The organism is uncultured Succiniclasticum sp., assembly GCF_902793885.1.
Lineage (GTDB): Bacteria > Bacillota > Negativicutes > Acidaminococcales > Acidaminococcaceae > Succiniclasticum.
The window spans coordinates 57,672-111,290 of sequence record NZ_CADBFF010000007.1 but is presented as its reverse complement, the minus strand read 5'-3'; the positions used below and the strand labels follow the sequence as shown (position 1 = coordinate 111,290).

45 protein-coding genes and 1 pseudogene (1 of these 46 cut by a window edge) are annotated in these 53,619 nt (G+C 50.9%); 42 read left to right on the top strand and 4 right to left on the bottom strand.

All coding sequences use genetic code 11. From position 1 onward, the window contains the following. Positions 1-154: 154 nt before the first annotated feature. Positions 155-1,798 (bottom strand): C69 family dipeptidase, encoded by a 1,644-nt coding sequence (locus QZV31_RS05370; RefSeq protein ID WP_295358822.1) that lies wholly within the window; start codon positions 1,796-1,798, stop codon positions 155-157. A gap of 90 nt (positions 1,799-1,888) precedes the next feature. Beyond that, positions 1,889-3,259, bottom strand: coding sequence for a sodium-dependent transporter (locus QZV31_RS05365; protein WP_295358820.1), 1,371 nt, complete (start codon positions 3,257-3,259; stop codon positions 1,889-1,891). 287 nt (positions 3,260-3,546) lie between these two features. Here QZV31_RS05365 and mscL point away from each other — a divergent pair, with 287 nt between their 5' ends. The 33 genes from mscL (at position 3,547) to QZV31_RS05200 (ending at position 42,483) form a co-directional block, all read left to right on the top strand. Continuing rightward, the gene (gene mscL / locus QZV31_RS05360; protein WP_093730507.1) at positions 3,547-3,981 is read left to right on the top strand and encodes a large conductance mechanosensitive channel protein MscL; all 435 of its coding nucleotides are present in this window, start codon (positions 3,547-3,549) and stop codon (positions 3,979-3,981) included. A gap of 127 nt (positions 3,982-4,108) precedes the next feature. Beyond that, positions 4,109-5,341: a GDSL-type esterase/lipase family protein gene (locus QZV31_RS05355; protein WP_295358817.1), complete on the top strand. Its 1,233-nt coding sequence runs from the start codon at positions 4,109-4,111 to the stop codon at positions 5,339-5,341. A gap of 161 nt (positions 5,342-5,502) precedes the next feature. Continuing rightward, positions 5,503-6,333 (top strand): MetQ/NlpA family ABC transporter substrate-binding protein, encoded by an 831-nt coding sequence (locus QZV31_RS05350; protein ID WP_295358815.1) that lies wholly within the window; start codon positions 5,503-5,505, stop codon positions 6,331-6,333. Positions 6,334-6,589: 256 nt separating this feature from the next. Next, positions 6,590-7,915 carry a replication-associated recombination protein A gene (locus tag QZV31_RS05345; protein WP_295358813.1) on the top strand — a complete coding sequence of 442 codons (1,326 nt, stop codon included), beginning with the start codon at positions 6,590-6,592 and terminating at the stop codon, positions 7,913-7,915. A gap of 126 nt (positions 7,916-8,041) precedes the next feature. After that, the gene (locus tag QZV31_RS05340) at positions 8,042-9,589 is read left to right on the top strand and encodes a hypothetical protein (RefSeq protein ID WP_295358812.1); all 1,548 of its coding nucleotides are present in this window, start codon (positions 8,042-8,044) and stop codon (positions 9,587-9,589) included. A 96-nt stretch (positions 9,590-9,685) separates the two neighbouring features. Then, entirely contained in the window at positions 9,686-12,751 is a 3,066-nt protein-coding gene (locus QZV31_RS05335) for a PD-(D/E)XK nuclease family protein (RefSeq protein ID WP_295358810.1), read from the top strand. Then, the gene (locus QZV31_RS05330; RefSeq protein WP_295358808.1) at positions 12,744-16,277 is read left to right on the top strand and encodes a UvrD-helicase domain-containing protein; all 3,534 of its coding nucleotides are present in this window, start codon (positions 12,744-12,746) and stop codon (positions 16,275-16,277) included. Before QZV31_RS05335 ends, QZV31_RS05330 begins: the two co-directional genes overlap by 8 nt. A gap of 141 nt (positions 16,278-16,418) precedes the next feature. Further along, on the top strand, positions 16,419-16,676 hold the full coding sequence (locus QZV31_RS05325; protein WP_093730514.1) for an IreB family regulatory phosphoprotein: 258 nt from the start codon (positions 16,419-16,421) through the stop codon (positions 16,674-16,676). Positions 16,677-16,691: 15 nt separating this feature from the next. After that, positions 16,692-17,144, top strand: a complete 453-nt coding sequence (gene ruvX, locus QZV31_RS05320; protein ID WP_093730515.1) for a Holliday junction resolvase RuvX — start codon at positions 16,692-16,694, stop codon at positions 17,142-17,144. A 41-nt stretch (positions 17,145-17,185) separates the two neighbouring features. Then, positions 17,186-18,802 (top strand): hypothetical protein, encoded by a 1,617-nt coding sequence (locus QZV31_RS05315; protein ID WP_295358805.1) that lies wholly within the window; start codon positions 17,186-17,188, stop codon positions 18,800-18,802. Positions 18,803-18,914: 112 nt separating this feature from the next. Then, positions 18,915-19,292, top strand: coding sequence for a DUF1292 domain-containing protein (locus QZV31_RS05310; protein WP_295358803.1), 378 nt, complete (start codon positions 18,915-18,917; stop codon positions 19,290-19,292). 66 nt (positions 19,293-19,358) lie between these two features. Further along, the gene (gene mltG, locus QZV31_RS05305; RefSeq protein ID WP_093730518.1) at positions 19,359-20,378 is read left to right on the top strand and encodes an endolytic transglycosylase MltG; all 1,020 of its coding nucleotides are present in this window, start codon (positions 19,359-19,361) and stop codon (positions 20,376-20,378) included. Positions 20,379-20,383: 5 nt separating this feature from the next. Further along, positions 20,384-21,598, top strand: a complete 1,215-nt coding sequence (locus QZV31_RS05300) for a U32 family peptidase (RefSeq protein ID WP_366508691.1) — start codon at positions 20,384-20,386, stop codon at positions 21,596-21,598. A 150-nt stretch (positions 21,599-21,748) separates the two neighbouring features. Then, the gene (locus QZV31_RS05295; protein WP_295358800.1) at positions 21,749-22,819 is read left to right on the top strand and encodes an aminopeptidase P family protein; all 1,071 of its coding nucleotides are present in this window, start codon (positions 21,749-21,751) and stop codon (positions 22,817-22,819) included. A gap of 59 nt (positions 22,820-22,878) precedes the next feature. Next, positions 22,879-23,436, top strand: a complete 558-nt coding sequence (gene efp, locus QZV31_RS05290; protein ID WP_093730520.1) for an elongation factor P — start codon at positions 22,879-22,881, stop codon at positions 23,434-23,436. A gap of 198 nt (positions 23,437-23,634) precedes the next feature. Continuing rightward, entirely contained in the window at positions 23,635-24,102 is a 468-nt protein-coding gene (locus QZV31_RS05285) for an Asp23/Gls24 family envelope stress response protein (protein WP_295358797.1), read from the top strand. A 79-nt stretch (positions 24,103-24,181) separates the two neighbouring features. After that, positions 24,182-24,715: an alkaline shock response membrane anchor protein AmaP gene (gene amaP, locus QZV31_RS05280; RefSeq protein ID WP_093730522.1), complete on the top strand. Its 534-nt coding sequence runs from the start codon at positions 24,182-24,184 to the stop codon at positions 24,713-24,715. Positions 24,716-24,733: 18 nt separating this feature from the next. Beyond that, on the top strand, positions 24,734-24,961 hold the full coding sequence (locus QZV31_RS05275) for a DUF2273 domain-containing protein (RefSeq protein ID WP_093730523.1): 228 nt from the start codon (positions 24,734-24,736) through the stop codon (positions 24,959-24,961). Positions 24,962-25,052: 91 nt separating this feature from the next. Beyond that, positions 25,053-25,475, top strand: a complete 423-nt coding sequence (gene nusB, locus QZV31_RS05270; protein ID WP_295358792.1) for a transcription antitermination factor NusB — start codon at positions 25,053-25,055, stop codon at positions 25,473-25,475. An 89-nt stretch (positions 25,476-25,564) separates the two neighbouring features. Then, the gene (locus QZV31_RS05265) at positions 25,565-26,620 is read left to right on the top strand and encodes an O-sialoglycoprotein endopeptidase (RefSeq protein WP_295358790.1); all 1,056 of its coding nucleotides are present in this window, start codon (positions 25,565-25,567) and stop codon (positions 26,618-26,620) included. A 106-nt stretch (positions 26,621-26,726) separates the two neighbouring features. Next, positions 26,727-28,214 (top strand): exodeoxyribonuclease VII large subunit, encoded by a 1,488-nt coding sequence (xseA, locus tag QZV31_RS05260; protein ID WP_295358789.1) that lies wholly within the window; start codon positions 26,727-26,729, stop codon positions 28,212-28,214. An 85-nt stretch (positions 28,215-28,299) separates the two neighbouring features. Further along, complete coding sequence (xseB, locus tag QZV31_RS05255; RefSeq protein WP_093730527.1) at positions 28,300-28,560, top strand: exodeoxyribonuclease VII small subunit; 261 nt, start codon at positions 28,300-28,302, stop codon at positions 28,558-28,560. A gap of 130 nt (positions 28,561-28,690) precedes the next feature. Then, entirely contained in the window at positions 28,691-29,566 is an 876-nt protein-coding gene (locus tag QZV31_RS05250) for a polyprenyl synthetase family protein (RefSeq protein ID WP_295358787.1), read from the top strand. 182 nt (positions 29,567-29,748) lie between these two features. After that, positions 29,749-31,626 (top strand): 1-deoxy-D-xylulose-5-phosphate synthase, encoded by a 1,878-nt coding sequence (gene dxs / locus QZV31_RS05245; protein WP_093730529.1) that lies wholly within the window; start codon positions 29,749-29,751, stop codon positions 31,624-31,626. A gap of 11 nt (positions 31,627-31,637) precedes the next feature. Further along, positions 31,638-32,513, top strand: a complete 876-nt coding sequence (locus tag QZV31_RS05240) for a TlyA family RNA methyltransferase (RefSeq protein ID WP_295358785.1) — start codon at positions 31,638-31,640, stop codon at positions 32,511-32,513. A 110-nt stretch (positions 32,514-32,623) separates the two neighbouring features. Further along, entirely contained in the window at positions 32,624-33,478 is an 855-nt protein-coding gene (locus tag QZV31_RS05235) for an NAD(+)/NADH kinase (RefSeq protein ID WP_093730530.1), read from the top strand. Between the two features lie 125 nt (positions 33,479-33,603). Next, on the top strand, positions 33,604-34,056 hold the full coding sequence (argR, locus tag QZV31_RS05230) for an arginine repressor (protein ID WP_093730531.1): 453 nt from the start codon (positions 33,604-33,606) through the stop codon (positions 34,054-34,056). 49 nt (positions 34,057-34,105) lie between these two features. Continuing rightward, positions 34,106-35,797 carry a DNA repair protein RecN gene (gene recN, locus QZV31_RS05225; RefSeq protein WP_295358781.1) on the top strand — a complete coding sequence of 564 codons (1,692 nt, stop codon included), beginning with the start codon at positions 34,106-34,108 and terminating at the stop codon, positions 35,795-35,797. Between the two features lie 14 nt (positions 35,798-35,811). After that, the gene (locus QZV31_RS05220) at positions 35,812-36,369 is read left to right on the top strand and encodes an NUDIX hydrolase (protein WP_295358779.1); all 558 of its coding nucleotides are present in this window, start codon (positions 35,812-35,814) and stop codon (positions 36,367-36,369) included. A 100-nt stretch (positions 36,370-36,469) separates the two neighbouring features. Next, on the top strand, positions 36,470-37,267 hold the full coding sequence (gene thiD / locus QZV31_RS05215) for a bifunctional hydroxymethylpyrimidine kinase/phosphomethylpyrimidine kinase (RefSeq protein WP_295358778.1): 798 nt from the start codon (positions 36,470-36,472) through the stop codon (positions 37,265-37,267). 101 nt (positions 37,268-37,368) lie between these two features. Further along, a complete protein-coding gene (fusA, locus tag QZV31_RS05210) occupies positions 37,369-39,435 on the top strand; it encodes an elongation factor G (protein ID WP_295358776.1) in 2,067 nt (688 codons plus the stop codon). Positions 39,436-39,617: 182 nt separating this feature from the next. Continuing rightward, positions 39,618-41,603, top strand: coding sequence for a transketolase (gene tkt / locus QZV31_RS05205; RefSeq protein ID WP_295358774.1), 1,986 nt, complete (start codon positions 39,618-39,620; stop codon positions 41,601-41,603). 133 nt (positions 41,604-41,736) lie between these two features. Continuing rightward, complete coding sequence (locus QZV31_RS05200; protein ID WP_366508690.1) at positions 41,737-42,483, top strand: thiamine phosphate synthase; 747 nt, start codon at positions 41,737-41,739, stop codon at positions 42,481-42,483. A 289-nt stretch (positions 42,484-42,772) separates the two neighbouring features. On the opposite strand, the gene QZV31_RS05195 is transcribed toward QZV31_RS05200, so the two are convergent. Both QZV31_RS05195 and QZV31_RS05190 read right to left on the bottom strand, forming a co-directional pair. Further along, positions 42,773-44,026 carry an ATP-grasp domain-containing protein gene (locus tag QZV31_RS05195; protein WP_295358771.1) on the bottom strand — a complete coding sequence of 418 codons (1,254 nt, stop codon included), beginning with the start codon at positions 44,024-44,026 and terminating at the stop codon, positions 42,773-42,775. A 93-nt stretch (positions 44,027-44,119) separates the two neighbouring features. Next, positions 44,120-44,893 carry an alpha/beta hydrolase-fold protein gene (locus QZV31_RS05190; RefSeq protein WP_295358769.1) on the bottom strand — a complete coding sequence of 258 codons (774 nt, stop codon included), beginning with the start codon at positions 44,891-44,893 and terminating at the stop codon, positions 44,120-44,122. A gap of 457 nt (positions 44,894-45,350) precedes the next feature. Here QZV31_RS05190 and QZV31_RS05185 point away from each other — a divergent pair, with 457 nt between their 5' ends. The 9 genes and pseudogenes from QZV31_RS05185 to fni all read left to right on the top strand — a co-directional run. Beyond that, entirely contained in the window at positions 45,351-45,971 is a 621-nt protein-coding gene (locus tag QZV31_RS05185) for a site-2 protease family protein (RefSeq protein WP_093730540.1), read from the top strand. Between the two features lie 88 nt (positions 45,972-46,059). After that, positions 46,060-46,809 carry a segregation/condensation protein A gene (locus tag QZV31_RS05180; RefSeq protein WP_295358767.1) on the top strand — a complete coding sequence of 250 codons (750 nt, stop codon included), beginning with the start codon at positions 46,060-46,062 and terminating at the stop codon, positions 46,807-46,809. Next, positions 46,793-47,446 (top strand): SMC-Scp complex subunit ScpB, encoded by a 654-nt coding sequence (gene scpB, locus QZV31_RS05175; protein WP_295358764.1) that lies wholly within the window; start codon positions 46,793-46,795, stop codon positions 47,444-47,446. Before QZV31_RS05180 ends, scpB begins: the two co-directional genes overlap by 17 nt. Before the next feature lie 15 nt (positions 47,447-47,461). Then, a pseudogene (locus QZV31_RS05170) lies at positions 47,462-48,166 on the top strand (pseudouridine synthase); the annotation flags it as partial. A gap of 230 nt (positions 48,167-48,396) precedes the next feature. Beyond that, on the top strand, positions 48,397-49,722 hold the full coding sequence (locus QZV31_RS05165) for an NAD(P)/FAD-dependent oxidoreductase (protein ID WP_295358761.1): 1,326 nt from the start codon (positions 48,397-48,399) through the stop codon (positions 49,720-49,722). Positions 49,723-49,753: 31 nt separating this feature from the next. Then, a complete protein-coding gene (cmk, locus tag QZV31_RS05160; protein WP_295358759.1) occupies positions 49,754-50,425 on the top strand; it encodes a (d)CMP kinase in 672 nt (223 codons plus the stop codon). A 213-nt stretch (positions 50,426-50,638) separates the two neighbouring features. After that, positions 50,639-51,259: a lysophospholipid acyltransferase family protein gene (locus QZV31_RS05155; RefSeq protein ID WP_295358757.1), complete on the top strand. Its 621-nt coding sequence runs from the start codon at positions 50,639-50,641 to the stop codon at positions 51,257-51,259. Beyond that, positions 51,240-53,363 (top strand): 4-hydroxy-3-methylbut-2-enyl diphosphate reductase, encoded by a 2,124-nt coding sequence (ispH, locus tag QZV31_RS05150; RefSeq protein WP_295358755.1) that lies wholly within the window; start codon positions 51,240-51,242, stop codon positions 53,361-53,363. The genes QZV31_RS05155 and ispH overlap by 20 nt, the downstream gene beginning before the upstream one ends. A gap of 173 nt (positions 53,364-53,536) precedes the next feature. Then, a protein-coding gene (gene fni / locus QZV31_RS05145) for a type 2 isopentenyl-diphosphate Delta-isomerase (protein WP_295358754.1) crosses the window boundary here: on the top strand, positions 53,537-53,619 show its 5' portion. Its footprint extends 973 nt past the window's final position; only the first 83 of its 1,056 coding nucleotides appear in the window; it begins with the start codon at positions 53,537-53,539; the stop codon falls past the right edge of the window.

Sequence of the window (53,619 nt, the reverse complement as noted above, 5' to 3'; positions counted from 1 at the left end):
ATATCTTGCTGCATAAGAAAAACGCTGACAACACGAAATCGTCAGCGTCTCAAAACTTTATTTTATTTCATTGTCCTCTTGACGGGGAGCGGTTCAAAACGGCAAGCTGTTTTTTTCTGACTGTGGATGTTCGTCTGAAGCGGTTCCGGTTCTGTCAGGATTCTCTGGACGAGTTGGTCGGGAAGAACTTTCCATTCTCCGCGCCGTTATTTCCTTCGTACTTAGTCGGAGTGTCAGGGGTAGGTAATTTTTCATAGCGGACGCCTGCGCCGCCGTTGTATTTTGCCAGCAGCTTCTTGTAAAGTGTTGTCCAGTCGTCGAAAATCTTAACTGCGTTCTGGTTGAGGGCTTCACTGAATTTCTCTTTAGAGAGTCCCTGGGACGAGTTGACAAGCTGCAGGGATTTTTCTTCCGACTGACGGATCGATTCAAGGACGGTGGGGTACATAATGTTATAATAGCCTTGCGTCAGCGCCATGACGTGATTTGATGCCCAGTACATCTTTGAGTCGTCATAGGTGTCGCGCAGGGCTTTGCTGTATGCTTCGGGCAGATCCGCCAGGGTGAAGGGGACAAAAGGGTTCGTGCCCGGTTCATTTGTTGAGTACCAGACAACGGGTGAAGGAAGCTTATCGTTGAGCTGGGCTACATACGTGTAACTGGTTTTTGCCGATAAGATGCCGCGCTCGCCTTTTTCGCTCTCGTAATGGTAAGGGGAACCGTACAGTCCTGCGAGAGGACTTTTTGACTTATCGAACCCGGTGTCTTTGTAGTAATCGCGATGCAGGCTGATAATGTCGGCGACGGTCAGCTTTTTGTCAGGGCGGACAGACATAGGGTATGTCTTTGAGTCCCAGCTTTCCGCTGCGGGCGACAGATTCAGCGACGGAGCTGCAGTGCTCAGGCCGCGCCATACGCGCCGTAAGGAATAATACGGATGGTTATATTCGCCTGCCTTAAGGGATCTTACCCAGTCCATGTTACCCTGCTCATCGTACACAGCCCAGCCCAGTTCCTTAAAGCGCTTGGGAAGATTCGGATTAAAGATCTGATCTTCGCTGCCTTCTTTAATACCGCGGATCCGCAGTTGGTTTGCCGCTATGAAAAAGTGTCCGTCGGGAATTCGTTCCGCGATCCAGAAGCCGCCTTTGCCTTCAGGGTCAGGCTGCATCTCAAACACCCATCCTTCCTCTCTGTCTGCGACGATCAGGGTTTCTGCAGTACCCCACAAACCGTGTTCATCAATCAGGCTGCCCATGAGTTTAACCGCTTCCCGGGCCGTCTTGCTGCGCTCGAGAGCAACGCGCCCCAGTTCATCTGCATAGAATAATCCGGTTCCGTTTTTAAAAGGCGCTTCGGGCAGATGGCTGGACAAATCGGTGCATTCGCCCAGCATTACGCCGTGTTCATTTACAATGGGGTAGGAGGAGTCAATGTAAGCATAGGTATGTTCTGCTTCCGGAATGTGGCCGATGGGTTTCGTGTGAGGCCTGCCGGGGTAGTTGTAACCCTCTCCCCGCTCCGGAGCCACAAGATACGGGTGTTCGAAAGAATTATAGTCCGGCATGTCGCCGAGCGCTGAGGCAGCAGGATAAATGGGACGGAGACTGCCTTTCGGATGCTTCTTTGCCGGAACGAAAGTTGCGTTACAATCGATGCCGAACCCGTCATTGGAGTGTGAAACCAGCACGCTTCCGTCCGCCGACGCGCCTTTAGTTACTAACATGATCGTGCATGCGTCGACGCTTGCGTTCATAAGTAATAATAATGTCATTCCCGCTACAATCTTTTTTAACATATTTTTCGCCTCCTTTTTTCTGAAATAATGATATGTAAAAAATAGGAAAATGAAGCCTTACGGAAGTGAATCAGTGGCATGAGCCGGACATCAGTGTCCGAAGATTGCAATGTAGCCCTGCACGAAAATGTACAATACAACCAACGGCAGAAGGTACGTCAGATAGAAGCGCAGCCATTTGGGGAAGGCCACACCGTTTCCGGTGTCCGCTTCTTTGATGAAATTATCCCAGCCCCAGCCGTAACGACTGGTACAGAAGGCAAGGTAAACCAGACTGCCCAAAGGCAGCAGGTTGTTGCTGACCACAAAGTCTTCCAGATCCAGCACACCGGTACCTTTGCCCAGAGGCTGAAAGCTGCTCCAGATGTTGAAACCGAAAATACAGGGCAGGGACAATACAATAATGGTAACCGTACCCATCTTAATAACGCTCTTGCGTTCCCAGCCGGTCAGGTCGCAGATGCAGGCAATCAGGTTTTCAAACACTGCAATGACCGTGGACATGGCGGCAAAAGTCATGAACAGGAAGAACAGGGAGCCCCAGAACTGTCCGCCCGCCATATGATTGAATACATTGGGCAGCGTGATGAACAGCAGGTTGGGCCCCGCACCCGGATCCACGTTAAATGCCGAGCAGGCCGGGAAGATAATCAGACCGCTCATGATGGCTACAAAGGTATCCAGCAAAATTACGCAGATGGCTTCGCCGGTAAGCCGTTTCTCTTTTCCAATGTAGCTTCCGAAGATAGCCAGGGCGCCGATACCCAGACTCAGTGTAAAGAACGCCTGGCCCATGGCGGCGAAGATGACTTCGTTGGCTCCGTATTTGGTGAGGCGGCTGAAATCAGGCTGCAGGAAATAGGCGAGGCCGTTTTCCCCGCCGGGCAGCATGACGGAATTGACGGCTAATGCAATCATAAGGAACAACAGGCAGGTCATCATAAATTTGGTGATCCGTTCCACGCCGGCCTCTACGCCCAGATAGCAGACCCCGAAACCGAGAATGACGGCCAGAGCCATGTACCCGATCATGGTGACGGGGTCGGAAACCAGACCGCCCAGTACGCCGCCGATATCTTTGGCAGCCATACCCACGAAGGCGCCTGTTACCATTTTGTAAAGATAATAGAACATCCAGCCGGTGATGGTGGTGTAGTACATCATCAGCATGGCGTTGCCTAAAATACACCCGTATTTATACAGATGCCATTTCGTTCCCTTGGGTTCCAATTTGTCAAAAGAAAGCGCCGCACTGCGCTTGCTGGCCCGGCCTACGGCAAATTCGGCAACCATAATGGGGAGCCCCAGGATTGCCAGAAAGAAAAGATAAATCAGTACGAAGGATGCGCCTCCGTATTTGCCGGTGATAAAAGGAAAGCGCCAGACATTGCCTAAACCGATGGCACAGCCTGCCGATACTAAAATGAAGCCCAGACGGGTTGAAAAGGTTCCTCGTTCCATAATATGCCTCCCGCATAAATCTGTTATTGCTATTATCCTCTATTATAGCAAGTTGTCACAAAAAAAGTAAATACTATCTTAAAAATAGTATAAAATACTGACTGAAAGGTAGCTTCGTGACAATGGAGGGGGATGGCACTATAGTATGAAAAGCGGAGAAACACAAGGTATTTATTGACTAATGAACCTTGATGTGGTTTAATAACTAATAGAATATTTTTCTATATTGATAGAATAATATCCGATATGTTCAAAATCGGTGTTTTGAAATGCAAGGAGGAATAAGAATGAGCTTTTACAGTGAGTTTAAAGAATTTGCAGTACGCGGAAATGTTGTAGATATGGCAGTTGGCGTTGTGATCGGCGGCGCTTTCGGCAAAATCGTGACTTCCTTTGTAAATGATATCGTGATGCCGCCCTTAGGCAAGCTGGTGGGTGATGTGGACTTTTCCAATTTGTTCATCAACCTGACGGATAAGAACTACGCAACCCTGGCAGAAGCCAAAAAGGCCGGCGCGGCTGTTATTGCTTATGGCTCTTTTATTAATACGGTTATTGATTTCCTGTTAGTTGCCTTTGCTGTTTTTGTGGTAATCAAGCAGATCAACCGTATGCGCAAACCGGCAGAGGAACCGGCTCCGGCCCGTACCTGTCCGTACTGCAAGAGTGAAATTGCGGATGATGCGACCCGTTGCCCGCACTGCACAAGCCAGTTGGACTGATTGATGCTCCGTTATCCGATATTCTTTTAATCAGGAAGTGCCGGCTGGTTCCGGTACGGCTATGGTTCTGTGCCGGTCGTTCCGTCTGTACTTCTTACAGGTGATTTTTGTGTTAGTTCCAGGAAAAATGAGAAGCAAGACTATTTTTCGTATGGTGCTGGCCCTGCTCGCAGCAGGGCTGGTTTTTTGTGGCACGGCTGCGGCCGGTTTTATACCGGCTGCCAGTCCCCGGATTAAAACCATGGGGCGCTGGATTCCGGCAGACAACGGCAGCCTCTATGCGGGGCGGGGCGGAGTGGTCGTTTCAACCCAGTTTGAAGGGACCGGCGTGCAGGTACAGATGTACAGTGATTCCCAGGGGGATTGCTGGTGGTTGAAAAAGCTGGACGATGGTCCTCTGATCCGCTTTAAGGTTCAGATGGGCATGAACGTACTGTTCCAGAATCTGCCCATGGGAAAACATACCCTGTTTATGATCCGGGATACGGAAGGCATGCGGGGCGTAACTATCCTGCGGGGCTTCTATTTTATCGGGGAAAGTGAAACACCGGCGGTCAGTGTTCCCACAGCCGTACAGGGCAATGCGAATCATTCGGGTACTGCTGCCAGAACAGGAAAACCCACTCATAACAAGACGGTGGGGAAAAAGACGGTGAGTAAGAAAAACGCTAACGCACCGGTAACCCCGCCGGTCCAGAAAGCTCCCCGGCGCCGCAGCATTGAGATTATCGGCGACTCTGTTGCAGCCGGTGCGTTTATTTATCCGGAAGGGGATTACTTCCAGCGGGAAAGCAGTTATCTGGCATTTGGTCCCCGGCTGGCCCGTATGTTGAACGCCGACTGGAGTCTGGTGGCTTCCTCCGGGGAAGGGGCTGTACGTAATAATGAAGAAAAGCCCCCCTATAATGCAATGCATGCCGGGGAACAGATTGAACGGGCTTTTTATAGTCAGAAGGAACCGCGCTGGAGTAACCAGATGGACGATCCGGATCTGGTGATCCTGGCCTATGGGGAAAATGATTTTAACGATGAAGTGAACCGTCCGTCGGATGCTTACTTTAAAGAACAGTATAAAGAGCTTGTTCTGAAATTGCGGCAGTTCCGTCCCAATTCCGTGATTTTCTGCATGACCCCTTCCAACATTGTGACCAGCCGGCGTTCGGTGCCGGGTATGGGCGGTGCGGTTGCAGAATTACGGGCCGCGGGAGATACCAATGTGTATTTTGTTGATTTAAATGCACGTGGACCGTTGCTGGGCCCGTCAGACACTTTGGATGGCGTGCATCCCCTTGCCAGCGGGCATGATAAAATAGCCCTGTATCTACGGGCTTATGCCAGGGCCGTGCTGGGGTGGAACTGAAGAGAAGCAGGCCGGTCTGCAAATGCATATCGGGATGACAGGATGCATTTTACTTGACAAAACAGAGAAAGCCTTTTAATATATTCCTATCGGATGGGTAGAATATATATCACAGACGACACATATTTTTGGTGTTAAAATTTAGTGAAGGAGTGGGAAACATGAAAAAGTTCATTTTTGGCATACTGTCTGTTGCGATGGCATCGATGCTGATGCTGGGATGCGGCGGTGACGGCGGCAAAAAACCGGCGGCTCCGGCGGCCCAGACAGATAAGAAAGTTGTTGTAAAAGTGGGAGCTACTCCGGTGCCCCATGCGGAACTGCTGAATTTTGTAAAGCCGCAGCTGGCGAAAGAAGGGGTAGACCTGCAGGTCATTGAATTTACGGATTATGTAAAGCCGAATCTGTCCCTGTCTGATAAAGAACTGGACGCTAACTTCTTCCAGCATATTCCGTTCCTGGAGAAGACCTGTCAGGAACGCAATCTGAAACTGGTGGTACTGGATAAGATTCATATCGAACCCATGGGCTGCTATTCCAAGAAGTACAAGGACATCAAATCTCTGCCTAACGGCGCTAAAGTTGCAATCCCCAACGATCCTACCAACGGTGGCCGCAGCCTGATGCTGTTGGAAGCTGCGGGTCTGCTGAAACTGAAAGATGGCAAAGGCATTACCGCTACACCTAACGATCTGGCAGCGAATCCCAAAAACCTGAAGATCATTGAAGTGGAAAGCGCTACGCTGCCCCGTGCCCTGGATGACACCGACCTGGCAGTCATCAATTCCAACTTCGCAATGGAAGCCAAACTGAACCCGGTGAAGGACTCCCTGTTCATTGAAAAGGATTCCCCGTACGCTAACGTAATCGCAGTACGAACCGGCGATGAAAAGCGTCCGGAACTGGTGAAACTGGCCAAAGCGCTGAAGACGCCGGAAGTAAAGAAGTTCATTCAGGACAAATACAAAGGCGCGGTAGTTCCTGCGTTCTGATAGAAAAATATCTAAGGAAGTGTTGATTGTTCAGCATTTCCTTTACTTTTTAATTACTAATGAGGCTGCAAATGAAAAGGCACAAGCAAAACATCGGAGACGGGTTTGCGCTGTATTTCCCTTGCAGCCTTTTTTATTTATTTGCAAAATAATCACACATGGAACTTTCCTTTTTGCGATGAATATGGTAAAATGAAATACGAACAACTGTTTTGCAATGAGTTTATTATATATCTGCTGAACGAGGTAGACCACTATGGAACAGGCAGGCATTTTTGACGATTTGGTGAGCCAGCCTCTGGCCGCCCGATTGCGGCCGGAAACAATAGAAGAATATGTGGGGCAGGAGCATCTGCTGGGAAGGGGCCGGGTGCTGCGCCGTATGATCGAGCAGGACCGAATTTCTTCCATGATTTTCTGGGGTCCTCCCGGAGTCGGAAAGACCACGCTGGCTCAAATCATTGCGCGGATGACACAATCGGCATTTATCAACTTTTCTGCTGTTACCAGTGGCATCAAAGAAATCCGTGTCGTGATGGAAAAAGCGGAGAAGAACCGTCAGATCGGACAGCGGACCATCGTATTTGTAGACGAGATCCATCGCTTCAATAAGGCGCAGCAGGATGCGTTTTTGCCTTTTGTGGAAAAAGGCAGTATCATTCTTATTGGTGCTACCACGGAAAACCCTTCTTTTGAAGTGAACGGGGCGCTGTTGTCCCGCTGCCGTGTCTTTGTGCTGCAGCCTCTTTCGGCAGATGATTTGACAGAGATGCTGCACCATGCGCTGCAAAGTCCCAGGGGGTTTGGCGGACAGAAAATTGAAATTGCAGAGGATCTGTTACGTCTTATTGCCAATTTTGCCAACGGGGATGCACGCTCGGCCCTGTCCACTCTGGAAATGGTAGTGCTGAACGGGGACCTGAAGGACGACACGGTCGTTGTGACCAAAGAAATACTGGAGCAGTGTATTTCCAAAAAATCCCTGCTTTACGATAAAAACGGGGAAGAACATTATAATCTGATATCTGCGTTGCATAAGAGCATGCGTAACTCGGATCCGGATGCAGCGGTGTACTGGCTGGCCCGGATGCTGGAAGCAGGAGAGGACCCTTTGTACGTGGCCCGCAGGGTGACAAGGTTTGCCAGCGAAGACGTGGGCATGGCGGATCCCAGGGCGCTGGAAATTGCGGTGGCGGCGTATCAGGCCTGTCATTTTATCGGTATGCCGGAGTGTACAGTGCATCTGACGGAGGCTGTGGTGTATATGTCTCTGGCGCCAAAATCCAATGCTATGGAAGTAGCTTACAATACAGCCCGGGTGGATGCCCTGAATATGATTGCGGAGCCGGTTCCTCTTGTAATTCGCAATGCGCCCACCAAACTGATGAAAAACCTGAACTACGGCAAAGGCTATCAGTATGCACATGATACGGAAGATAAACTGACCAATATGCAGTGCCTGCCTGATTCCCTGTTGGGAAGAACCTACTACCAGCCTACAGAAGAAGGATTTGAAGCGCGCTACAAGGAACGGTTGCAGCAGATTAAAGAATGGAAACGGAAACACGGGGCGAAAATCTGATCCGCTTTCTCGGATGTCATCTGCCAACGCAGGGGCCGGCTTGGGAAAAAACAGGATTCGGCAGATTTTTAAGTCTGTTACACCGGTGTTTACAGTCAATAATTACTTAGGGGGCAACGTAAGAATATGGAATTTCCGGGAAAAAGCTTCTTAAAACGGCATAAAATCAGTGTTGCAGCAGCTATTGCAAGCGTTATCGTCAGTATCCTTGTCATCCTGGGCTTGCTGCAGTTTGCCAGACGGGGCGCTGCGTTCATCTTCAACCGGGAAATGCAAAAGCAGACGATGCTGCGGGGAACCATAACGGTGGAAACCCTTATGGCCCATATCACCGGAGATGTTAATTTCGAAAATTTAGTATGGAAAGAACCTGACGGGGATGTGATTCTTCATATTCCGGAAGGAAGCTTTCAAGTGCGTCTCTGGGACGTTATCACCCGCCGTTTTAAAGCAACTTCCATTCAGCATCTGACGCTGAAAAACGCTGTAATCTCTGTGCGCTTTAACGAGAATATGCAAGTTGATTTTCTTGATCAGAAACCTGGAAAAATCAGTCTGCCAAAGGCGGAAGCACAGCAGAAGACAGATAAGAATACGAGGCAGGATCCGAAACATAAGACGGGACAGGATTTGGAAACGGAATGGGTCGAGGATCACGACTACGTTTATGATGACGATGGTATCAATTTTGACCTGGGCGCCCGCAGGCTGCGGTCTGTGATTGTGTTAGAGGACTGTCAGCTGGCTGCCCGCTATAAGAAGCATCATTATGTTTTGAACAATGTTAACATGAAGCTGGGACTCGATACGACCGGGATGTCCCATATTGACCTGTCCACCGGGAAATTTGGCGGAACCATGCAGGGCGGCGGTATGTCCATCTACGGCGAAATTAATTTTAAACCGGCTACCCCTGTTCTGGATGTGGACGTTTCGCTGCGGGATGTGGATCCTTCCTCTCTGGGCTTTGGCATGAATGTTCATGATAATATGACGGTAGTGGTCAGAATGGAAGGACCGGTTACGGGGCCTATGGGCCGGGGAACTGTTAAAATGCAAGAACTGCATATTCCGGCATTGCATTTTACAGATATCATCGGGGATGTGAACTATGCCAATGGGATTTTCCGGTTTTCGGATGTCCATGCAAAAGTGTTTGGCGGAACCCTGGCAGCCCGGGGCGATTATGATATGAATACCAGGAGATACCGAATCTTCGGAAACGGAAAGAATCTGGACAGCAAAAGAGCCTTGCGGAATTCTCACCTGTCCTGTCCGGTGGATTTGGATATAAGCCTTGAGTGTAAAGGGAATGCCCGAAGCACACTGACCACCGGGAATTTTAAATCCGGAAAGGGACATTACAGCCTTATTCCTTTCGACAGTCTGCAGGGACGTTTCAGCAACCGGTATAGGGATTTGCGCTTTTATGATGTAAAAATCATCACTCAGTTTGGGACCGTCAGTACGGATGCTTTCAGTATTATTAGAGGAAAACTCCATCTGAATAAAATTATGTTGATGGATCACGATACGGGAAAAGAAATGATGGTGCATGAGGGTAATAAGGGCAAAGACAGTAAGGACAGCAAAGACAATAAGGACAACAAAGACAGCAAAGAGAAGAAGGACAACAAAGAGAATAACAATAGCAAGAATAATAAAAACAACTAGAATAACAAGAAGACTTTGAAAACTCATTGCTTGTTTCTCCAATAAGGAGCCAATGTGTTAAAGCGATTTATAAAGACTGAATTTTACAGGTGAACTATGTTGCATTTGTTATGCGTACCGGCAGGCTGCAGTGCTTCCTCTGATTTTTTTGCGAAAGCTCTGCAGCAGGAATACGGACGTTCCATGCTGGTTACATCTTCTACTGTTTTAGTACAGAAAGCCCGTATGCAGGGCGTTAATGCGGTCAATTTTGATTATCTGGCCAATGCGGTTCTGCGGCGGTGCGGGCGGTTACATGTGCGCCGAATCAGCCGTAAGGCACAGGAACTGATTGTGGGGAATATTCTGCAAGCGTTACAGGAACAGGGGCGGCTTCCCTATTTTGAGAAGCTGATTGCCAAAAAGGGCTTCCTGCGCTCTGTCACGTCCTTAATGGACCAACTGGGCAGCTGCGGAGTTACACCGGATGAAATTGCGGATGCGTTTGCCCACTGGGACGGGCGCTCCGGCTCATACAGGCAAAAAGACAGGGAGTCGGCAGAACTTTACCGTGAGTATATCCGTTACCTGATTGCCCATGATGTATATGATGTGGCCGGCATGTACCGGCTGGCGGCGGAAAAACTGGAAACACTGATACAGGCAGAGGGCGCGTTGCAATGGGACACCCTGTTCTTTATGGGGTTCTATCAGTTCGATGCCTGGCAGCTTTCCATTATCCGTTCCCTCAGCCGGCTCTGTGACGTCTGGATCGCATTGCCCTATGAAGCCGTAAGGCCTGAATTATACGGTGCTACGGAGTTTACATACGGGGATTTGATGCGGCAGGCTGTATTGGAACAGGTAACATTGCATGCAGGGCCGCAACGGAAACCGTCCCTGCAGCATCTTGTAAGTACGTTGCGTGCTCCGGAAATAAAGCCGGTCCCGGCAGATTCCGCCATTGAAATCTGGCAGACGGAAGACCGTCAGGAAGAGATGCGGGCGGTGTTGCGTGACATCAAGAAACTGTTGCGCGGGCAAACGGTGAAGGCGGATGAAGTGGCTGTGGTCGTCCGTCGTATGGAAGATTACAGCGGACTGCGGGCACTGTGCGATGAATACGGGATCCCGGCGCAACTCCGGGGCAGCGCAACGTTGGCAGCCAATCCGGTCTTCCGTTGTATCGTTACGCTGTTGTCATCCGTTTCCCTGCACGGGAGAGAACAGGCAGAGGCCTGGAGCGATTTGCTGGCACAGCCGCTGCAGCGCATTGCCCTGGGGCTTCCTACCCAGATTGCAACGGAAATCGCAAACGCACATTACTATACGGACTGTAAGACGTTTGTAACAGAGGCTTTGCAGAAAACAGACTGTACTCCTCTGCAGGACCTTTGGCAGACCTTTACAGAACTTAAACCGGAAGCGACTGTAGAGGAATACTGTGAAAAAATCCTCGGCATTTTGTCCGTTGCAGAGTTAAAAGTCAAAGCAGGTCAGTTGTATAAAGAAGGGCAGATTACGCTGACGGGCTTCAAAAACATAGCCTGTGCCCATGACGCCCTGACCTTACTTTTGCAGAGTCTGCCCCAGGATTACCTTGCCGGGGGCTGTGGTAACAAAAAACTATCCTGTGCCCTTTTTACGGAAGCGTTAACCGAGAAGGCGGAGGGTATATCCCTGAACCTTCAACCGGAAAATCAGGAAGGGATTGCAGTCCTGTCAGCCGTCAATCTGGAAGAGGCTGCTTTCAGGCAGGTCTATGTCCTGGGATTGAGGGAACACGAATTCCCTCTTTTCAAACATGAAAACTGGCTTTACAGCGACAGGGAACGGGCCGACCTTACCGCCCTGGGTATCGGGCTGCCTTCTTCCGCTGACGGATACCGGGAGGATATCCGTTTCTTTGCCAATGCCTGTGCTGCGGCATCGGAACGCCTCGTACTGACATTTTTTACCGATGATGAGCAGGGCGCTTCCCCTTATATCGCGGAAGTACAGTCTCTGTTTACCGATTTGAAGATTCAGGTGAAAAAAACGGAACGGGAAATCGCTGACAGCCTTTCGACCCGGGAACTGGAACTGGCGCTGGCCCGGGAAGGGCAGGCAGACTTTTTGCGGCAGTTGGCGGAAGGCATTACCGAAGCAGGTGGCAGCGACCGGAAACGGCTTACCAACGAAACAGGCTGGAACGGCAATCTGGGGGATTCGGAACTGCTCCGGCAGGTGGAACGGCAGATTGGGGACCGGTTCAGCGCTTCCAAACTGGAAACCTACCGGGGCTGTCCTTTTCGGTTCCTGGTGAGCTATGTGTGGCAGCAGCAGCCGGCGGAAGAAGTGGAAGAGGATATGGACCCTGTCCGGCGGGGTAGTCTGCTGCACAAAGTGCTGGAAAAATTTATCAGCAATCATCTGGGGGAACCGTTGCAAACGAGCCGGCAGGAGGAACTGCAGGCAGAACTGGACAGGCTCTTTTCTGAAACCTGGCATGAGTTTGCGGAGCAGGGGCAGCTCTATGCGGGGGACTTTTGGCAGCATGACAAGGAACAGCAGCGCCTCCTGTTGCAGCAGTGGCTGCACAAAGAAATCGCTTACAGTGAAGCGGGATCCCTGCGGCCAGTCTTTACCGAAATGGAATTCGGGCGTGGCAGCACTAATCTGATGCCACTGGAAATCAACGGGCGGCGCATTTTCCTGAACGGCAAAATTGACCGGATCGACAGAGCCGGCAACTCATTTTATATAACTGATTACAAAAGCAGTCAGGCTCCGAAAAAGGCGGATTTCCTGGATACGAATCTTCAGCTTCCCCTGTATATCCTTGCGGCGGACAGGCTGGTGGCTGCCAAAGAGGGCGGCACTGTCACCGGAGGCGGTTACTATGTCCTGAAGGACGGGGAACGGAAGGAAAGCTTTCTGTTTTTGAATGCGCATGACGGGAAACCTCCCTGGCAGACCTATTCAGAAATGCAGGATACAGACGGGAACAAGATCCCGGTTACCGATATAACGGTTTTGCAGGAAAAAACGGAACAGGTTCTGGCAGATACCCTGCATTGTATGGGGCAGGGAGGGTTCCGTCCCACACACACGGACAAGTGTGACGCTTACTGCCCGGCAGCGAAAATCTGCCGTTACCGAATTTTACAGCCGGATCCGGGCGGGGAGGAACGCCATGAGTGAATTGCAGTTTACGCCTGCGCAGGAAAGGGCGATTCATTGTATAGATACAAATGTTGCGGTCTCTGCCGGCGCTGGCAGCGGGAAAACCCGTGTCCTTGTGCAGCGCTTCCTGTACCTGATAAGCCGGGGGGCTTCCCATCCGGAAGAAACCGTACTTCCCCGTGAAATACTGGCGGTTACCTTTACCCGGAAAGCTGCGGCGGAGATGCGGGACCGAATCCGCAGGGAAATGGAACGAAAACTGGAAGCGGGGCAGGACCGGGCCTACTGGGAACAGCAGCTGAAAGGGCTGGACCAGGCCCAGATCGGTACAATCCACAGTTTCTGCAGCAGCCTGCTGCGGGCGAATCCGGTAGAGTGCGGTCTGGATCCGGACTTTACGGTGATGGAAGAAACCGATCATGACGAGTTTCTGGCAACCGAAGTCAGAAACAGGCTCCGCCGCCTGCTGCATGAACAAGACGAAGCGGCCTGCCTTCTCTGCGATGAATACGGCAGCCGCAGCCTGCTGGAACAGACCGTGTCTCTTTTGCAGAAAGGCTTTACGCTTACTGTGGGAACAACGGCCCATATTTATCAGGAAGCAGTGGCGGAATCAGACCGGGAAGCGGAAAAGCTGCAAGCCGTGCTTACGCCGGATTTTGTGTCAGCCTGTTCGCCCGTCAACCGGGCTTTACTGGAAGCTAAACTGGAGCAAATCCGCAACGCTTTATCCGATATAACTAAACAGGAAAACCTTGAACTCTTTCAGGCTGTTGGCAAAAGCCTGAAGCGCACAGGCAAAAATAAGGCCGATATAGACCGGGTCAAACAAGGGCTGGACCTTCTGCTGTCCCGTCCTATTAACCTGAAAGCGCTTTCTCTGGCGCCGGCCTGGGAAACCTTTTTGCTGCAGATGCAGGAAAACATCCGGATGCAAAAGCAAAAGCTGGGCCTTCTTGCGTTTGATGATCTGGAAGATCTTGCCCTTGCGCTTCTGGAAACGCATCCTGCTGTTTTGGACAAATGCAGACGGCAGTTCCGGTACATCATGGTTGACGAATTTCAGGATACCAATGATCGCCAGCGGCAGCTGGTGTATCTTCTGTGCGGGGGTAACAAAGATATACTGCAGGGAAACCGTCTCTTTGTGGTGGGCGATGGCAAGCAGTCCATATACCGCTTCCGGGGAGCGGATGTCAGTGTGTTCGCCCGGGTTCGGAATGAGATTACGGCTGCAGGCGGCGAGCTCATCCAGTTAAATGACAATTTCCGTACCGTGGACTCTGTACTGCAGCTTTGTAACGGAGTCTTCCCGGAACTCATGGGAACGGAAGAGACCCGGGATGTATATTATGAAGCTTTGCAATCTCACCGGGAGGCCGGACCGCAACCGGAGTTCTGCCTTCACTGTTATGCCAAAGATCTGTCTGCAGAGGAAGCCCGACGGGCGGAAGCAGATTGGCTGGCTATCCGCCTCAGGGAGTTGCACGGCGCCGGACTGGCTTACCATGATATGGCCATCCTGCTGCAGAACATGACCCATGTTTCACTCCTGACAGAGGCCCTGCAGAAGCACAAGGTACCCTGTGCGGTGGTTGACGGGCGGGGGTTTTATGACCGGATAGAGGTACAGGACCTGTTAAACCTGTTTTCCTTTGCCGTCAATCCCCACGACAATCAGAACCTGGCGGGGGTTCTCCGTTCCGTTTATATGGGGCTGGATGACGAAACTTTGACCCGAATCCACCTGGCATTGGTAGAAATGAATAAAGAAAACCGGGCGGCTTCGCTATCTGGAACATCGGTAACAACGAATGGCACGTCTGCTAATTCCGGGACGGCGGAGACAGACAACAAACCAATATCCCTGTGGGACTTTTTGCTGAAGGTAAAAACGGATTTAGATTCGACAGCGTCTTTGGATTTGACAGAATCTGTTGATGGAGTGAGGAGCGCAGAATTGGCATTGTCTCCCGAGGCAAAAGCGGCCCTGCACAGGGCTGTCACGCTTCTGAGGCAGATACTGTCTTCCGGCACTGTTCTGAATCTGCCGGATTTCTGCAGGGAACTGCAGAACCTGCTGCATCCGGAAACGATCCTTGCGATGCAGCGTGACGGGGAGGAACAACTGGCGAACCTTCGTAAGTTCTTCCGGCTGGCGCACGAATTCAGCACACAGAAACAGGGTGGTATCCGGGATTTTGTAACCCGGGTAACGCGGCTGCAAAAAGCAAAGAATAAAGAAGCGGCGGCAACGGTGGCGGCAGATGACGCGGTGCAGGTGATGACCGTCCATAAATCAAAAGGGCTGGAATTTCCGCTGGTTGCCGTGCCTTATCTGGATGCACCGTTCCAAAACGATGACCAGAATGCAGTCTTTCATCCGGTGCTGGGCCTGGGTATCTCCCTTCGGGATGCGGCAGGCAAACTGGTTCCCGGTAAAGTGCTGGAGCAGATTCGGGAAGAGAATAAAACAAAAGAGGAGGAAGAAAAGATCCGCCTGCTGTATGTGGCTCTGACCCGGGCTAAAGACCGGCTGGTCCTGTCGGGTATCCGGAAAGATACAAAGAATCCTTCTACTGCAACCCATTGGCTCAACTGGCTGGATCAGGGACTGGAGTGTAATAGTACCCTGGCAGAGCGGAAAGAAAACCGGGTTGCGCCTTCCACCGTTTCCGGAGAAGGGGATACGTCTGCTTCTCCGGTGCCGGAGCTTTCGGAAGAGATGAAAAGGCATCTGCTGGAAGGAGCCGCGCCACTGGAAACCTACGGCGGTCGTGGGATGAACCGGTTCTCCGCTTCTTCACTGAATACTTATGACACATGTCCCCGAAGGTATTATTATCAGTTTATTGAAAATATACCGCCCCTGGATACCCGGGAAAAGCAGGGGAAGCGCCTGCCGCCTGATGTACTTGGCAGTCTGGTACACCAAGTGCTGGAGCAATACGCAAAATGGCGCATGGAAAACGGGTTTGCGGAGGATGATACCGTTTGGACGGCGTACTACCGGGATGTGGCAGAAGAACTGGCCAACGGTCGTTTTGACCTGACGCAGGAGGCTGAAACCATGCTGCGCGAGTACCTGCATTCGGACTTATACCGTTCTTTTGCCTCCAAACAGAAATTTGCGGAATACGAATTCCAGGTGCAGCTGCAGGATGGGGAACATCGCTTTTTAATTACGGGATTCATAGACGCAGTGGCGGAAATCAGCCGGGGTGAACTGGTCATTATCGATTACAAATCCGGACAGCCGCCCCGGGAAGGAGAAGTCCGTAACGGTTATGCCTGGCAGCTGGCATTATACAAGATGGCGTTGGAACGCCTGCTGCAAATTAAAGGAAAAGATTCTCTTTCAGTGACAGGGGCTTCCCTGCACTTTTTACGGAACCGGAGCGAGTGGGTTCTGCCCGGGCAGGATTATCGGCAGGAGATTCTGAAGGTTTGCAGGGAGATTGCCCGAAAGAAAACGGAAAACGATTTTGCGCATAATACGGAGCACTGTCCTTACTGCCCCTTTGCCTACATGTGCAATAAGTGAGTAGTAAATTTTTAGTGAAATATTAACAAAAAAGCACTATGGCAGATAAAATGTGGTACAATATGAATTGATAGGTAAAATAGATAGTTTATGGATATAGCTGTTAACGTATGTCATTGTAAGCGAAAAGGAGTGGTATAAATGGCAAATGTATCCCAGGAAACTATGATGTTTAAAAGAAACCGCGAAAAGACTCCGGTTGAGCAGACAATCCGGGAAGTCTGTGAAGCGTTAAAAGAAAAGGGATATAATCCCAAAGACCAGCTGGTGGGTTATCTGCTTTCCGGCGATCCTACCTATATTACCAGTTATAAGGATGCCCGTAATAAACTGCGCCAGTATGAAAGATATGAATTGGTGGAAGCCCTGCTGGACAGTTATCTTACATCGCTTCAGTAAAAGGATGGCATCTTGATGAGAAGCATGTCATTGGACTTAGGGAGCCGGACCATCGGCGTGGCCGTCAGTGACCTGACAGGAATGATAGCCAATGGGGTGGAAACCATACGAAGGACATCTCCGGAACGAGATTTTGCAAGGATTGGTGAACTGCTGAACGAATGGGAAGTTGGAGAGATCGTTCTGGGGTATCCCAAGAATATGAATGGAACGATTGGCGAAAGGGCGAAGCTTTCGGAAGCATTTGCGGAAGAACTGCGAAGCCGTTTTGCTGACGTTACTGTTGTATTGTGGGATGAGCGGCTTTCAACGGTAGCGGCGGAACGCGTCCTGATTGATGCGGATATGCAGCGCAAAAAACGGCGCAAAGTTATCGATATGATGGCCGCCGTGGTAATACTGCAAAACTATCTGGACAGTAAAGTGCTGCGAGGCGGAACAGCGGTCCGGGACGGCAGTGACTGCTGATGACGGGAAACCGGGTTTGCCGATAGAACAGGTGAAGAAACGTGGAAGTAATTTCCTCAAAACAAAAAATAATCATGGGAGGGGCGCTGGCAGTTTTAATTGCCATTGCCCTTGTTATTAAGTTTGGCGGCGGCGCGGCTGCACGGATGGCAGAGCAGATGCTGGAGAGGCAGAACATCGTAGCCGGAACGCTGACATATGAAAAAATCAATGCCGGGTTTGCCGGAGATGTTGAAATACGGAATCTTGTCTGGAAAGCTCCAAACGGAGATGTGAAGCTGGAGATACCGCTGGCCACTGCTTCCGTGAATTTTTTTGATACGCTGCGTCAGGGTGGCGGTGTAGGCGCCGTAACCAATATCGTTTTTAACAGCCCCAGATTTTACGGAACCTATGAAGAAGGCAAGGGGCTTGACCTGTTAAACCTGCTGCTGCTTGCCGGCGATGAAAAAAAGCAGACGGACGGGAAGAAACAGGAACCTTCCAGGCCAACCAGATTCAGGGGACTGATTGAAGTAAAAGATGGGTATGTAGGGCTGAACTCTAACGGTAAAAAGGTTCGGCTGGATAAAATGAATGCCCAGATGACGTTTAAACAGTATCCCCAGCTACGGGCCAGCGCGACGGCCAGCAAGGAAAACTGTGACGTGGTCCTGAACATGGTCTACGAGAACGGAACCGCTCAGGTGACAGGGGAAGCGAAAAATGCTGCTGTGACGGACGTGCTTGCCATGTATCCGGATCTGAAGCATATAAAGGTTACATCCGGCGTCATTCCTACGGTAAATATTGCCGCTTCCAAAGACCGGGATGGCTGGCACATACGGCTTGATGGCAAACCGCGCAACCTTTCCGGCCAGTTTTTCGGCATGGCGTTTACCGAAGGGGAAGGAAGCTTTACGGCCGACAGGGATAAAACCGACCTGCATACGTTACAGGCCAATGTAAACGGTATGCCGGTCTTGTTGCGGGGTACGATTAAAAGCGGAAGGGCTACGCCTCTTCCTCCGGGTTTTGATTTGACGTTTTCCGCGGGTTATTTTAAAACGCAGGCTTTAAGCAAAGGCCTGAATCTTGATGATGCTTCTGTAGAATTCTCCGGCAAACTGACAGGGACGGCTGTGGAACCTAAAATAGAAGGGAACTTCAGAAGCAATTACCTGTATGCAGCGCCGTTGCAAATGAACAATTTACATGGTGAGTTTGTCTGGGACTCCGGCAAGCTGGTGCTGAAAAAAGCAGAGGCGCTGGGAGCCGGAACGAATGTATCCGTGAATGGCTATCTGAACCCTGTTACGGGAGAGTATGACTTTAATCTTTCGGGAAATAATCTGGATGCTGCTCAGATGACAGATAATCGGATCACCGGGGTCCTTCAGGCAGAAGCCCGCATTACAGGACGCGGTCAGGCTGACTCTGCGACGGGTAACGGGCAGTTTGTCATGCAGAAAGGGCGTTATTATTACACAAAAGGCAATCTTCGGAGTGATGATATCCGGCTGTTGGAAGGTGATATTGTCATTCAGAACGGAATGTTTGGAACCCAAAATGCCATAATGAAGATTGGACGTACAAAATACAGTATTTCTGTGGTGGCAGGGGATAAGGATGCAGCCGAAATCAAGTTGGGGCAGAAAGTATCTTCGTCGCTGTTTTAAACATAGTATGACTTGATTATTCTGTCTGACTGAAAAGAACAGGCAGGAACAGTATACTGATAATTAGCAGGAATCTGGTAGTTTTATTATTCATGAAACAGGGAGGATCATTATGACTGAAAAAGACGTTGCGGAAGTAATGGAAGAAGAAACCATTGAGACCTTTGAATTTACGGATGAGGAAGGGCAGGATCATTGCTTTGTGGTAGAAAGCAGGTTCAAGGTTGGTAAGGACGATTATGTGGCCCTGCTGGAAGTAGATCCGTCTATCTTTGCAGAAGAGGAAGAAGAATGTGACTGTGACCACGATCACGCCCACCATGAAGAGTGTGACTGCGACCATGATCATGATGCAGGAGAGGAAGACGAAGAACCGAATATCATCCTAGCTAAAATCGTTACGGATGAAAACGGTGAAATCGATATCCAGGTTCCTTCTGACGAAGAGTTTGAAAAGGCAAGGATTGCCTATGAAGCATTGGAAGCATAACCAGTGTAAATAACATGACGGCATTATGACCAAGCCCATGTAATTAAGACAACGGAGGAAACAGAGTTGTTTAAACGCGTAATCCCATTGTTGCTTGCCCTGACGTTGATGTTGGGACTGGGTGCTTATTGGCTGCTGTATTATACCGGCAACAATACGGAATTTGCGAAGGGACATCGCTACCTTGTTACAATCAAACCGGGGATGACTACGGCGGATATTGCCGATTTGCTTCACAAGAAGCATTTGGTGAAGACGCCGGAAGCCTTCCGCATGGAAGCGCGCCTGCGGGGACTGGCCGGAAAACTGGAAGCCGGACGATATGAAATTGTAGGCGGTATGTCCAACAGTGAAATTGTCAGCATCCTTTCAAAGGGGCAAACCTATAATGTCAAATTCACGGTTCCGGAAGGCTTTAATGTAGTGAAAACCGGACGCAAGCTGGAAGCGGAAGGTCTGGGCGATGCTAAAAAATTCGAAGAAGCGGCCCGGAATTATACTCCGTATCCCTATATGGAAACAAAAAATCCGGATGTCATTTTCAAAGCAGAAGGGTTTATTTTTCCTACTACCTATCAACTGGATCCGGATATGACGGAAAAGGATATTCTGGCGCTTATGGTCCGGACGTTTAATACGGAAATGAACCGGGAGAATATCCCGGCTCTGGCCAGGGAAAAGAACATGAACCTGCGGGATCTGATAAACCTGGCGGCCATGGTGGAACTGGAAGCTGTCTATCCGGAAGAGCAGGCCCGCATTGCCGGTGTATTCCTGAAACGGCTTCATATCTACATGCCTATCCAGTCAGATACAACCATCCAGTATCTGCTGGGCACCCAAAAAGAAGAAGTTACCATTGCAGATACCCGGATTAAAAGTCCTTACAATACGTATCAGAATCCCGGCCTGCCTCCGGGACCTATCGCGTCCCCCGGCATAGATGCCATCAAGGCCTGCCTCAACCCGGAAGCTACGGAATACCTGTATTTTGTGGCGGAAAAGGATGGGCATCACCGTTTCACCAAAACCTACGGGGAACACCTGAAAGCCATTGCAGACATACACAAGGACGATACTAAATGAGACGAATACAAAAACCGGAGCTTCTGGCTCCTGCAGGCAATATGGAAAAACTCCATATGGCACTGCTTTATGGCGCTGATGCGGTCTATCTGGGTGGGAAAATGTTCGGCCTGCGGGCCTTTGCCAGCAATTTTTCCCTTGCGGAAATGGATGAGGCGGTGGCTTTTGCGCACAGTCTCCATAAAAAAGTCTATGTGACGGTTAATATTTTTGCCCACAATGAAGACATCAACAATCTGCCGGACTACTTGCGCAGCCTGCAGGCAATCGGGATCGACGCCCTGTTGATTTCAGATTTTGGTGTGTGGTCCGTGGCCAGGGAAATCATTCCGGAGATGCCGCTGCATGTAAGCACGCAGGCTAACACCACCAACTGGGCGGCGGTCAAAGCCTGGGAAAATCTGGGTGCCAGCCGCGTAGTACTGGCCCGGGAGCTGTCGTTTACAGAAATGAAAGAAATCGGCAGCAAAACGGAAGTTGAGCTGGAAGCCTTTGTACACGGAGCTATGTGCATTTCCTATTCGGGGCGATGCTGGCTCAGCAGTTACCTGACCGGTCGGGACGGGAACCGGGGCGCCTGTGCTCAGGTTTGCCGTTGGAAATTCAATCTCACCGAGAAGAACCGTCCCGGTGAAGTATACGACGTGGCAGGGGATGAACAGGGCACTTATATCATGAATTCTAAAGACCTGTGCCTGCTGCCGTACCTGCTTCAACTCATGGAAGCCGGTATCTGCAGTTTTAAAATAGAAGGACGAATGAAAAGCGCCCATTATGCAGCCAGTGTGGTCAGCGTATACCGGAGGGCCATTGACGCCTGCTGGCGTGACCCGCAACATTACACAGTGAAGCAGGAATGGCTGGATGAACTGGAAAAGGTATCACATCGGCCCTATACTACCGGTTTTGCCCTGGGAAAACCGGATGCCACAGCGCAGGTCTATACCACATCTTCCTATTTGCAGACACATGAATTTGTGGGACTGGTGCGAGACTGGGATAACGGTCGGCTTACGGTGGAACAGCGCAATCACATGAAAGAGGGGGAGACGTTGGAAGTATTCTGTCCAGACGGGAGCCTTCGTACTCTGGTACTGAAGGAAATGCGGAATCAGGATGGAGAACCCATTGTCGCCGCGCAGCATCCTCAGATGGTCTTTACCTGCCAGGCGGCGGAAAGCATACCTGAATCTGCCATCCTGCGCCGGAAGATACCGTAAGGAATGAGTCAGCATTCCTAAGAAATGGCGGATTTGTGGCTGAAAGTGTCTTTCCCAAACGGATGTCTGAAATTTCTAGTGGCGCAATTGCCGAAAGTGTGATAAAATATTATGACATTACTATAGTGGCAGAAGAAGGTATGTATTTTTATGGAACGAATCGGGAAGATATTTAAGTTCATGAAAGAACATGGCTTAGAATGTATTGCGATTAAGGATATCTATACTATTCGTTACCTTACGGGTTTTACAGGTGATTCCAGCATACTGTACGCGGATGACCGGGTCGCTGTACTGATTACAGACGGACGCTATACTGAACAGGCGCGTTCAGAATTAAAGTATTGTCGTGTGATGGAGTATAAGGCTGACCATAGTAACAGTATCTGGGAAACCGTGGCCGGACTGGTTGGAACTAACCGGAAGATGGGCTTTGATGGGGAGGCATATTCTTATGACGATGCCAAAGCACTGCAAACATCGTTGCCGGAAACAATCGAACTGGTCAGTGTAAGTCTTCGTTCTTTGCGGTCGGTAAAAGATGAACGGGAACTGGAATGTTTGTGGCAGGCTTCCAAAATTGCCGACGGAGCCTTTGAACGGCTGTTAAAAGAAATCAAGGCTGGCATGACGGAAAAAGAACTGGCAGCCCGGTTGGAGTATTATATGCGAAGCCTTGGGTCGGAAGGTGTATCTTTTGACACAATCGTAGCTTCGGGTCACCGCAGTGCGTTGCCTCACGGAGCGCCAACAGACAAGGTGATAGAAGTAGGCGACTTTGTTACGTTCGATTTTGGCGCCATGTATAATGGCTACCATTCGGATACGACACGTACCGTTGTAATGGGCATGGCGAATTCCTGGCACCGGGAAATTTACACAGTGGTACAGGAAGCTCAGTATCGCGGCATGAAAGCAGCCAAACCCGGAATTACCGGGAAAGAACTGGACGCGGAGATTCGTGGGTACATAGAGTCCCGGGGTTACGGTAAATATTTTAACCACGGGCTGGGGCACGGTGTAGGACTGGAGATTCATGAACTTCCGAACATTAACAGCAGAGGCGATATCCCGCTGGAGGAAGGCATGGTGTTCAGTATCGAGCCCGGTGTTTATATCCAGGGCCGTGGCGGCGTACGAATCGAGGATACGGTGGTTCTTACAAGGGAAGGGGCCCACAGCCTGACTACCCTGAAAAAGATCTTGACGGAGATTGTATAAAATTTTTATAAAATAATATATAAAAACTGATTTAATCAGACACACAGGAGGATGTATCTATGGTATCTACCAACGAGTTTAAAACTGGTCTGACTGTCACTATCGACAATGACCCCTGGCAGGTTGTGGAATTCCAGCATGTAAAACCGGGCAAGGGCGCGGCGTTTGTGCGGGCAAAAATGCGCAATCTGTCTACCGGCGCTGTTGTTGAGCGCACCTTTAATGCCGGTGAGCGTTTGCCGAAAGCAAATATTGAACGCCGCATCATGCAGTACTTGTACGAAAGCGACGGAAGCTTCGTATTCATGGACAACGACACCTACGAACAGACTGAACTCAGTAAAGAACAGATTGGCAACGGCATCAATTTCCTGAAAGAAAACATGGATGTCAAAGTCATTTCGTATCAGAACCGTATTCTGGGCGTAGAACTGCCGAACACGGTAGAACTGGTAGTTGTAAAGACCGAACCCGGCATTCGGGGCGATACCGCTACCGGCGGCAGCAAACCGGCCACCATGGACACCGGTTATGTTGTTAAGGTGCCTCTGTTTATCAATGAAGGGGATCATCTGCTGATTGATACCCGCAGCGGCGACTATATCCAGCGGGCATAACCGCCGGTACATGTGTGCGGTGGTGATGCTGTGCACGGCTGTCTGTCCAATTCACAGTTTATGAACTGAAAAGGACTTCTGAGAAGGAAGTCCTTTTTTTGTTAGAGAATTCGGGTTGTTTCCTTTAATTTTTATGCAGAGTATGGTATAATAATTCATAATTTAAAAATGGGGAAGTTTGTCATTTTGGAGGTACAGATGGCGGACGAAAAAGGGAAAAAACCATATCCGAACCAGCCTGATATGGATAGCCAGGCTGAAGAGGAAGAAGATTTGGGCTATATTGAACTTGCAGACGATGTGATTGCTATCGTGGCAAGCCTGGCTGCTCTTGATGTTCATGGAGTCGTTTCCATGAGTACAGGGTTCCGGGAAGGAATCAGTAACTTTCTGGGCAAGAAGAGTCTGGCTAAAGGGGTTCGTGTCAAAGTTACCGGGCGTAGCTGCCGGGTTGCAGTCTATGTGACAGTGGAATACGGCTGTAATATACCGGAGGTGGCCATGAAGCTCCAAAAAAAAGTGAAGAGCGCTATAGATGAAATGACAGAGTATACCGCAGAATTTGTGGATGTTCATATTGAAGGTGTAAGGCGCAGGGAAAAGAGTGAGCTGGAAATCAGCTTCAATAATCCGGATGAAGGGAAGCCGGGCAGTATTTTTAACTAGACCACGAGGTTACAGGAAGCCCGCCGGGCCTGTCCTGGAGAAAAACGAAACAGTTGGTTTGAAATAAGGAGTGAATGCTATGGGAATACCGGACCGAATTATATTGACCTTATATACGTGCCTGATGGCTGTGTTTGCAGTGACGCTGATTATGATTACGATGGGAATGATCCCTCCTGACTTTTTCCGCAGAGTAATTGTTGCCCTGCCGGGAAACTGGGAGTTTGCCATTGGTGGCGCGATACTGTTCATTATCAGTGTGCGGCTGTTACTGGCTGGCATCGGTGTGTTGGGCGGAAGTAACTCACTGATTCTGGACGATGCGGATTCCGGCAAGACCGTTGTTTCCAAGCGGGCATTGGAAGACTATATCGCGGACATTGCCCAGGAAGTCTATGGAATCTATGGTGTGAAAGTGGTTGTGGAAATGGAAGACAAGACCACGATTAACGCCCGCATCCATGGTTCGCTGGAACCGGGGGTCAATGTATTTGAAATCACGGAGGAGGTCAAGGATAACGTTAGGGAGACCATCAAAAAGGTCGTAGGGCTGGAAGTAAAAAATATCGAATTGTTTTTCAAAAAGATAAAGAACAGCGGAAAGGAAAAGTGAGTTTAAGGAGGTACAGCGATGTTTAAAGATATATTCACCGACATCTGGCTTAACTACCGCGGCCGCTTCTTATGCTCGCTGACCGGTCTGGTCATCGCTTCGTTGTTTTTGACCGTGGGTTTCTTTCGGACGTTGTTTTTATTACTGTTTGTCGGCGGCGGCTTCTTTATCGGTTACAAAATTGATAAGAAGGAAGACCTGGCAGAATGGCTGGACCGGCTTCTGCCGCCGGGTTATCATAAATAACAGGCCCGCGTGAGCATCACATGCTGTGGGCAACATTTCGGACTGTCGTAAACAGAACGTAGAATAATAACTGAACGGAGGATTCATTTATATGATTCGCAGAGTCGCCAGGGAAATGGTGTTACAGAGTTTGTTCCAAATGGATTTTACCCAGGCCGAACCGGCGGAAGCGCTGGCTATTGCCCTGGAGGTACAGCAGGATGAAGAAAAGAGCGAAGAAGCGTCCAAAGCAGTAAAATATGCTGAAAAAGTATTAAAAGGCACTGCGGAAAAACTGGAGGAAATTGATGCCCTTATCGGGAAATATGCCATCAACTGGGATGTGAAGCGGATGCCTGGCATCGACCGCAACATTTTGCGCATGGCTGTTTATGAAATGCGTTTTGCCGAAGAAAAGGTGCCCGTGAACGTGGCTGTCAATGAGGCCGTGGAACTGGCCAAAATGTTTGGTACGGACAAGTCCGCAAGATTCATCAACGGCGTTTTGGGCAAGCTGATGCGTGAAGAAAAATAAAGAAACAAGACTTGCAGGTAAGCAGGTTTGCTGCAGTAATACAAAGGCAATGCAATGAAGCCTGCACGTCTTAACGGAAGAAGTACAGTATGACAGAAGAAGTTTACCTTGGTATCGATACCAGTTGTTATACCACCTCACTGTTTTTTATGAACCGACAGGGACAGAAAGTCGCTGAAGCAAGGCGTATTCTGAAGGTGAAACCGGGCGGCTGCGGACTGCAGCAGAGTGAGATGCTCTATCAGCACACCCGTAACCTGCCGGAGCTGATGGAAGAAGCGGTACAGGGACATGCGTTTTCCATGCTGGGGATTGGTGTTTCTGCTAGGCCCCGGCCCCGGGAGGATTCCTATATGCCCGCCTTTTTGGCAGGGCAGGGCTTTGCCCGTTCCCTGGCAGCGTTATACAGCATTCCTTTGTGGCAGATCAGCCACCAGGAAAACCATTTGGAAGCGGCAATGTGGTCAGCCAAAGGACCGGATACAGATCGGTTCCTGTTTCTTCATGCCTCCGGGGGGACTACTGATTTATTGTTGGTTGAAAAAATGGATATGTTTGGACCTGACGCCACAGGTGGTTTACCTGTGGCTGATATGGCTCAGGCCGAAGAGAATGCAGTCGGCACTGCAGTACCGACAAATCCGAAAGAAAAAGTTGTTGCCAATTATAGGTTGACAGAAATCGGCGGCAGTCTGGACCTGCATGCCGGTCAGTTTGTGGATCGGGCAGGCGTGGCTCTGGGACTGGATTTCCCTGCGGGGCCGGCTCTGGAAAAGCTGGCAGAGCAGCACACAGAGATTATGGAGATTCCTGTTTCCGTACATAAAACAAACGTAAGCTTTTCCGGTCCCTGTACCTGGGTGCTTCGTCAAATCGAACATAACAACTTTGCTGCAAATATTGCGGCCGGTGTACAGTGGGGACTGGCAGAAACCTTTGTCCGCATGATTCGGAACGGAGCAGCGGAACATCAAGTAAAAGATGTAATCCTGGCTGGCGGCGTGTCTGCCAATCAATGGATACGCAACCGCATCATCGAAAAACTGTCCAGGCGGCAGATAAAAGTCTGGCTGCCGGAAAACCGCTACAGCGGTGACAACGCTTCTGGCTGTGCAGCTTATGCGCGGCGACAGCAGGAAGGGTAAAAAACAATTACTACAGCACCGATATATAAACAAGACTTAGGCTCAGGCTGTCCGCAATCGCAGGTTGCGCTTTACGACAACAGATTACAAACCTTGGGGAGAAATCATGGCTGAAGTCCATACCTATACCGTCACGGAAATGAACCACCTGATTAAAAATCTGGTGGAAGGCAGCGGTCTCGTTGCCAATGTGCAGGTCCGTGGCGAAATCAGCAATTTCAAACGCTATCCCTCCGGGCACTGCTATTTTTCCTTAAAAGATGAAAACGGCGTGCTGAAATGTGTCATGTTCCAGCGTCAGGCCCGGCAGCTGATAAAATATCCTGTCAACGGAGACACTGTTTTGGCCATCGGTCATATAGGCATCTATGAGCGGGACGGGGTGTACCAGCTGTACACGGATATGCTGATTGAAGAAGGTATCGGCAGTCTGATGCAGGCCTATGAAAAGCTGAAAAGCAAACTGGAAGCGGAAGGCCTGTTTGCTGCAGAGCGGAAAAAAGCAATCCCGGCTCATCCCCGGACGGTGGGTATCATTACTTCCCCGGCAGGGGCGGCAGTGCGGGATGTGATTACCGTGTCCCGGCGAAGAAATCCCGGGGTGAAGCTGCTGTTATATCCGGTGCAGGTTCAGGGCAAGGCCGCGGCGGGGGATATCGCCCATGCCATTCGCTTCATGAACCGGCATCAGCTGGCGGATGTACTTATTGTAGGCCGGGGCGGCGGTTCCATGGAAGACCTGTGGGCCTTCAACGAAGAAATCGTAGTCCGGGCCATAGCAGCGTCGGTGATTCCGGTGATTTCTTCTGTGGGTCACGAAACGGATTTTACTCTCAGTGACTTTGCAGCAGACCAGCGGGCAGCTACGCCGTCCCAGGCGGCGGAACTGGCGGTAGAAGATACCCGGTTGCTACGGCGGCAGGTGGTGGACAAAAAGCAACGTCTGACCCTCGCCATGAACCGTATGCTGCAGCAAAGAACAGAGACATTGCAGCGGCTTATGCGAAGCCGTATGCTGCAGGATCCTCTCCGCATCACAGACAGAGCAGAAGAGCGACTGGACAAAGCATTGATGAAGTTACAACAGACACTGCCCCGGCGTCTGGAAAATCGGGAATTACGGTTGCAGCAGGCCATGAAAGCGCTGCAGCGTCCGGAAAAACTGTTGCTTGAGCCGGAGCGAAGAGTACGGCAGGCTTTAAGAATGTTACAGCATCCCGAACATCTGCTGACCAAACCGGAACAAAGGCTTGCCACAGCACAGAAAACTCTGGATAAACAAAAAACACTCTGGGAACCCTTCGAAATGAAATTTCAGAGTACGTGGAATGCGCTTATTACACTGGCAAAAGATCTGACTGCGTCACAAGAACAGCAACTTTTACTGCTGGCTGCCCATTTGGACGCGGTGAGCCCCCTGAAGATTTTAGGAAGAGGATACTCCTTTACCAGTAATGAACAGGGAAAAATCATCAAATCTGTAAATGACGTGCACTGGGGCGAAGAAATCAGGACAAGGCTTCAAGACGGGGAAATCTGCTCCGTGGTGCAGGAGGTCATACCAAGGACAGAGAATTCAAAACCCGTTAACTAAACGAATAGAATAATAATCCAAGTTAGATACTATAATAGTTTGATTCAGCAGTGTTTTCCTTTAAAAACAGAAAGGCGCGACGAATATGGCAGCAAAAAAGATTAACAAAAATATGAAATTTGAAGAAGCCCTGGCAGAACTGGAAGCCGCAGTGGAAAAACTGGAAAGCGGTGACCTGCCGTTGGAAGAGGCCATTGAAGAATTCCAGAAAGGCACGGAACTGAGCCGCATTTGCATGGAAAAACTGAAGGTTGCAAAAGCAGCCGTGCAGAAACTGGTAGTAAGTCCCGTAAACGATGATAACTTCCATACAGAAGAGTTTGAGGAGCCGGACGAGGAGGAGTAATGCTTGCCGGTGCTTTTTGTGAACGACTGCGTCAATGCCTCTCGACGTAGTTCCACTGCATCGGCGAGTCATTTCCATGTCCTTCGCAAAAATCACCTGGCAATCACACAGTCAACAACAGGAGGAACAGATGGACTTTCAGCAATACTACGACACCCGCAAAAAGCTGGTTAACAATTTTTTGGAAAAACGCATGGAAAAGCGGGGCATCTCCAACGTGGACGATGCCATGAAATACAGCCTGTTGGCGGGGGGAAAACGCCTGCGTCCCATTTTGCTGATGGCTACAGCGGAAGCGGTGGGAGCCAACGGCTACGATTACCTGCCCGCAGCCTGCGGACTGGAAATGATTCATACTTATTCCCTGATTCACGATGATTTGCCCTGCATGGACAACGATGACTACCGGAGGGGCCGCCTTACCAACCACAAGGTTTTTGGGGAGGCCATGGCGGTGCTGGCCGGGGACGGTCTGCTTACCCTGGCTTTTGAAGTGATGCTGGAACAGCGGAACGTGAAGCCTTCTACCTTGGTAGAAGTAGTTCACGAAACCGCCATGTGTGCCGGCAACTTTGGCATGGTAGGAGGACAGGCCCTGGATTTGGACGCGGAGAACCGGCAGATCACGGCCAAAGAATTAAAGACCCTCCACGAAGGAAAAACCGGCGCCATGTTCATCGCAGCCGTGCGGGGGGGCGCCCACCTGGCGGGAGCTACGGACGAACAGCTCCTTGCCCTGACCCGTTTTGCGGAACTTATCGGCCTGGCCTTCCAAATTGAGGACGACATTCTGGATGTGACCAGTACCGCGGAAGAACTGGGCAAACCCATTGGCAGCGACGAGAAAAACAACAAGTCAACCTATGTTTCTCTTTTCGGACTGGAAACGGCCCGGAAGATGGCAGATGAAACGACAAAAGAAGCTCTGGCCTGCCTGGATTCCTTTGGAGAAAAAGCAGAAGCCCTGCGGGAAATCGCTAAGCTGATGACTAACCGTAAGAACTGAGCGCGTGTTGCTCGTTCGCTGCAACATTGCTGTTCAGGCAGCGTAATCTACAGGCGCAACGCATACGCGCCAACGTTTCACATAACTCTCACACGGTGACGCACAGCGTCTTTGCCTCCTTTGTGGCACAGGCGCTTTCGCGGCGCCACATAAAACAGTAATCAACTGAAAGGTAAAACCCAATGTCTGATAAAATTCTGGACAGAGTCAACAGCCCCCTGGACCTGAAAACTCTCACACTGGCGGAAATGAATCAGCTGGCGGCGGAAATCCGGCAGATGATTATCGAAGTCGTGTCCAAAAACGGAGGGCACCTGGCTCCCAATCTGGGGGCCGTGGAACTGACCATTGCCCTGCACAGGGTCTTTGACTCTCCCAAAGATAAGCTTATATTTGATGTAGGACATCAGGCCTATATTCATAAAATTTTAACAGGACGAAAAGCAGCCTTTCCCACTCTGCGCAAGTACAAAGGTCTTTCCGGCTTCCCCAAACGGCAGGAAAGCGAGCACGACGCCTTCGGTGTGGGTCATTCTTCCACGTCCCTTTCGGCGGCGGATGGCATTGCGGCGGCCCGTGACCTGAAAGGCGAGGACTTTCAGGTGGTGGCTGTCATCGGCGACGGCGCCATGACAGGCGGTATGTCCTTCGAAGCCCTCAACCATATCGGGGATACCAAGCGAAGGCTCATCATCATCCTCAACGATAACGAGATGTCTATCTCCAAAAACGTGGGAGCCATGTCCCAGTACCTGTATCAGCTGCGCACCGGGGAGACCTACAATAAGCTGAAGCGCAATGTGGAAAACTGGCTGGGGGATATGAAGCACGGTGACGATGTGCTGGAAGTTATCGAACGGGTGAAAGGCGGGGTCAAATACCTGGTAGCCCCTGAGTCCATGTTTGAGCATCTGGGTATTAAGTACTTCGGCCCTGTGGACGGCCATGACATCGAGGACCTTCTGCCCATGCTGACGGCAGCCAAACGGGAAGACGGCCCGGTGTTGATTCACGTCATTACCAAAAAAGGTAAGGGCTACGCCCCTGCGGAAGAACGGGCCAACGAATTTCACGGAACGGGCCCTTTCGATATTGCTACCGGAAAGAAGATCAGCAAACCCGGGGCGCCGCCTACTTACACCAGCGTCTTTGGCAAAACCCTGGTGGAACTGGCGGAAAAAGATAAATCCATTGTAGCCATTACGGCAGCTATGCCCGACGGCACTGGAACCAACCTGTTTGCCAAACGTTTCCCGGACCGCTTCTTTGACGTAGGCATTGCGGAACAGCACGCGGTGACTTTCGCCGCAGGGCTGGCTACGGAAGGCATAAAACCTGTGGCAGCCATTTACTCTACTTTCATGCAGCGGGCTTACGACCAGGTGATTCACGACATCTGCATGCAGAACCTGCCGGTGAAGCTGTGTATGGACCGGGCCGGCCTGGTAGGGGACGACGGCTATACCCATCACGGGGTCTTTGATTATGCCTACCTGATTCCCATGCCTAACATGACAGTGATGGCGCCTAAAGACGAAAACGAGCTGCGGCACATGCTGTGGACAGCCATAGAATACAACGACGGTCCTATCTCCCTGCGCTATCCCAGAGGCAGCGGCGTGGGAGCGGATCTCAGTGAACCCCTGCACACACTGCCCATCGGTAAGGCGGAGACCCTGCGGGAAGGCAGCGACCTTACCATATGGGCTATCGGCAGTATGGTGGCGGAAGCCGAAAAGACCGCGGACCTGCTAACCGCAAAAGGTATCAGCGCCGGTGTAGTGAACATGCGCTTCGCCAAACCTCTTGACGAGGACCTGCTTTGTGAAAATGCAGCCAAAACTCACCGTATCGTCACCATGGAAGAAGGGGTATTGAAAGGTGGCGTAGGGGATGCAGTGATGGAAGCCCTGAACAGTTACGGTCTGTTGCATATGACCGCCGTGCTGCCCTTTGGCATTCCGGATGAATTCATCTCACAGGGTGACAGGAAACTGTTGCTGCATGACATCGGACTGATGCCGGAACAGATGGCGGAGAAAATTTCTCATTGGTTATAGAAGTGATTCATATGGATAAACCGAAAAAGATCCGTCTCGACACTTTTCTCGTAGAACAGGGCTTTTTTGAAAGCCGGGCTCGGGCACAGGCAGCCATCATGGCGGGACAGGTGCTGGTGGACGAACAGAAAATAGATAAACCGGGTACCACCGTGAAAACGGAAGCAAAAATCCGTCTTCTGGGGGACCAATTAAAATATGTAAGCCGGGGCGGGCTGAAACTGGAAAAAGCCCTGCAGGTGTTTCCCGTGACAGTAACCGGCAAAGTGATGGCAGATATCGGCGCTTCTACCGGGGGCTTCACAGACTGTGCCCTGCAGAACGGGGCAAGCAGAGTCTACGCCATCGACGTGGGGTACGGTCAGTTGGCCTGGAAGTTGCGCAATGACCCCAGGGTCATCAACATGGAACGGACTAACGCCCGCACACTGGACGAGCACAGTCTGCCGGAACAATTGGATGCGACCTCTATCGACGTGGCCTTCATCTCGCTGGATAAGATTCTGCCTGCGGTGAAAAAACTGCTGGCGCCCGACGCCTTTGTTCTTGCTCTCATTAAGCCCCAGTTTGAAGCAGGAAAGGAACACATCGGCAAAAAAGGCGTGGTGCGGGACCCGGAAGTGCACAAAGAAGTCATCCGGCGCATCATTACTTTGGCACAGGAAGAAGGATTCACTATCGGCGGTCTGGACTTTTCTCCGGTAAAAGGTCCGGAAGGAAACATCGAGTATCTGTTGTACCTGACTACCGGAAGTGGGACAGGGGCTGGCAAAGTTGATGGGACACAAGCGGGTCGGGACAAGGTTGTGCCGGAAGTGCAAAACACTGCACTGTCTGTCGATATTGATGCTATTGTAACCGCTTCTCATGCTGCACTGGATAAGTAACTCAAAAACGCAGTATCCTGTATTGCAAATGCTTATTCAGCACTCCGGGTAATTTACTAAAAATAACCGCAGATGCTTCCGGTGCGGCTGCGGTGTCAAAGGAAGTAATCATGGATAACATACGTCTTGGGATTTTCCCCAACATGAGCATCGTCAAGGTGCGTATTCATTTTGAAGCGATTCTGGCTCTGTGCCGCAAATACAAGATCACGGTAGTACTGCCGGACAAGCTTGCGGAAATGTACAGTCTGGAACCCTTTGCCGGACGCAATTCCCAGCTGACGGCAGCTGTTTCTCTGGGAGGTGACGGCACGTTCCTGCGCATGGCCCGGGATATGGTGAAAATCAATGTGCCGGTCTTCGGCGTAAACTTCGGCCATCTGGGATTTCTGGCAGAAATTGAATATGATACGATGGAACAGGCGTTCCAGCTGCTGACGGATGGCAGGTATTCCATTGAAAAACGCTGTCTGTTGCAGGCCCAGACCTTTGCGGAAGGCAGAAAGACTCCGCAAAACGAGCTGGCTATCAACGAATTTGTAGCAGCCCGCAGTAACCTTTCCACCACCAACCACATGGAACTGTATATCAACGGGAAGCCTTCCGCACGGTATGCTGCGGACGGGCTCATCGTGGCCACAGCCACCGGTTCTACTGCCTATTCGCTTTCCGCGGGGGGGCCTTTGGTACAGCCTGGCATGGACGTCATGGTCATCACACCCATTTGCGCTCACTCTCTGGCCACCCGGCCTCTGGTCATTCCTGCTACGGAAGAGGTGGAAATCCGCCTGCTGCCCCGGAACACCAGTCCCATGGCCCTTTCGGCTGACGGGATACCGGTATGCGAAATCGGACAGAAGGATGTTGTAAGAATCTCAAAGAACCGCCAATTTCTGCGGCTGTTACGGCTGACAGATAAGAGTTACTACGAGACCTGGCAGGAAAAATTGATAAGAGACTTATAAGCTTGCCGTTTTTATCTATGGCTGCGTTGTTTTCTTGACGTAGTGCCACAGCGGATACGATTCATTCCTTGTTTTTGGCACAATCACACGGCAATCATTCTTTTACTTTTACAAGGAGAGATGTCATGAAAAAGCAGGAACGTCACCAACTGATTCGAAATTTGGTAGAAACAAGACATATCGAAACACAGGATGACCTGGCTAAAGCCCTGCAGGAAAGCGGCTATCCGGTAACCCAGGCCACGGTGTCCCGGGATATAAAAGAACTGATGCTGATCAAGGTCTCCGACATGAGAGGCGGATATCGCTATGCCTTTCCTAAGGAACGCAGCCATATGATGTCCTCCGAACAACTGGAGCGACTGGTGCGAAACTCCGTGATTTCTGTATGGGCGGGAGGCAATCTGGTGGTGCTTCACACTTTGCCGGGAACTGCCCAGGGTGTAGCGTTTGCGATTGACAGTATGAAATGGGTCGGAGTCATGGGTACCGTGGCTGGGGACGATACCATCTTCGTGGCTGTGGAAAACGACAGCGTAGCGGCGGATTTTGCCAACTATTTTAAGGAGACGAATTAATCAGTGTTTCCTTAAGTTTAAAGAATTAAAAGGAAGATGATATATCAATATGTTGCAATCATTGCACGTGCATAATTTTGCATTAATTGAAGACGCTAAGGTGGATTTTGACCGTGGCTTTACGGTATTTACCGGAGAGACCGGCGCGGGTAAATCCATCCTTGTCGATGCGTTTGGCATCGCCCTGGGAGGCCGGGCTGCAGCCGGTATGGTCCGTACCGGCACCGATGCTTTCTGGGTACAGGCCGTCTTCGATGTACAAGATGAAAGAATCTGTGCACTGCTACAGGAACAGGGCATTGAAGCAGATGATTTTTTGTTTTTAAAACGCAGAGTGACAGCTGCCGGAAAAAGCCAGAGCAGTGTCAACGGCATCCCGGTGCCTTTGGCAGTGTTGAAACGATTCGCCGAATTGCTGGTGGATATTCACGGGCAGCACGAAAACCAACTGCTGCTGCAGTCCAAAGCGCCAAGGTTCTTTACAGATGCCTTTGGAGGAAAGAAGGCAGAACAGGTGTTGGGAGCGTATCAGGCGAAGTACGAAGAATATGAAGCGGCCCGGGAGAACCTGCAGAAACTGGAAGAGCAGGGAAGCCAGAGGGAACGCCTGTTGGATCGACTGGCTTGGGAGATACAGGAAATCGGGGACGCCAATATCAAAGTGGGAGAGGAAGAAGCCCTGAAGGAAGAGGCTAAATTGCTGCAAAACAGCGGCAAGATCCTTAACGCCCTGCATCAGGCTTACGAAATGTTGGAGCAGGAAAACGGCGCTTTAAGCCAACTGGCGGAAATCAGAGAACAAATTGCCGCTGCAATCCGTTATGACAGTCGTCTGCAGGCTGTGTATGAAGGAATAGACGGAGCGTGGATTGCTGCAGACGACGCCTGCGGTCAGCTTCAGAACTATGTGGAAAACCAGAATTTTGATCCAAACCGGATGACAGAAGTGCAGGAGCGGTTGGATCTTTTGTACCGGCTGCAGCGCAAATACGGCAGCAGTGAAGAAGCGGTGCTGGCTTATCTGGCTCAGGCTAAAGAGCAACAGGAACAATTGCAGGATCTGGACAACCGCATTGCCAATGCACAGAAGGAACTGGCAACAATAACGGCAGAACTGACTTCCAAAGCAAAGGCCTTGACGGCTTTGCGAAAACAGAATGCGGAAAAGCTCTGCAGGGACGTGGAGACTCACATTCATGACCTTGCCATGCCGGACGGTAAATTGCAGATTGCTTTTACGGAAAAACCGGATTTTTCCATAGAAGGCAAAGACCAAATGGAACTCCTCTTTTCCGCCAATGCAGGGGAACCTTTGCAGCCCTTGGGGCGGGTGGCATCCGGCGGTGAATTGAGCCGCCTGGCTCTGGCCTTGAAAACCGTACTGATTGGTATCAGTGGAGTCAATACGATGGTGTTCGATGAAATCGATACCGGAGTAGGGGGCGTCACAGCCCAGAAAATGGCTGAGAAACTGGCGCTTATCGCCCGCCGGGGGCAGGTGATATGCATAACGCATCTGGCCCAGATTGCGGCTTTCGGAGACCGGCATATCCGGATTCGGAAAGAAACAAAAGAAAACCGGACCAGAACCAGTCTGACCACGTTGGATGAAACAGGGAGAGTAGAGGAACTGGTTCGCATGGCCGCCGGCGAGCACAACACCAAAGCTGCGGCAGAAAGCGCGGCCTCGCTGCTCAAGGCCGCTGATAAATTTAAAAACAGTAAACAACTGCTGTTTTGAAAAGAGGAATGAAAATGTTAAAAAAGATGAGTGATCCGGCATTAGACGAAACTTTTGTCAGCAGCAGGCCCGCTTTTGACGGCCGACTGCTGCATGTACATGTAGACACGGTGCGCCTGCCCAACGGTCGTACTACCACACGGGAAATGGCAGACCATCAGGGCGCCATTGCCGTGGTACCCATCCTGCCTGACGACAGTATCATCTTCGTGAAACAGTTCCGGTATCCCATGGGTACGGTTATGTACGAGATTCCGGCCGGGAAAATTGATCCGGGAGAGGACAAAGACGTCTGTGCCGTGCGGGAACTGTCGGAAGAAACCGGGTATGAGGCGGACCATTGGGAGTATCTGGGTGTTATTGCCACGACTCCGGGCTTTACTAATGAAGTGATTTATCTGTATGCGGCTACGGGCCTTCACCGTCATGAGCAGCACACGGACCCGGATGAGTTTATAACGGTGGAAGCGATACCGAAAGAAAAATTACTGTCAATGATTGAAGACGGTATCTTATATGATGGTAAGTCGCTGGCTGCATTAGGAATTTTATCCATGAAAGGAAAAATTTAACAGACTGAGGCCTCAGCGGTGAATTCTTCATAGCGCTCCGCTTATTCAGAATCCCCCGCTGGGGCCAGGAGTTTTGCGAATTAATTACCATGGAGGTACTATGAAACACTTACTTACGATTGCCGGCAGCGACAGCAGCGGCGGCGCCGGCATTCAGGCTGATCTCAAAGCCTTTGCGGCCCATGGTGTGTTTGGCATGAGCGTGATTACAGCGGTGACGGCGCAAAATACCTGTGGCGTTACAGCGGTACAGGATATCACTCCCGAAATCATCACAGCGCAAATCGATGCCGTATTCAGTGACATACGGGTAGATGCTGTAAAAATCGGTATGGTTTCACGACAGGAAAGTATTCATGCAATCGCAGAGGCCCTGAAGAAGTGGAAACCTCCGGTAGTGGTAGTAGACCCCGTTATGATATCGAAAAGCGGATATCCGTTGCTGCAGCCGGAAGCCTGCGACGCTTTAATTAAGGAATTGCTGCCTTGTGCCACGCTGCTGACTCCAAACCTGCCGGAAGCAGAATCCATCTGTGGTTTTTCCATTCGCACCGAAGAGGACATGGAAAAGGCAGCGGCCTGCATTATCGGTTTGGGAGCAAAGGCCGTACTGGTAAAAGGCGGACACCTGGAAGGAGAACGGGCCGATGATTATCTTTACGACGGCAAAAAAGGAACCTGGTTGCCAGGCGAACGGATTCAGACCGAACATACCCACGGAACCGGTTGCACCCTGTCCAGCGCATTAGCATCCAACCTGGCCAGGGGCATGGACCTGACGGAAGCCGTTACGGCAGCCAAAGCTTACGTGACCACCGGTATCAGGCATGGCATTGCGTTAGGGCACGGGCACGGTCCTGTGCATCACTTTGTAGAGATGTGGAAGAATGCAGAGTAAAAACAGGAATGCCTCTGATTCTTCACATAAACAGTTTACCTTTCTTTCACTTTATAGTATAATATATTCATGTATAAATAATTCAAAGGGGGAATTCACTCATGAAAGCTTATACAGGCGACAAAATTAGAAATGTGGCCATTGTAGGTCACGGTGGGGCCGGAACCACATCTGTAACGGAAGCTTTGCTGTACCGCGCTGGTGCGATTGATCGTATGTGCAAAGTAGAAGATGGGGCTACCACCACGGACTATGAACCGGAAGAAATTAAACGCGGCGTATCCGTAAACGCTACGCTGGCTCCGGTTGAATGGCGCGACAGCAAGATCAACTTTATCGATACCCCGGGCTTCGCCGATTTCGTTGCGGAAGTAAAAGGCGCTTTCCGGGCTGTAGACAGCGCTTTGATCGTAATCAATGCCACCGCTGGCGTACAGGTAGGTACCGAGCAGTGCTGGAAGCTGGCGGAAGAAGCCGGTCTGCCCCGCATTCTGCTGGTGAACAAGATGGACCGTGAAAATGCGGACTTCGACAGCATCCTGGAAAACCTGCGCCATAAATTCGGCAAGAAAGTACTGCCTCTGGAATTGCCTCTGGGCAAAGAAGATAAATTCGAAGGCGTCATCGACTGCGTAAAGATGAAAGCCTATCGCAAGAACGGCAACGGTTCCGATGAGATCGAGATTCCGGATGACCTGAAAGCTTATGCGGAAGACATGCATGAAAAGATGGTAGAAGCCGCCGTAGAAGCCGACGACGAGTGCATGATGCGTTATCTCGAAGGGGAGACCATTTCCGACGAAGAAATCAAAAAATGCCTGATCCAGGGTATCCGTCAGGCTCACATTTTCCCCATGATCTGCTGCAGTGCTCTCAAGAACATCGGCTTGGGCCGCACTATGAATGCTATCATCGACTATACTTACCCTGCTATCCTGAACGATTATAAGGTAAAAGACGTTGCGACCGGCGAAGAAGTAACCCGTGACGCAGGCGCCCCCATGGCGGCCCTGGTGTTCAAGACCACTTCCGATCCGTTCGTAGGCCGTCTGAGCTTTATCCGTGTGTTCTCCGGCTCCATCAAAGCCGACAGCATGGTTTACAACTCCAGCCGTGAAAAAGACGAACGTATTGCCAACGTATTCACCATGCGCGGCAAGAGCCAAATTGCGATGAAAGAAATCACCGCCGGCGATATCGGCGTAACCTCGAAATTACAGTTCACGGTAACCGGCGATACCCTCAGCGACAAGGCCAACCCGGTTCTGTTTGCTCCTATCGCCTTCCCGCTGCCCATGTATACCCGGGCTATTTTCGCCAAGAAGAAAGGGGAAGAAGACAAGATATCCAATGCTCTGAGCCGCCTCATGGACGAAGACCCCACCATCATTATGAGCCGCAACCCGGTAACCAAGGAAATGCTGGTAAGCGGTATGGGCGACCAGCACATCGAAATCATCATGGAGCGCATGAAACGGAAATTCGGCGTGGAAGCCGACCTGCGTGCGCCTCAGGTTGAATACCGTGAGACCATCCGCGGCAAAGCCCATGTACAGGGCAAACATAAGAAACAGTCCGGCGGCCATGGCCAGTACGGCGACGTTGTGATCGATATGGAACCCCTGCCGCCGGGAAGCGGTTTTGAGTTCGTAGACAAGATCTTCGGCGGCGCGGTACCCCGTCAGTACATCCCCGCTGTGGAAAAAGGCATGCAGGACTGCATGCAGCACGGCATCCTGGCCGGTTACCCGGTTGTGGACGTACGCATTACTCTTGTTGACGGTTCCTACCATCCCGTTGATTCTTCGGAAATGGCATTTAAGACCGCTTCCAGCATCGCTTTCAAGAAAGCCATGGAAGAAGCAAAACCGGTTCTGATGGAACCCTACTACAATCTGTATGTTCTCTGTGCAGAGAGCATGATGGGCGATGTCATCGGCGATTTGAACTCCAAGCGCGGCCGTATCCTTGGCATGCAGAGTGTAGAAGAAGGCATCAGCCGGGTAGAAGCCCAGGTTCCTTATGCGGAAATCATGGAATACTCCGTAGATCTTCGGGCACTGACCCAGGGCATGGGTACCTTTGAAATGAAGTTTGACCATTACGAAGATGTGCCGGCCAAGATGGCGGAAAAGATTATTGAAGAACGCAAGAAAGAAGCAGAATAAGAATCGTTTGATAAGTGAATAATCCTTAAATGAAAAACTGCCGTGTTGTATGCATGGCAGTTTTTTATATTGCAATTCTTATAGCATTATCCTCTCACAAATGGTATAATATATTGTCAGAGATTATGTTATTTACAGTCGTAACGACAGATTTACTCAATTTTTAATTCCGGGAGGACATCATGACTATGATTCAGGAAACCTGCGTACAGACATTACGGTTTTTAGCGGCAGACGAAGTGGAAAAGGCGAAATCAGGGCATCCGGGGTTCCCCCTGGGCACCGCGCCTCTGATGTTTACCCTGTGGGATAAGTTTATGCGCTACAATCCGGCAGATCCCAAATGGTTCAACCGGGACCGGTTCGTGCTGTCCCCGGGCCACGGTTCGGCGTTGTTGTACGCTATGCTGCATTTGGCCGGCTACGAAATTACCATAGATGACCTTAAAATCTTTCGGCAGTGGGGGAGCAAGACCCCGGGCCATCCGGAATATGGCGTCACTCCCGGGGTAGACGTATCTACCGGTCCGCTGGGCCACGGGTTTGCTATGGGGGCAGGCATGGCTCTGGCAGAACGTATGCTTGCAGCTAAATACAACAAGCCGGACTTTGCAATTATCGATCACTACACTTACGGACTGGTTTCCGACGGCGACCTGATGGAAGGGGTGGCTTCGGAAGCGGCTTCCCTGGCGGGTACAATGGGCCTGGGCAAGCTGATTTACCTGTATGATGACAATAAAATTACCATAGAAGGGAACACTGACATTGCCTTTACGGAAGATGTAGAGACCCGCTTTAAAGGCTACGGCTGGCAGGTGCTGCGGGTAGACAGTTCCGAAGATCTGGCTGCGCTGGAAGCCGCTGTAAAGGAAGCCAAAGCAGATACCGAACATCCCAGCCTGATCATCGTGCGGACCCATATCGGCTTCGGCAGCCCGAAGCAGGACAGTCCTTCCTGTCATGGAGAACCTCTGGGGGCCGATGCGCTGAAAGCAACCAAGGAAGCTGCCGGATGGGATCCGGAACAGAGCTTCGTGGTGCCTGACGAAGTGAAAGAGTATTTTGCCGGTAAGCTTCCGGCCTGTGCTCAGGCAGAAGCAGACTGGAACGAATTATTAAAAGCCTACGGAACCAAGTATCCGGAACTGACAGGGGAGTTGTTAGCTTCTCTTTCCGGTAACCGTACGGTCAATTTGGCAGAGTTGGAAAAACTCTTTAAAGACAAGGACAGTGTGGCTACGCGGGCTGCCTCCGGTGATATTTTACAGAAACTGGCGGAACTGGTGCCGGAGCTCGCTGGCGGCAGTGCGGATCTGGGTCCCTCTAACAAAACGGTGATGAAAGCCTGCGGTTACTACAGCAAAGCGGAACCCACCGGACGCAATGTCCACTTTGGCGTGCGGGAACACGCGATGGGTTGCATCGTCAACGGTTTATCCGTTCACGGCGGGTTAATCCCCTTTGGCGCAACGTTCCTTGTGTTCTCGGATTTTATGCGTCCTGCTATCCGCATGGCGGCTCTTATGGAAATCCAGTCCCTGTTCGTCTTTACCCATGACAGTATCGCGGTGGGGGAAGACGGTCCTACCCATCAGCCCATCGAGCAGGTGATGAGCCTGCGTATGATTCCCAACTCTGTAGTATTCAGACCGGCAGATGCGCTGGAAACGGCAGCAGCCTGGAAGTATGCTGTCGAGCATAAGACCGGACCGGTGTCCCTGTGTCTGAGCCGGCAGAATTTACCGGTGCTGAATGCGTATGCGGAAGCAGTACAGGCTGGTGCTATAAAGGGTGGATATGTGCTGAGCCCTGCTAAAGAATTGGCTAAAGCGGTGATCATCGCAACCGGTTCGGAAGTAAAGATTGCCTTAGAGGCACAGAAATTGCTGGCGGAAGACAATATCGATGTAGCAGTGGTGAGCATGCCGTCCATGGAAGTGTTTGAAGAGCAGAGTGCAGCTTATAAAGAAAGCGTATTGCCAAAATTTGTTCCTGTGTTTGCGGTAGAAGCCGGGGTGACATTAGGCTGGACGCGGTATACCGGACTGGAAGACCGGGTATTGGGTATCAATAGGTTTGGGGCTTCGGCGCCAGGCGGCGTGGTGGCAGAACACTACGGGATGACGGCTGCCAATGTTGCGGCTATGGTGAAATCTGTTTTTTAAAATTATACTATGAGGAGTCGATGCCCTCCCGTCTCCCGCCTGCTCACTGCGCACGCTCACTGTGTTGGCGTTGCCCGGTGTCATCAGTTGGGACTTTTCTGGGAGGACATCGGCTCCCTTGCACGTTACAGCTATGAAGAACATGAATTTACGCTTATACTTGGTTACCGATGAAAATTGTATGCCGCCCGGCAGAGATTTATTCCATGCGGTGGAGGAAGCCTTGCAGGCAGGTGTGACGCTGGTACAGTACCGGGAGAAGAATGGCCTGGGAAGAAGTATGCTGGAAAAGGCAATCGCGTTGCGCAGACTGTGTCACCGATACAACGTACCCCTGCTTGTAAACGACAGGTTAGATATCGCCCTGTTGTCGGGGGCAGACGGGGTACATCTGGGGCAGGACGATATACCGGTCGCAGAGGCACGGAGATTGGCAGACCTTTTTGCAGTCAACAACGTTGCGGCCTGTCAACCGGATTATGAGACGGTTACGGAGCGTGCTTCAGTCCATCGGATGGAAGCTGCCACGACGAGCCAAACTGCAAAACCTGTTCTACAAACAGAAAAACATTTTATTATCGGCGCCACGGCACATAATGTACAGGAAGCCCTGGCAGCAGAAGCTGCCGGAGCGGATTACCTGGGGTGCGGGGCTGTCTTTGCCACAAATACCAAAAAAGATACTGTGCCGTTAGGTTTGGAAGGTCTTCGGGCTATTCGCAAGGCCGTACATATCCCCATCGTTGGGATAGCCGGCATAACTCCGAAGAACTATCAGCAGGTATTAGCTGCCGGTGCTGATGGCGCCGCAGTCGTCAGTGGAATTTTAGGTGCAGATAATATTACTGAAACCGTAGCCGCCTTTTTAACAGGTATATAAGCAATTCTGTAATCAATGCTGTCCTGTAATGATGGAACCGGGTGTGAGTTAGTAAGCTGCCTGTAATGGGTTGCCGTAGCTGCGTTGAGGAACATTGAAGCAGTCAGTAACAAAAAGCGCCGGTCAACGTGCAGACGAATTAATCATCGTTTCCTTAAATATAACGAGCCAAAAATAAAGCTTGCTATTTATTGTGGTTTAAAGTGAAATTAGTAAAGCGACGGATGTGAATCCGTCGCTTTTGCATTATGAATCAGTTTATCGTTTTCTGTTAATCCGTTTTTCGTATTCAGTCTGCCTGGTGGCATTCTTCCTGTTCGTAAGCGTCTTCATAATCGATGGCGTCTTTGGAATTTTCCGCTTTTTCACCAACGTACCTTACAAACTCATCCATATCCTCTTTGGTTGGAAGCAGGGCCGTGTACATCTGGTTACCCATAGCGCTGGAGAGGATGTCGGGCATGCGCTCGCACATTTTGATGCCGCTGCCATACTTTGCCAAAATGTCTTCCTTGCTATGGACATAGCGGAACCGATCACGCTGTCCGAAAAATACGCAGTACTGCTGTTCCGGATTCTCCGGCAGACGTCGCTCGTCAAAACAGATCATGTCGGCCCAGAGCTGGTACACGTCAGTAGAGTGGGCAAAGTCCATCATATCGGGCATATAACCGCCGCCGGGACGCATGTTTACTTCCAGTCCCACGAAGTCTCCAACCTTTCCCAACCCTTTTTTGGCTTTGGTAAGCTTGAAGAATTCCATGTGGACGAAGCGGCTTTTCACACCAAAGGATTTCACTGTGGCGCGACCACGCTCCTGCAATTGGGTTTCCACGGACGGAGGTACATAGAAGACCAGTTCTGTCTGCTCGTTTACGATGTCCATGATGGGCGGGGAGATGCTCATGGACTCGAACAGTACATTGCTTTGGGAATCCACTATGGCGTCGTAGGAGCAGATCCAGCCGTATACATATTCTTCCATTACATAGGCGTCTTCCGGTTTTTCTGCGAAGAAGGCAGCCAGGTCTTCCTCGTTTTCCAAGCGCCAGGTAGCAGCGGCGCCTACGCCGTATTCCGGTTTCACGATGACGGGGTAGCCAACCTTTTTAATAAACTTTTCTGCTTCTTCCTGTGTGGTGACAGGGGCCTGTCTGCACGTTGGCACACCGGCTTTTTTATAATAGGGCTTCATGGCGGCCTTGCTGCGATAAGCCTGGATTTCATCTATGTCCGGACCGGAGAGGATGTTGAAATCCGTTCGCAGCATGGAGTCATGTTCCAGCCAGTATTCATTGTTGGATTCCAGCCAGTGGATCTTGCCGTATTTAAAACTGAAAAAAGCTACGGCCCGAAATACCTGGTCATAATCTTCCAGGGTTCCAACTTTGTAATATTCTGTCAGGCATTGTTTCAGTTCCGGGGCCAGGTCATCATAGGGGGTATCGCCGATACCCAGCACGTTGGCTCCGTTCTTCTTCAATCGGTCGCACCAGTTCCAGTAGGTGCGGGGAAACTGCGGGGAGATAAAGATAAAGTTCATATTGAGATCCTTTCAGGCGGAAATTTGAAAAACCGCCAATCGATTTGGGAAAGATGTGGGAGGTTCGCCTGCGCGTATGCGTTGTTCCTCCGCTTATTCGTCTTCCAGTCCGTGGTTACGGCAGTGGTTCAGCACGTGGGGCAGGAAGTACTGGTACATTTTCTTCCACCAGGGCCAGTCGTGGTTTACGTCGTAACCCCAGAAGTCGCACCAGGCAGCGATACCTTTGGCCCGGAAAGCTTCGTCCAGTACGCGGGTGGTGCGTATGCCTTCGTCTTCCCAGGCTCCCTGGCCGACACAGAAAATGATGACCCGCTGATTGAACAGTCTGATGTAGGGATGGTCCGCGGGCAAATTGGGCATAAAGGTAGCGGGGGAATTGTCGTACAGGGTGTTGTTCATCCAGGCGCCGAAGAAGTAGTGGGCGTCGTAGCATCCGGAGAAGCCGATGACGCCTTCAAACAAATCGGGACGGCGCAGGAACATGATGGCAGCGTGGGTGGCCCCCATGCTGCAACCGGTGGTGAATGGCCGCCGGTCTGATTGATTGTGCTCGTGGATCAGGGGCAGCAACTCATCAACGATGTACCGGTAATAATTTTCCTGCCGTTCCGCCCGCAGCACTTTGTCGCCGTACATGTCGGACCAGCTTTCCCAGTCCACCGAATCCACGCAGAATAACTGAAACTGTCCCTTATCAATATATTCGGCCAGTTCATCGATCATCCCGAAATTCTCATAATTGTCGCACATGGCATCCTGGGTAGGAAAAACCAGCAGCGGCCAGCCGGCTCCACCGTAGATCCGTACGTTCATATTCCGCCACAGGTGCTGGCTGAAATGCGTTATGTCTTGACGTGATGGCATGGATAACACGCTCCTCTTTTAGTATTATTATGGTAGTAGCATATTTTGTTTAAGGGGGGAATCCGTGGAACAGGGTAATCAAGTGGTATGTTTAATTTATTATATCACAAGTTGAGAGAGAAATAAAATGTAAGAATAGTGAAATTCAGTGACGGGGGGAGTGATAGAAAAACTCTCTCCTGTTTGCTTTTTTATGGACTCATTCACCTGTGGCTTCGAAACTCGGGCTTCGCCCTCAAACAGTCTCGCCACGGACGGCTCATTTCGTCTCATAAAAATACGCAAACACTCGCCATGTTTTGCTATTCCTCCCCCCGTTACTGAATTCACAGTATTTTACATATTTACAATAGACAACCTCGGGCTTTTGCGCTATAATAAATTGGTTATGTATACGCACCAAATTTACTACATTATTAAAATACATAATTAAAACATACAAACGGAGGATACACCCGTGTTAGATTTTTCCACATTATTGTTTCGCGCGCCGGCGCTGTTGATTGCGCTGACTATCCATGAATATGCCCATGCCTGTGTTTCCGACAGCCTGGGCGATCCGACCCCCGGTCTCCAGGGGCGGCTGACCCTGAACCCGCTGGCCCATCTGGATATTATCGGTACCCTGATGCTGGTGTTGTGCGGCTTTGGCTGGGCCAAACCGGTGGAAATTGATCCCCGGTACTACAAAGATTTCCGTTCCGGTCAGTTAAAGGTAGCGGCTGCGGGACCGGTAGCCAACCTGTTCCTGTGCTTTGTGGCGGTACTGATTATGACGGCCCGGGGCAGCCTGGGGATGTCCAGCAACATGGTGAACCAGTTTCTCTACTGGCTCATGTTGTATAACGTCTGGTTCGCTTTCTTCAATCTGATTCCTATCCCGCCGCTGGACGGTTCTAAAATTTTGGAAACCTTCATGGACTACGAGACTGCATATAAATATGAAAACTTTGTAGGACGTTATGGGTTTATTGTCCTGATCCTCGTTGTGTACAGTGGTATTTCCAATCTGATCATCGGCCCCCTGGCTTCCTGGTTCCTGCATCTTTGTTACGGAATAGCTAATATTTTGTTTTAATCAGTGTTTCCTTAAGAGGAAGGGAAGCCTGCGCGGCAATACAGTTGCCCGGCTTCGCATGCACGAAATTGAATGAAGGAGTCCGTACATGGCCGATCCGGTGGTCCGGGTCCTGCAATTTGAAGGCCCTCTGGACCTGTTGATACAATTAATAGAAAAGAACAAAATGGATATCTATGATATCCCTATTGTTTCCATAACCGACCAGTATATTGCCTATCTGCATTCCATGACAGAGATGGATTTGGAGGAAGCAAGCCAGTTCCTGGTGATGGCGTCCCTGTTATTACAGATTAAATCCCGTATGCTGTTGCCCAGGACGGAACTGGAAGAAGAGGATGAGGCAGACCCCCGGGAGATGCTGGTGCAGATGCTGGTAGAGTACCGGCATATCAAAGCGGTGGCCAGGCAGCTGGAGCTCAGGAAGGCGGCTGCGGCGCAACAGCATACCCGCAAGCCGTTTTTTGCCGATAACAAACTTCGTAACCTGCATTACTATCCGGTGAGTGAACTGCTTTTGGCCCTTGCCGGGCTGACCGGTCCTCTCCGCCGTCAGATTGCGGTGGTGGAAAGGCAGGAGTATGATGTCAGTGCAAAGATGCAGGACATTGTCAGATTACTGGGAGAATACCCGGAAGGAATTGAATTTGAAAAGGCTTTTGTGAAGACGGGAAGCACCAGTGAACGGGTGGCTTCGTTTCTGGCCGTACTTGAGCTGCTGCGGCTGAAGGTGTTGCGCATCAGTCAGAGCATGGCGTTTGCACCGATTTATTTGTTTTTGCGTAACGTGCCGGAGCCGGTGCTGATAGGAGGGGAACCGGATGCAACAGGAGTTTAAGCTGGGTCAGCTGGAGGCGTTGCTGTTTGCGGCGGGAGAACCTCTCGGCGTACCGCAGCTGGCAGAACTGCTGGGCCTGAACAAACCGCAGACATGGGAGCTGCTGGGACAGTTGCAGGAAGAATACAATACGGAAAAACGGGGCCTGGAACTGCGGGAAGTGGCGGAAGGCTGGCAACTTTGTACCAAAGCATGCCATCATGAGGCAATTTTGCAACTGGCCAATACCCAGGAGCTGAAGTTGTCCAATGCGTCCATGGAGACCCTGGCAATCATTGCGTACCGCCAGCCCGTGACCCGGGCGGAAATGGAAGCAATCCGCGGGGTGAAGGTGGACGGCGTGGTCAACACACTGTTGGAGTGGGAGCTGATTGCAGAAGCCGGACGCAAGGAAACAGCCGGACGACCCATATTATATAAGACTACGAAACGGTTTCTGGAAGTATTCGGATTAAAGACCCTGAAAGATCTGCCGGCCATGCCGGATATTCTGGCAGAAGATGCAGCCAGGCATCCGCAGCAGATTTCTCTCCTTGAGATGGAAGACGAGGAGGAAGCGGAATCGGGGACAGTGACGGATACCGTTGCGGCTGCGGCGGACAGTAAAGCGGAAGACGCAGATAAAGATAATGCATAGTTAGGATTACAGAGAATGGAAGAGAGATTGCAGAAAGTGCTGGCGCAGGCCGGCGTGGCTTCCCGCCGGGAAGCGGAAGGATATATTCTTGCAGGGCGCGTGAAGGTAAACGGCAAGGTCGTGAAAGAACTAGGGACCAAAGTAGGCCCTGATGCTTTCATTATGGTGGACGGTCATCCCATCCACCGGGAGCGCAAGACCTATTTGTTGTTTTACAAGCCCCGGGGCGTGGTGACAACCATGAAGGATCCGGAAGGGCGGAAAACGGTTGCGGATTATGTAAAGGATATTCCACAGCGGGTCTATCCGGTGGGACGGCTGGACTATAATACAGAAGGACTGCTGCTGCTGACCAATGACGGGGAACTGGCTCAGGCTCTGACCCATCCCAGCCATGAGGTCGATAAGACCTATGAGGTGACGGTGCCGGGCATTGTGCCTCAGGAAAAGCTGGATTTGCTCCGGGTAGGCGTAAAGCTGGAAGACGGCATGACGGCTCCGGCAGTGGTGGTACTGACCGGATACGATTACGAGAAGAATCTGACGCATTTTACTGTGACGATTCATGAAGGGCGCAACCGTCAGGTACGTCGCATGTGTGACGCCATCGGGTTTCCGGTGCGCTATCTGCGGCGCGTGATGATGGGGACGCTGACCCTGGACGGACTCCGCCGGGGGGACTGCCGCGAACTCTTTCATGAAGAGATTGAAGAGTTGAGGGCTGCCTGCGGACTGAAACGGAATCCGGAAGGGAAAGCGGAACGTGTCGTGGAACGTAAGCCAGAACGCAGGGCAGAGGGTAAGCCGGTGCGAAAGCTGGAACATCTGACGAAGCGCAGAGCTGAAGAAAAACCGGAATATAAAGGAACCGGCAGGACGAAACGAACCGCGGGCCTCAGGGCAAACAGGGAAAATGCTGCAAGGCCAAACCATAAAAAGAAGGAATCATAATGGCTGATGTAATTGTAATCGGCGGCGGAGCGGCAGGCCTTATGGCGGGCATCACGGCTGCCAGACAGGACGCCTCCGTGGTTGTACTGGAACGCATGAAGGAACCGGGAAAAAAAATGATGATCACCGGGAAAGGCCGCTGCAACATCACCAATGCCTGTCCCATGGAAGAATTTATTCCCAATCTGCCGGGAAATGGCAAGTTCCTTTTCAGCGCATTGCAACAGTTTACCAACGATGACCTGCTGCGCTTCTTTCAGGAACAGGGACTGAAAACGGTGACAGAACGGGGCGGCCGGGTGTTTCCCGCAACAGGAAAAGCGAAAGATGTCATCGCAGTACTTCGTTCCGCGCTGCAGAAGGCGGGGGGACGTCTGGTAACCGGCGCCCAGGCTACCGGTTTTACAGTGAAACCGGGACAGGTGACAGGTATCCGTTACCGTACCGTGGAAAACGACGGCCGCAGGGACGGACAGGATTTCCGCAGCCAAACCAAAGGTAAAATGAAACTGGGACCGGAACATACACTGGACGCAGGTGCAGTAATCGTCTGCACCGGGGGAGCCTCTTACCCCGGAACCGGTTCCGACGGCAATTTTGTACCGGTACTGGAAATGCTGGGTCTTTCCATAGAACCCCTGCTGCCGGCGCTGGTACCGCTCCAGCCTGAAGAGGGCTTTACCGAAGAGCTGGAAGGCCTGCAGCTGAAAAACGTGGAAGCCTCTGTACTGGCAGACAGTAAAGTCGTGGCCAAAGAATTCGGCGAGCTGCAGTTCATCCGGGGCGGCATTGCGGGCCCCATCTGCCTGACCATGAGCCGGAAAGTGGCCCGGCTGCAACATTACAATCAGCCGGAACTGGAACTTTCCATTGATCTGAAGCCGGCGTTGTCAGACGAAAAACTGGAAGCCAGACTCATACGGGACTTTCAGGAATTCAGTAAACTACGGTTGGCGGAAGTTGTACGCAAGCTCTTGCCGCAGCCGCTGGTGGAACCGGTTCTGGATACCGCTTTTCTGGACGGTAAGAAACAGGTCAGTCAGGTTTCAAAAGAAGAACGCCTGGCCCTTGTACAGGCCGTGAAGCATTTCACCATTCCCCTTATGGGAACAAGACCCCTGGCAGAAGCTATCGTCACAGCAGGGGGAGTGGCGTTGAAAGAAATTGACCCCAAAACCATGAAAGCCAAACGCATCGCCGGTCTTTACTTTGCCGGCGAAGTCATGGATGTAGACGGTTACACCGGAGGCTTTAATCTGCAGGCCGCTTTCAGCAGCGGCTACGTGGCCGGAGTACATGCGGCGAAGCAGGTTTTGAATCGGTAAACACAATAATAACAGAAAGGTGACATTAATTATGAATAACGGATTTGTAGTCGCTATCGACGGACCTGCAGGCGCAGGCAAAAGTACCATCGCCAAACTGGCGGCCGGGAAACTCGGCTTTGCCTACATCGACACCGGCGCCATGTATCGGGCTGTAACCTGGAAACTCCTGCAGACAGGCAAACCTTTCACTCCGGAACTGGCCGGCAAACTGGCCCATGAAATCTGCATCACCTTCCGTCCCGAAAACGCAGTAAACCGCGTCTTCGTAGACGGAACCGAAGTAACGGACGCTATCCGCACCGCCGAAGTCACCGGACTGGTTTCCAAAGTGGCCGCCGTGCCCGAAGTCCGTACCGCCATGGTAGACCAGCAGCGCCGCATGGGTAAAGAAGGCGGCATCGTCATGGACGGACGGGACATCGGTACTGTAGTTTTTCCCGATGCCCAGTGCAAAATCTTCCTCACCGCTACCGTAGAAGAACGGGCCCGCCGCCGCGGCCTGGAGCTGGAAGCCAAAGGCGAAACCGTAGACTACAAAAAGCTGCAGGAAGAAATCGCCTCCCGGGACAAACAGGATATGGAGAGGGAAGTTTCCCCCCTGCGTCAGGCGGAAGACGCCATCTATCTGGACACCTCGGCTATGAACATCGAACAGGTGACGGATAAAGTATTAGAATTGGTTAAAGAAAAGCAGTTATAAAGATTAATTGTAATATTGCGGCCAGGTAAAGGAGTGAGCAAAACATCGGCAACGATTGCGTAATTTTATGAGACGAAATTTGCCGTCGTGGCTTCGACTGTTTGAAGGCGAAGCCTGAGTTTCGAAGCCACAGGCAAATAAGTCCATAAAATAGCAATCGTTGACGGTTTTGCGAACCCTTTTCCTGACAGTATGCTTTAAGGACGTATACATATGACTTTATACGATTTTTGTCACCTGACTTTCCCCTGGGTATTCAAAATATGGCTCCGTTGCGAAGTCTACGGCCGGGAAAACATTCCTGCAGAAGGCCCCGTGGTCATTGCCAGTAACCATCTGAGCCTGCTTGACCCGCCAGTATTAGGTGCGGCAGCCACACGGAAAGTGCATTTTATGGCAAAATCCGAACTCTTCAAACCTGCCTGGTTCGGCGCTCTCATCCGTAAACTGGGAGCTTTCCCCGTAAAACGGGGAGAGATGGACCGGGAAGCCATAAAAACCGGACTCGCGATTTTAAAAGAAAACAAAGTACTGGCTGTATTCCCCGAAGGTACCCGCAGTAAAACGGGGGAACTAGGCCGGGCCGGCGGCGGCGCCTTCATGATGGGCGTCAAACGGAAAGCCAAGATTGTGCCGGCCTATATATATGGTACCGATTTAAGCAGGCATCCGGGTTGGCCCAAGGTACGGGTCATCTTCGGAAAACCCATAGAATATGATCCCGACATGGGGACCGGACGGGAAAGCCTGGACGCCCTGGGCGCCCGCTGGCGGGAAGAAGTCCTGGTTCTGCGAAAGGCGGTGGCAACGGAAAATGAAAATCATCCTGGCTGATCCCTGTGGCTTCTGCTACGGTGTGAAACGGGCTGTGGAAATCGCAGAGGGAGCTGTAAACAGTCTGCCTGCCGCAACCCTGGGTCCTCTGATCCACAATCCGCAGTTCACAGACGAACTGGCGGCCAAAGGCGTGGGATGCAAAGACTCATTGGACCAGTTTTCGGAAGGGGAAACGGTTATTTTCCGTTCCCATGGGGTGGGTCCGGACATTTATGAGCAGGCAATTGAAAAAAAATTGAAAATTTTAGATGCCACCTGTCCTAATGTAAAAACGAGCCAACGCAAGGCACAGCAAGCATTTGAGGATGGTTACCTGCCCATTATCGTCGGAGAAAAAAATCATCCGGAAGTAAAAAGCATATTGGCATTTGCCGGAAAAAATGGTATTATTATAGAATCTAAAGAAGATATTGGCGAAGTGCCCCCTGTTTCCAAATATTGCGTCATCATCCAGACCACGTTTGAACTGGCGAAATTTGAGGAAATACTGCAGGCGCTGCAGGCTGCAAGGCCCGGTGAATACCGGGTGGAGCGGACAATCTGTCTGGCGACCAAAGAGCGGCAGAATGCTGCGGCTAAGCTGGCTGCTGAGGTAGATGCCTTTATCGTGATAGGCGGCAGGAACAGTGCCAACACCAGGCACCTGACCGAGCTGGTAAGCGCCATCTGCCCCCGGTGCTATCAGATTGAAACCGCTGCGGAACTTTCTCCGGAAATGTTCCAGGGGTGCAGAAAAATAGGTATCTCGGCCGGAGCATCCACTCCGGAACGTATAATTAAGGAGGCTGTCAAAGCGATGGAAAACATGGAAATCAACAAAGTAGAGGGTAACGAATTCGAGGCGATGCTTGATGCCAGCATGGAAGATTACGGCGTGCATCCGGGCAAACTCGTTACCGGCAAAGTAATTCAGGTAGATAAAGAAGGCGTTTATATTTCTTTTGGCTATAGACGTGAGGGCTTGATTGCCTGGGCTGACTGGGCAATGGACGCAAACCCGGAAGAACTGATGGGTACGGTTAACGTTGGCGATGAAGTGGAGGCAGTTGTTGTACCGGGTTCCACTACTGAAGAGTTTATCCGCCTGTCCAAGATCCGTGCGGAAAAAGAAGCTGCATGGAAGACGGTACAGGAATTGCCGGAAGGCGAAAAGCGCCCGGCAACCGTTAAAGTATTGCGCGTGATCAAAGCTCGCGGCCGCGACAAGGACTCCGACAAACCGAAACAGGTTGTAGGTCTGGCTGTAGCAGTCGAAGGCGTAGAAGGCTTTATGCCTGCTTCCCACGTAGAACTGCGTCATATTGACGACTTTACCCCGTACGTAGGTAAAGAAATGGAAGCTGAGATTATCGAAGTCAATGCGGAGAAAAAACGTATTGTTGTTTCCCGCCGCGACCTGCTGAAAGCGGAAAAGGCGCAGAAGCATCAGGAATGGCTGGAAAACCGTGAAGCCCGTATCGCGGCTGCCAAAGAAGCCCGTGCTGCCAGAGAAGCTGCTGCGTATGAAGAAATCGTAGAAGGCGAGACCTACGAAGGCAAAGTTGTAAAGGTTGCTGAATTTGGTCTGTTCGTAGAAGTACTGGAAGGTCTGGTAGGCCTGGTTCACAATACGGAACTGTCCTACGACCGCAGCGTAAAAGCGGGTGATGTTGCCAAGGAAGGCGATATGGTAAAAGTATTTGTCAAGAAAGTTGACAAAGAAAACCATCGCGTTTCCCTGTCCATCAAAGCAACCCAGGAGGATCCGTGGATTGCTGCTGCTGCCGGCTTTGCGGTAGGTGATGAAGTGGAAGGCACCGTAGAACGCTTCCTGCCCTTTGGCGCACTGGTTCGTCTGAATGATAAAGTAGAAGGCATGATTCACGTTTCCGAACTGGCAGATACCCGTGTGGAAAAACCGGAAGACGTGCTGAAGATTGGCCAGGTGGTTAAACCGATGATCATTAAGATTGATCAGGCCAAACGGAAAATCGGACTGTCCCTGACCCGCGCTAAGAAAGATGAAGAAAAAGCAGAAATGAAAGCTTTTATGGATGGCAATACGGAAGAAAACTTCTCCAATAATGCTATGGCGGAACAGCTGGAAGGTCTGAACAAATAAACCTGAATCGCAGAGGACGGAGTTTTTCCGTCCTCTTTTTGGTTTTTAGTGACAAATTGTTTAAAACGGTGTCTGCAGCATAGCTTTAAACAATTTGTACTGCAGGGCGGATGTGTAAAAGCAGGTTATCACACCGCCGGATTGTAATAGTTTGGTTTTATCAGGGGATTGGTATGATACGGGAACAACGAAAATTAGATCATATCCGGTACGCGCTGGAATTAGGAGACGGAGAGCGCAAGACAGGTCTGGAAGA

Bases quoted from the DNA above. Each gene is read 5' to 3' on its own strand.
- QZV31_RS05340 (WP_295358812.1), top strand. From the start codon at position 8,042: ATGGAATTTCCGGGAAAAAGCTTCTTAAAACGGCATAAAATCAGTGTT.
- efp (WP_093730520.1), top strand. From the start codon at position 22,879: ATGGTATCTACCAACGAGTTTAAAACTGGTCTGACTGTCACTATCGAC.
- dxs (WP_093730529.1), top strand. From the start codon at position 29,749: ATGTCTGATAAAATTCTGGACAGAGTCAACAGCCCCCTGGACCTGAAA.
- ispH (WP_295358755.1), top strand. From the start codon at position 51,240: ATGAAAATCATCCTGGCTGATCCCTGTGGCTTCTGCTACGGTGTGAAA.
- cmk (WP_295358759.1), top strand. From the start codon at position 49,754: ATGAATAACGGATTTGTAGTCGCTATCGACGGACCTGCAGGCGCAGGC.
- QZV31_RS05155 (WP_295358757.1), top strand. From the start codon at position 50,639: ATGACTTTATACGATTTTTGTCACCTGACTTTCCCCTGGGTATTCAAA.
- QZV31_RS05200 (WP_366508690.1), top strand. From the start codon at position 41,737: ATGAAGAACATGAATTTACGCTTATACTTGGTTACCGATGAAAATTGT.
- nusB (WP_295358792.1), top strand. From the start codon at position 25,053: ATGATTCGCAGAGTCGCCAGGGAAATGGTGTTACAGAGTTTGTTCCAA.
- QZV31_RS05295 (WP_295358800.1), top strand. From the start codon at position 21,749: ATGGAACGAATCGGGAAGATATTTAAGTTCATGAAAGAACATGGCTTA.
- QZV31_RS05325 (WP_093730514.1), top strand. From the start codon at position 16,419: ATGGCAAATGTATCCCAGGAAACTATGATGTTTAAAAGAAACCGCGAA.
- QZV31_RS05350 (WP_295358815.1), top strand. From the start codon at position 5,503: ATGAAAAAGTTCATTTTTGGCATACTGTCTGTTGCGATGGCATCGATG.
- QZV31_RS05335 (WP_295358810.1), top strand. From the start codon at position 9,686: ATGTTGCATTTGTTATGCGTACCGGCAGGCTGCAGTGCTTCCTCTGAT.
- QZV31_RS05180 (WP_295358767.1), top strand. From the start codon at position 46,060: ATGGCCGATCCGGTGGTCCGGGTCCTGCAATTTGAAGGCCCTCTGGAC.
- QZV31_RS05195 (WP_295358771.1), bottom strand. From the start codon at position 44,026: ATGAACTTTATCTTTATCTCCCCGCAGTTTCCCCGCACCTACTGGAAC.
- QZV31_RS05190 (WP_295358769.1), bottom strand. From the start codon at position 44,893: ATGCCATCACGTCAAGACATAACGCATTTCAGCCAGCACCTGTGGCGG.
- QZV31_RS05165 (WP_295358761.1), top strand. From the start codon at position 48,397: ATGGCTGATGTAATTGTAATCGGCGGCGGAGCGGCAGGCCTTATGGCG.
- argR (WP_093730531.1), top strand. From the start codon at position 33,604: ATGAAAAAGCAGGAACGTCACCAACTGATTCGAAATTTGGTAGAAACA.
- xseA (WP_295358789.1), top strand. From the start codon at position 26,727: ATGGCTGAAGTCCATACCTATACCGTCACGGAAATGAACCACCTGATT.
- QZV31_RS05330 (WP_295358808.1), top strand. From the start codon at position 12,744: ATGAGTGAATTGCAGTTTACGCCTGCGCAGGAAAGGGCGATTCATTGT.
- QZV31_RS05345 (WP_295358813.1), top strand. From the start codon at position 6,590: ATGGAACAGGCAGGCATTTTTGACGATTTGGTGAGCCAGCCTCTGGCC.
- tkt (WP_295358774.1), top strand. From the start codon at position 39,618: ATGACTATGATTCAGGAAACCTGCGTACAGACATTACGGTTTTTAGCG.
- scpB (WP_295358764.1), top strand. From the start codon at position 46,793: ATGCAACAGGAGTTTAAGCTGGGTCAGCTGGAGGCGTTGCTGTTTGCG.
- xseB (WP_093730527.1), top strand. From the start codon at position 28,300: ATGGCAGCAAAAAAGATTAACAAAAATATGAAATTTGAAGAAGCCCTG.
- QZV31_RS05220 (WP_295358779.1), top strand. From the start codon at position 35,812: ATGTTAAAAAAGATGAGTGATCCGGCATTAGACGAAACTTTTGTCAGC.
- QZV31_RS05370 (WP_295358822.1), bottom strand. From the start codon at position 1,798: ATGTTAAAAAAGATTGTAGCGGGAATGACATTATTATTACTTATGAAC.
- QZV31_RS05235 (WP_093730530.1), top strand. From the start codon at position 32,624: ATGGATAACATACGTCTTGGGATTTTCCCCAACATGAGCATCGTCAAG.
- recN (WP_295358781.1), top strand. From the start codon at position 34,106: ATGTTGCAATCATTGCACGTGCATAATTTTGCATTAATTGAAGACGCT.
- thiD (WP_295358778.1), top strand. From the start codon at position 36,470: ATGAAACACTTACTTACGATTGCCGGCAGCGACAGCAGCGGCGGCGCC.
- ruvX (WP_093730515.1), top strand. From the start codon at position 16,692: ATGAGAAGCATGTCATTGGACTTAGGGAGCCGGACCATCGGCGTGGCC.
- QZV31_RS05275 (WP_093730523.1), top strand. From the start codon at position 24,734: ATGTTTAAAGATATATTCACCGACATCTGGCTTAACTACCGCGGCCGC.
- mscL (WP_093730507.1), top strand. From the start codon at position 3,547: ATGAGCTTTTACAGTGAGTTTAAAGAATTTGCAGTACGCGGAAATGTT.
- QZV31_RS05285 (WP_295358797.1), top strand. From the start codon at position 23,635: ATGGCGGACGAAAAAGGGAAAAAACCATATCCGAACCAGCCTGATATG.
- QZV31_RS05310 (WP_295358803.1), top strand. From the start codon at position 18,915: ATGACTGAAAAAGACGTTGCGGAAGTAATGGAAGAAGAAACCATTGAG.
- QZV31_RS05250 (WP_295358787.1), top strand. From the start codon at position 28,691: ATGGACTTTCAGCAATACTACGACACCCGCAAAAAGCTGGTTAACAAT.
- fusA (WP_295358776.1), top strand. From the start codon at position 37,369: ATGAAAGCTTATACAGGCGACAAAATTAGAAATGTGGCCATTGTAGGT.
- QZV31_RS05355 (WP_295358817.1), top strand. From the start codon at position 4,109: ATGAGAAGCAAGACTATTTTTCGTATGGTGCTGGCCCTGCTCGCAGCA.
- QZV31_RS05365 (WP_295358820.1), bottom strand. From the start codon at position 3,259: ATGGAACGAGGAACCTTTTCAACCCGTCTGGGCTTCATTTTAGTATCG.
- QZV31_RS05265 (WP_295358790.1), top strand. From the start codon at position 25,565: ATGACAGAAGAAGTTTACCTTGGTATCGATACCAGTTGTTATACCACC.
- amaP (WP_093730522.1), top strand. From the start codon at position 24,182: ATGGGAATACCGGACCGAATTATATTGACCTTATATACGTGCCTGATG.
- QZV31_RS05240 (WP_295358785.1), top strand. From the start codon at position 31,638: ATGGATAAACCGAAAAAGATCCGTCTCGACACTTTTCTCGTAGAACAG.